The 56,940-nt window shown below is 43.9% G+C and carries 65 protein-coding genes and 1 pseudogene (2 of these 66 running past the window's edge); 60 read left to right on the forward strand and 6 right to left on the reverse strand.

What is annotated here, in order from left to right:
- The 5 genes from MgSA37_RS00290 to MgSA37_RS00310 all read left to right on the forward strand — a co-directional run.
- Positions 1-84, forward strand: partial view of a DJ-1/PfpI family protein gene (locus MgSA37_RS00290; protein WP_096349290.1) — the 3' portion only. Its footprint begins 525 nt before the window's first position; 84 of the gene's 609 nt are visible here — the last part of the coding sequence; its start codon lies beyond the left edge, outside the window; it ends in the stop codon at positions 82-84.
- Between the two features lie 88 nt (positions 85-172).
- On the forward strand, positions 173-733 hold the full coding sequence (locus MgSA37_RS00295) for an NADPH-dependent FMN reductase (protein ID WP_197706061.1): 561 nt from the start codon (positions 173-175) through the stop codon (positions 731-733).
- 28 nt (positions 734-761) lie between these two features.
- Complete coding sequence (locus tag MgSA37_RS00300; RefSeq protein ID WP_096349291.1) at positions 762-1,340, forward strand: Crp/Fnr family transcriptional regulator; 579 nt, start codon at positions 762-764, stop codon at positions 1,338-1,340.
- Positions 1,341-1,443: 103 nt separating this feature from the next.
- Positions 1,444-2,121, forward strand: coding sequence for a peroxiredoxin-like family protein (locus MgSA37_RS00305; protein ID WP_096349292.1), 678 nt, complete (start codon positions 1,444-1,446; stop codon positions 2,119-2,121).
- Between the two features lie 7 nt (positions 2,122-2,128).
- The gene (locus tag MgSA37_RS00310) at positions 2,129-2,521 is read left to right on the forward strand and encodes a DoxX family protein (RefSeq protein WP_096349293.1); all 393 of its coding nucleotides are present in this window, start codon (positions 2,129-2,131) and stop codon (positions 2,519-2,521) included.
- 244 nt (positions 2,522-2,765) lie between these two features.
- On the opposite strand, the gene MgSA37_RS00315 is transcribed toward MgSA37_RS00310, so the two are convergent.
- The gene (locus tag MgSA37_RS00315; RefSeq protein ID WP_197706062.1) at positions 2,766-4,571 is read right to left on the reverse strand and encodes a sigma 54-interacting transcriptional regulator; all 1,806 of its coding nucleotides are present in this window, start codon (positions 4,569-4,571) and stop codon (positions 2,766-2,768) included.
- 319 nt (positions 4,572-4,890) lie between these two features.
- Here MgSA37_RS00315 and MgSA37_RS00320 point away from each other — a divergent pair, with 319 nt between their 5' ends.
- The 20 genes and pseudogenes from MgSA37_RS00320 to MgSA37_RS00415 all read left to right on the forward strand — a co-directional run bounded on the left by MgSA37_RS00320 (position 4,891) and on the right by MgSA37_RS00415 (position 19,231).
- Positions 4,891-5,214 carry a thioredoxin family protein gene (locus MgSA37_RS00320; protein ID WP_096349294.1) on the forward strand — a complete coding sequence of 108 codons (324 nt, stop codon included), beginning with the start codon at positions 4,891-4,893 and terminating at the stop codon, positions 5,212-5,214.
- Positions 5,215-5,330: 116 nt separating this feature from the next.
- Entirely contained in the window at positions 5,331-5,717 is a 387-nt protein-coding gene (locus MgSA37_RS28665) for a hypothetical protein (RefSeq protein WP_197706063.1), read from the forward strand.
- Positions 5,718-5,722: 5 nt separating this feature from the next.
- Positions 5,723-6,208 carry a helix-turn-helix domain-containing protein gene (locus tag MgSA37_RS28670; protein WP_197706064.1) on the forward strand — a complete coding sequence of 162 codons (486 nt, stop codon included), beginning with the start codon at positions 5,723-5,725 and terminating at the stop codon, positions 6,206-6,208.
- A gap of 112 nt (positions 6,209-6,320) precedes the next feature.
- Positions 6,321-6,956, forward strand: coding sequence for a thioredoxin family protein (locus tag MgSA37_RS00330; protein WP_096349295.1), 636 nt, complete (start codon positions 6,321-6,323; stop codon positions 6,954-6,956).
- A gap of 15 nt (positions 6,957-6,971) precedes the next feature.
- On the forward strand, positions 6,972-7,382 hold the full coding sequence (locus MgSA37_RS00335; RefSeq protein WP_096349296.1) for a nuclear transport factor 2 family protein: 411 nt from the start codon (positions 6,972-6,974) through the stop codon (positions 7,380-7,382).
- A gap of 27 nt (positions 7,383-7,409) precedes the next feature.
- Positions 7,410-8,042 carry a pyridoxamine 5'-phosphate oxidase family protein gene (locus MgSA37_RS00340; protein WP_096349297.1) on the forward strand — a complete coding sequence of 211 codons (633 nt, stop codon included), beginning with the start codon at positions 7,410-7,412 and terminating at the stop codon, positions 8,040-8,042.
- A gap of 35 nt (positions 8,043-8,077) precedes the next feature.
- Positions 8,078-9,340, forward strand: coding sequence for a beta-ketoacyl-ACP synthase II (gene fabF, locus MgSA37_RS00345; protein ID WP_096349298.1), 1,263 nt, complete (start codon positions 8,078-8,080; stop codon positions 9,338-9,340).
- A 78-nt stretch (positions 9,341-9,418) separates the two neighbouring features.
- Complete coding sequence (locus MgSA37_RS00350; protein WP_096349299.1) at positions 9,419-10,318, forward strand: helix-turn-helix domain-containing protein; 900 nt, start codon at positions 9,419-9,421, stop codon at positions 10,316-10,318.
- Positions 10,319-10,397: 79 nt separating this feature from the next.
- A complete protein-coding gene (locus tag MgSA37_RS00355) occupies positions 10,398-10,997 on the forward strand; it encodes a sigma-70 family RNA polymerase sigma factor (protein WP_096349300.1) in 600 nt (199 codons plus the stop codon).
- A 344-nt stretch (positions 10,998-11,341) separates the two neighbouring features.
- A complete protein-coding gene (locus MgSA37_RS29295; protein WP_260146646.1) occupies positions 11,342-11,473 on the forward strand; it encodes a hypothetical protein in 132 nt (43 codons plus the stop codon).
- Between the two features lie 3 nt (positions 11,474-11,476).
- On the forward strand, positions 11,477-11,758 hold the full coding sequence (locus tag MgSA37_RS00365) for a hypothetical protein (RefSeq protein WP_096349302.1): 282 nt from the start codon (positions 11,477-11,479) through the stop codon (positions 11,756-11,758).
- Positions 11,759-12,007: 249 nt separating this feature from the next.
- Entirely contained in the window at positions 12,008-12,592 is a 585-nt protein-coding gene (locus MgSA37_RS00370; protein WP_096349303.1) for a TetR/AcrR family transcriptional regulator, read from the forward strand.
- 105 nt (positions 12,593-12,697) lie between these two features.
- Entirely contained in the window at positions 12,698-13,696 is a 999-nt protein-coding gene (locus MgSA37_RS00375) for a quinone oxidoreductase family protein (protein ID WP_096349304.1), read from the forward strand.
- 2 nt (positions 13,697-13,698) lie between these two features.
- Positions 13,699-14,652 carry an alpha/beta fold hydrolase gene (locus tag MgSA37_RS00380; protein ID WP_096349305.1) on the forward strand — a complete coding sequence of 318 codons (954 nt, stop codon included), beginning with the start codon at positions 13,699-13,701 and terminating at the stop codon, positions 14,650-14,652.
- A gap of 246 nt (positions 14,653-14,898) precedes the next feature.
- Entirely contained in the window at positions 14,899-15,438 is a 540-nt protein-coding gene (locus tag MgSA37_RS00385) for a TetR/AcrR family transcriptional regulator (protein ID WP_096349306.1), read from the forward strand.
- 99 nt (positions 15,439-15,537) lie between these two features.
- Positions 15,538-16,524 (forward strand): alpha/beta fold hydrolase, encoded by a 987-nt coding sequence (locus tag MgSA37_RS00390; protein WP_096349307.1) that lies wholly within the window; start codon positions 15,538-15,540, stop codon positions 16,522-16,524.
- A 39-nt stretch (positions 16,525-16,563) separates the two neighbouring features.
- Entirely contained in the window at positions 16,564-16,968 is a 405-nt protein-coding gene (locus MgSA37_RS00395; protein WP_096349308.1) for a hypothetical protein, read from the forward strand.
- Positions 16,969-16,995: 27 nt separating this feature from the next.
- Positions 16,996-17,868 carry an alpha/beta fold hydrolase gene (locus tag MgSA37_RS00400; protein ID WP_096349309.1) on the forward strand — a complete coding sequence of 291 codons (873 nt, stop codon included), beginning with the start codon at positions 16,996-16,998 and terminating at the stop codon, positions 17,866-17,868.
- Between the two features lie 123 nt (positions 17,869-17,991).
- Positions 17,992-18,380: pseudogene (locus MgSA37_RS00405) on the forward strand (DMT family transporter).
- 185 nt (positions 18,381-18,565) lie between these two features.
- Positions 18,566-19,231 carry a haloacid dehalogenase type II gene (locus MgSA37_RS00415; protein ID WP_096357168.1) on the forward strand — a complete coding sequence of 222 codons (666 nt, stop codon included), beginning with the start codon at positions 18,566-18,568 and terminating at the stop codon, positions 19,229-19,231.
- Positions 19,232-19,961: 730 nt separating this feature from the next.
- Here MgSA37_RS00415 and MgSA37_RS00420 read toward each other — a convergent pair.
- The 4 genes from MgSA37_RS00420 to MgSA37_RS00435 all read right to left on the reverse strand — a co-directional run bounded on the left by MgSA37_RS00420 (position 19,962) and on the right by MgSA37_RS00435 (position 21,556).
- Positions 19,962-20,276, reverse strand: a complete 315-nt coding sequence (locus MgSA37_RS00420; RefSeq protein ID WP_096349312.1) for a hypothetical protein — start codon at positions 20,274-20,276, stop codon at positions 19,962-19,964.
- 153 nt (positions 20,277-20,429) lie between these two features.
- The gene (locus MgSA37_RS00425) at positions 20,430-20,864 is read right to left on the reverse strand and encodes a MauE/DoxX family redox-associated membrane protein (protein ID WP_096349313.1); all 435 of its coding nucleotides are present in this window, start codon (positions 20,862-20,864) and stop codon (positions 20,430-20,432) included.
- A 49-nt stretch (positions 20,865-20,913) separates the two neighbouring features.
- Complete coding sequence (locus MgSA37_RS00430) at positions 20,914-21,120, reverse strand: DeoR family transcriptional regulator (protein ID WP_096349314.1); 207 nt, start codon at positions 21,118-21,120, stop codon at positions 20,914-20,916.
- A 106-nt stretch (positions 21,121-21,226) separates the two neighbouring features.
- On the reverse strand, positions 21,227-21,556 hold the full coding sequence (locus MgSA37_RS00435) for a helix-turn-helix domain-containing protein (RefSeq protein ID WP_096349315.1): 330 nt from the start codon (positions 21,554-21,556) through the stop codon (positions 21,227-21,229).
- A gap of 135 nt (positions 21,557-21,691) precedes the next feature.
- Here MgSA37_RS00435 and MgSA37_RS28000 point away from each other — a divergent pair, with 135 nt between their 5' ends.
- Positions 21,692-21,859 carry a hypothetical protein gene (locus tag MgSA37_RS28000; RefSeq protein ID WP_157750362.1) on the forward strand — a complete coding sequence of 56 codons (168 nt, stop codon included), beginning with the start codon at positions 21,692-21,694 and terminating at the stop codon, positions 21,857-21,859.
- Positions 21,860-21,890: 31 nt separating this feature from the next.
- Here MgSA37_RS28000 and MgSA37_RS00440 read toward each other — a convergent pair whose 3' ends face one another.
- Complete coding sequence (locus MgSA37_RS00440; protein WP_096349316.1) at positions 21,891-22,511, reverse strand: rhomboid family intramembrane serine protease; 621 nt, start codon at positions 22,509-22,511, stop codon at positions 21,891-21,893.
- A 104-nt stretch (positions 22,512-22,615) separates the two neighbouring features.
- Here MgSA37_RS00440 and MgSA37_RS00445 point away from each other — a divergent pair, with 104 nt between their 5' ends.
- The 34 genes from MgSA37_RS00445 to MgSA37_RS00600 form a co-directional block, all read left to right on the forward strand.
- Positions 22,616-23,257 (forward strand): hypothetical protein, encoded by a 642-nt coding sequence (locus MgSA37_RS00445; protein ID WP_096349317.1) that lies wholly within the window; start codon positions 22,616-22,618, stop codon positions 23,255-23,257.
- Positions 23,258-23,299: 42 nt separating this feature from the next.
- A complete protein-coding gene (locus MgSA37_RS00450; RefSeq protein WP_096349318.1) occupies positions 23,300-24,703 on the forward strand; it encodes a cysteine peptidase family C39 domain-containing protein in 1,404 nt (467 codons plus the stop codon).
- An 83-nt stretch (positions 24,704-24,786) separates the two neighbouring features.
- Positions 24,787-25,629: an RteC domain-containing protein gene (locus MgSA37_RS00455; protein ID WP_096349319.1), complete on the forward strand. Its 843-nt coding sequence runs from the start codon at positions 24,787-24,789 to the stop codon at positions 25,627-25,629.
- 77 nt (positions 25,630-25,706) lie between these two features.
- Positions 25,707-29,717 carry a DUF3883 domain-containing protein gene (locus MgSA37_RS00460; RefSeq protein ID WP_096349320.1) on the forward strand — a complete coding sequence of 1,337 codons (4,011 nt, stop codon included), beginning with the start codon at positions 25,707-25,709 and terminating at the stop codon, positions 29,715-29,717.
- Positions 29,718-30,370: 653 nt separating this feature from the next.
- Positions 30,371-31,315, forward strand: a complete 945-nt coding sequence (locus tag MgSA37_RS00465) for a hypothetical protein (protein WP_096349321.1) — start codon at positions 30,371-30,373, stop codon at positions 31,313-31,315.
- 264 nt (positions 31,316-31,579) lie between these two features.
- Entirely contained in the window at positions 31,580-31,990 is a 411-nt protein-coding gene (locus MgSA37_RS00470) for a plasmid mobilization protein (RefSeq protein WP_096349322.1), read from the forward strand.
- 332 nt (positions 31,991-32,322) lie between these two features.
- Complete coding sequence (locus MgSA37_RS00475) at positions 32,323-33,315, forward strand: relaxase/mobilization nuclease domain-containing protein (protein WP_096349323.1); 993 nt, start codon at positions 32,323-32,325, stop codon at positions 33,313-33,315.
- A gap of 21 nt (positions 33,316-33,336) precedes the next feature.
- Positions 33,337-33,732 (forward strand): ParA family protein, encoded by a 396-nt coding sequence (locus MgSA37_RS28925; protein ID WP_232010752.1) that lies wholly within the window; start codon positions 33,337-33,339, stop codon positions 33,730-33,732.
- A 62-nt stretch (positions 33,733-33,794) separates the two neighbouring features.
- Positions 33,795-33,962 carry a hypothetical protein gene (locus MgSA37_RS28930; protein ID WP_232010753.1) on the forward strand — a complete coding sequence of 56 codons (168 nt, stop codon included), beginning with the start codon at positions 33,795-33,797 and terminating at the stop codon, positions 33,960-33,962.
- Entirely contained in the window at positions 33,950-34,309 is a 360-nt protein-coding gene (locus MgSA37_RS00485) for a hypothetical protein (protein ID WP_096349324.1), read from the forward strand. Before MgSA37_RS28930 ends, MgSA37_RS00485 begins: the two co-directional genes overlap by 13 nt.
- On the forward strand, positions 34,306-34,590 hold the full coding sequence (locus tag MgSA37_RS00490; protein WP_096349325.1) for a hypothetical protein: 285 nt from the start codon (positions 34,306-34,308) through the stop codon (positions 34,588-34,590). Before MgSA37_RS00485 ends, MgSA37_RS00490 begins: the two co-directional genes overlap by 4 nt.
- A gap of 2 nt (positions 34,591-34,592) precedes the next feature.
- Positions 34,593-34,883 carry a DUF4134 family protein gene (locus MgSA37_RS00495; RefSeq protein ID WP_096349326.1) on the forward strand — a complete coding sequence of 97 codons (291 nt, stop codon included), beginning with the start codon at positions 34,593-34,595 and terminating at the stop codon, positions 34,881-34,883.
- A 228-nt stretch (positions 34,884-35,111) separates the two neighbouring features.
- Positions 35,112-35,417: a DUF4134 domain-containing protein gene (locus tag MgSA37_RS00500; protein WP_096349327.1), complete on the forward strand. Its 306-nt coding sequence runs from the start codon at positions 35,112-35,114 to the stop codon at positions 35,415-35,417.
- Positions 35,418-35,419: 2 nt separating this feature from the next.
- Positions 35,420-35,707 (forward strand): plasmid transfer protein, encoded by a 288-nt coding sequence (locus MgSA37_RS00505; RefSeq protein WP_096349328.1) that lies wholly within the window; start codon positions 35,420-35,422, stop codon positions 35,705-35,707.
- Entirely contained in the window at positions 35,685-37,604 is a 1,920-nt protein-coding gene (locus MgSA37_RS00510; protein WP_232010754.1) for a TraG family conjugative transposon ATPase, read from the forward strand. The genes MgSA37_RS00505 and MgSA37_RS00510 overlap by 23 nt, the downstream gene beginning before the upstream one ends.
- A 325-nt stretch (positions 37,605-37,929) precedes the next feature.
- Positions 37,930-38,100: a hypothetical protein gene (locus MgSA37_RS28005; protein WP_157750363.1), complete on the forward strand. Its 171-nt coding sequence runs from the start codon at positions 37,930-37,932 to the stop codon at positions 38,098-38,100.
- Between the two features lie 84 nt (positions 38,101-38,184).
- A complete protein-coding gene (gene ltrA, locus MgSA37_RS00515; RefSeq protein WP_096357170.1) occupies positions 38,185-39,846 on the forward strand; it encodes a group II intron reverse transcriptase/maturase in 1,662 nt (553 codons plus the stop codon).
- Positions 39,843-40,478 carry a TraG/VirB4 family ATPase gene (locus MgSA37_RS00520; RefSeq protein WP_096349329.1) on the forward strand — a complete coding sequence of 212 codons (636 nt, stop codon included), beginning with the start codon at positions 39,843-39,845 and terminating at the stop codon, positions 40,476-40,478. The genes ltrA and MgSA37_RS00520 overlap by 4 nt, the downstream gene beginning before the upstream one ends.
- Positions 40,475-41,152, forward strand: coding sequence for a hypothetical protein (locus MgSA37_RS00525; RefSeq protein ID WP_221199450.1), 678 nt, complete (start codon positions 40,475-40,477; stop codon positions 41,150-41,152). The genes MgSA37_RS00520 and MgSA37_RS00525 overlap by 4 nt, the downstream gene beginning before the upstream one ends.
- Positions 41,149-41,667, forward strand: a complete 519-nt coding sequence (locus tag MgSA37_RS00530) for an MT-A70 family methyltransferase (RefSeq protein ID WP_096349330.1) — start codon at positions 41,149-41,151, stop codon at positions 41,665-41,667. Before MgSA37_RS00525 ends, MgSA37_RS00530 begins: the two co-directional genes overlap by 4 nt.
- A 12-nt stretch (positions 41,668-41,679) precedes the next feature.
- The gene (locus tag MgSA37_RS00535) at positions 41,680-42,369 is read left to right on the forward strand and encodes a hypothetical protein (protein WP_096349331.1); all 690 of its coding nucleotides are present in this window, start codon (positions 41,680-41,682) and stop codon (positions 42,367-42,369) included.
- Between the two features lie 22 nt (positions 42,370-42,391).
- Positions 42,392-43,063 (forward strand): hypothetical protein, encoded by a 672-nt coding sequence (locus MgSA37_RS00540; RefSeq protein ID WP_096349332.1) that lies wholly within the window; start codon positions 42,392-42,394, stop codon positions 43,061-43,063.
- A 129-nt stretch (positions 43,064-43,192) separates the two neighbouring features.
- Positions 43,193-43,975 carry a hypothetical protein gene (locus MgSA37_RS00545; protein WP_096349333.1) on the forward strand — a complete coding sequence of 261 codons (783 nt, stop codon included), beginning with the start codon at positions 43,193-43,195 and terminating at the stop codon, positions 43,973-43,975.
- Positions 43,972-45,129: a plasmid transfer protein gene (locus tag MgSA37_RS00550; RefSeq protein ID WP_096349334.1), complete on the forward strand. Its 1,158-nt coding sequence runs from the start codon at positions 43,972-43,974 to the stop codon at positions 45,127-45,129. The genes MgSA37_RS00545 and MgSA37_RS00550 overlap by 4 nt, the downstream gene beginning before the upstream one ends.
- Positions 45,130-45,206: 77 nt before the next feature.
- Positions 45,207-45,821 (forward strand): conjugative transposon protein TraK, encoded by a 615-nt coding sequence (gene traK / locus MgSA37_RS00555; protein WP_096349335.1) that lies wholly within the window; start codon positions 45,207-45,209, stop codon positions 45,819-45,821.
- Positions 45,799-46,212 (forward strand): hypothetical protein, encoded by a 414-nt coding sequence (locus MgSA37_RS00560; protein WP_096349336.1) that lies wholly within the window; start codon positions 45,799-45,801, stop codon positions 46,210-46,212. Before traK ends, MgSA37_RS00560 begins: the two co-directional genes overlap by 23 nt.
- Before the next feature lie 5 nt (positions 46,213-46,217).
- Complete coding sequence (traM, locus tag MgSA37_RS00565; protein ID WP_096349337.1) at positions 46,218-47,426, forward strand: conjugative transposon protein TraM; 1,209 nt, start codon at positions 46,218-46,220, stop codon at positions 47,424-47,426.
- Between the two features lie 23 nt (positions 47,427-47,449).
- A complete protein-coding gene (locus MgSA37_RS00570; protein ID WP_096349338.1) occupies positions 47,450-48,244 on the forward strand; it encodes a DUF4138 domain-containing protein in 795 nt (264 codons plus the stop codon).
- Between the two features lie 17 nt (positions 48,245-48,261).
- A complete protein-coding gene (locus tag MgSA37_RS00575) occupies positions 48,262-48,477 on the forward strand; it encodes a hypothetical protein (protein ID WP_096349339.1) in 216 nt (71 codons plus the stop codon).
- Position 48,478: 1 nt separating this feature from the next.
- A complete protein-coding gene (locus MgSA37_RS00580; protein ID WP_096349340.1) occupies positions 48,479-53,938 on the forward strand; it encodes a helicase-related protein in 5,460 nt (1,819 codons plus the stop codon).
- Positions 53,939-54,027: 89 nt separating this feature from the next.
- On the forward strand, positions 54,028-56,028 hold the full coding sequence (locus tag MgSA37_RS00585; protein WP_096349341.1) for a type IV secretion system DNA-binding domain-containing protein: 2,001 nt from the start codon (positions 54,028-54,030) through the stop codon (positions 56,026-56,028).
- Positions 56,025-56,444, forward strand: coding sequence for a hypothetical protein (locus tag MgSA37_RS00590; protein ID WP_096349342.1), 420 nt, complete (start codon positions 56,025-56,027; stop codon positions 56,442-56,444). Before MgSA37_RS00585 ends, MgSA37_RS00590 begins: the two co-directional genes overlap by 4 nt.
- A 16-nt stretch (positions 56,445-56,460) precedes the next feature.
- Positions 56,461-56,871 (forward strand): hypothetical protein, encoded by a 411-nt coding sequence (locus MgSA37_RS00595; protein WP_096349343.1) that lies wholly within the window; start codon positions 56,461-56,463, stop codon positions 56,869-56,871.
- A 17-nt stretch (positions 56,872-56,888) separates the two neighbouring features.
- On the forward strand, positions 56,889-56,940 hold the 5' portion of the coding sequence (locus tag MgSA37_RS00600; protein ID WP_157750364.1) for a hypothetical protein. 359 nt of this gene lie beyond the right edge of the window; the window shows 52 of its 411 coding nt (coding positions 1-52); it begins with the start codon at positions 56,889-56,891; its stop codon lies off the right edge, out of view.

A 56,940-nucleotide genomic window follows, 5' to 3' on the forward strand; every position in this document is an offset into this window, starting at 1 on the left:
AAACTGGCTTATACCATCGAATACAATTGGGTGGAAGATAAGGACGAAGATCGGTTTTTTGAAGAATATAAGATCAGCTCCTAAATTTTGAACCTCCTGTTTTTTAATGCAATAAATTAAGAAACGTTTATTCGGCCACCCAAAAAGCTTATGTGGCCAGTAACAAATCATTATGGAAAACAACAAACCGATAAACATTTTAGCAATAGCCGGAAGTTTAACTTCGACATCGTCCAATCTGAATATTTTGAAAGCAATTGCCAAAATAGCCCCACCAAATGTTGTGATCGTTATCTTTCAGGGGCTTGACAAATTACCGCATTTCAACCCTGAAATAAAAGATCCGATACCAACGGTCACTCGCTTTAAACAAATGGTAAAAGACGCCGATGGCGTGATCTTTTCTACCCCGGAATATGCTTTCGGCGTACCCGGCGTTTTAAAAAATGCGTTAGACTGGCTGGTCTTTACCGGGGAGTTAAACGAAAAGCCGGTAGCCGCAATCAGTGCATCTCCGCTTTATTCTGGGGGAGATAAGGCATTAGCCTCGCTATTGCTCACCCTATCCGCTCTGGGAACCAATATGGGTGCAAATTCCTCCTTAAGCATCGCTGATATTAAAAACAAAATGAGTGGTTCGGGAGAGATCACAGATAATGAAACAACACCGGCATTACGGGCCGTATTAACCGACCTAATAACGCGGATCGTGCTGGGTTCTCCCTTGATCTGAATAGCTATAAAAAATATACTTTTATGCCATGGATGATTTTGAGCTGATTAAAAAGCATTTTGCAAAATATATTGAACTAACCAGTGACGAAGAAGCCCGGTTGATCTCCTTTTTTAAAGTGAAAAATATCAGGAAAAAGCAAATGATCGTTCAACCTGATTTTACCTGTAAGTACAGGACCTATATCGTTAAAGGTGCGATGAGGGCGTACCTGGCCGATGACAAGGGGCAAACGCATACGATCGCTTTTGCCATCGAAGATTGGTGGATCAGTGACTTTAACAGCTACATTAATCAAGTCCCCGCAACATTGTTTGTTGAAGCATTGGAAGACACCAGGGTCATCCAGATCGATTACCATTCCGAACAGCTTTTAATGGACACGATCCCCAAATTTGAACGTTTTTTTAGAATTGCCGCCCAACAGTCGTTTGCCTTTCTTCAAAAAAGAATGTTATCTAATTTAAGTAAGACTGCTGAGGAAAGATATGATGAATTTTTTCAAAAATACCCTGCCATTGTAAACCGTGTACCGCAATACACGCTGGCTTCATACCTCGGCTTTACGACGGAATTCCTCAGTAAAATAAGAAGCAGGAAGAAATAAAGTTGAACCAGTTCAACTTTATTTCCTAATCCAATTCATTTTTTCCCTTTCATGATCATCGCATTTTTGTGTTGTCAATATCGACGCATTAAAATAATAAACGATGTCAAAATCACATGAAGTGCCTGTTTACGAACAGGAAAAAATTCAATTGCAGGCAGATCTCGCCGCAATGATCCCTAAAGAATCCTTAGCCGTATTTAATGACGATGCCGACCAATTAGGTTTGGATTACGTGTCTGCGCTGAAATTATCAGTTGGCGACCAAGCTCCGTTATTTCAACTTCCAAACGCGGTAAATAAAATAGTTGCGTTGCAGGATCTGCTCAATGAAGGTCCGGTAGTAATTACTTTTTACAGGGGTAACTGGTGTCCTTATTGTAATCTGGTCTTAAATGCTTACCAAAGAATCCTGCCCGAAATAAAAGCATTAGGAGCTAATTTTATGGCCATTTCATCGCAGAACCCTGATAGCTCTTTAGATATGCAGACCAAACATTCGCTGGAATTTGAAGTACTGAGCGACAGCGGAAATCAAGTGGCGAAGCAATTTACGACGATCATTCAAAACGCTGTTGAAGCTGTGGATGAAGCACAAAAACTGGGCGTGGATTTTTACAGTTTTTATGATGACCAGTCAAGGGAGGTGCCCGTGCCCGCTGTTTTTATACTTGATAAAAATGGAAAGGTTCTTTTCGCTAAATCGGAGGGCGGTGATTACCGGCTCAGAGTGGAACCGTCTGAAATTTTGAACGCCCTAAAAGTAACCCTTAACAAATAAACTAAAGATGAAACTTAAAAAGATCACAACAAGCATCCTCGTATGGCTACCTGCATTACTATTGGTGTTCAGTGCTATTGCAAAATTTGCCGGGGCTGCCGTCATTGTTAATAACCTCACAAAAGCTGGAATCATCCCTTATTTCCCATTACCATTATTGGGCGTACTTGAACTCACCTGTGTAGTTTTATATTTAATTCCGGCAACCTGGAGAATTGGTTTTTTCTTATTATGCGGATACCTTGGTGGTGCGGGCGCAATAGAGATTTCGCAACACCTGATGCCAACGGCATTTATTTTGCTGACTTTAGTTTGGCTCGGTACTTTTCTTAAAGACAGCTCAATTTTTAAAAGAAGGGCATTAATTTCGTCAATTGGCGTAAATAATGGAAACAGTTAAAATATCCTTTCACAGCCTGAACTCCCCCGGCAAATGCCTTATGAATTATTTCAGGTTCAAATCAGCCTGGCGATGATCCAATAATTCGTAATTTGGAAGCTATATGCAATTATTACGGCAGTGCCGGCTTTAAAATTTAATAGCTGGTTTTGTTAGTGATATTTGCATACCGCTATAACTCCGCGAATCGTTAGCCTTTACACCATGAGGATAAAACTGATCCCGGCCAGAATAGGTTGGGATCTCAGTTCTCCCGCTTAATCTCAAGCTTTTTCATCCTCGATTCAAGGGTATTGGGGTTTAAACCCAATATCTTAGCTGCACCTTTTTCTCCGCTTACTTTCCAGTTCGTTTTGTTCAGTATATTGATGATATGCTCTTTTTCTACCTCATCCATCTTAAGCAGGGCCGTTCTTTTGTTTTCATCGCCGGCAGCTGTTTTTACAACAGGCACCCAGCTGCCATATTCAAGGGTGTCGCCGCTTGAAAGGATCAATGCTCTTTCAATGATGTTTTCCAATTCCCTGATATTGCCAGGCCAGTTATACTCCATCAGTGCGTCTATGACTTTGTCCGGGATGTTTTTGATCTCACGGCCCATTTTACTTTCGTATTTCCTCACGAAGTGTTTGACAAGTAAAGGGATATCTTCTTTACGGCTACGTAAAGGCGGAGAAAAAACGGGGAAAACGTTGAGGCGATAAAACAGGTCTTCCCTGAACTCTTTTTTCTCTATTGCTTCTTCCAGGTTACGGTTGGTCGCTGCGATCACCCGCACGTCTACTTTAATAGTTTTAGGGCTACCAAGCCTTTCAAACTCACCCTCCTGTAAAACCCTTAACAATTTCGCCTGCAATCCCATGGGCAGTTCACCTACTTCATCCAAAAAAATAGTGCCGCCGTCCGCAAGTTCAAAGCGGCCGATCTTTCTTTCCATAGCACCCGTAAAAGCCCCCCTCTCATGCCCAAAAAGCTCGCTTTCAATTAATTCAGCATGTAAATTGGCGCAATTGATTTTTATCAGGGGTCGTTTGCTCCTTTTGCTGATATTGTGGACCGCCCTTGCCAGCAACTCTTTGCCTGTACCACTTTCTCCTAAAATAAGAACAGCTGCATCTGTAGATGCCACCCGTTCAATTTGCTGTAATATTTTATGGAATTTTTTGTTAATACTTACAATTTCTTCAAAATTGTGGTTCAACTTTATTTCTTCCTGGAGATATTGATTTTGCGCCCGAAGCTTAGCCTGTTCCTGCTCGATGAGAAAACGATCTGTTATATCTAAGAACATCGTCCGGGTAAACTGCCCGGACTTATCCGGATTAGACCACCATTGTATCCATATCGGAGCACCGTTATCCTGCCGGCGCAGTTCCAAAACGACACCACTGGTATCAGTGCCTCGTCCTATCGATTCAAAAGCTTCTTTCATGCGTTTTTGCGCATCAGGAGTGTCTGGTGCCATTTTTTGGCCGTACATATAAGGGACCTGATCGGGGCGCACACCCAGTATCCTTAATGCTGCGCGGTTGGCCTTAATAAAACGGGAATCGAGGCCTTCATGTACGTATGCAATCGGGGCTTCTTCAAAAAGATCACGGAACCGCTCTTCACTCTCTTTTAATAAAACCTGCAATTGCGTATTTCCAAGTTTTAATTGATTCTCCGCAAGTTTACGTTCACTTATATCCCTAACAAACATGCAGATAATTTCGCGGTCTTTATAAAACAAATAATGGCACGAAACCTCAACTTCATAGAGATTGCATTTCTTATGTTTATGCTTTGACTCGAAATTCAGTACCTTTTGCGATTTTAATTTTTCCCTAAAAAAAGCAAAGTTTCCGAAAACGTCAGAAGTATCAATATCTGTCACGTTCATTGCCAGGAATTCTTCTTTTGAATAACCTAACATTTGGGACGCGGTGTCGTTTACATTTAGAATATTCCCGTTAATATCTGCCCAGAAAACCGCCTCATACAAATTATGAAACGTATAATGACACAGTCCGGGGTCTTTGTCCAAGTCCAAATCGCTTTCATTTACCATCAGGAGTTATTAATTAGGAAAAATCTTTATTTATAAAGCTAAGTAAAAAACGGATATCATCGCCACACCAAATAACTTTTGATAAACCGGGTTTTATGGATGATTTTCCCGAACAAAATTACTCTTATCCTTTTGGATATTTCCCGAAATAAAGTGAATCTTACTAAATATCAACAACTGCTCTCCTGGCGGATATCTCTACGATTAGCTCAAAGTACTATAAATTACCTTCTCAGATAATGCAAAGCAGGTTAATTTCTGCAAACAGATTACGGCAGTGTTTTTGGCTATAAGAATTGTGCCAAACAGATGAACAATAATGATAAAAATAATAGACAAGACGAATTTCAGGAAAAAGGTATTAAACGGTTCCGGTTTGCAAATTGCAAGATTTTGCGCAGAATGGAGTGGCCCATGTCAGATGATGGGCCCCATTTATCAGGAGATGTTCGACCATTACAGCAGCAGGGCTTCATTTTACAAAATTGATGTGGACGAAGCGCCTTTTTTGAAAAATCAATTGGGTGTAATCGAACTGCCAACCCTGTTTTTTTACAAAAACGGAAAGGTGATCGAAATCGTAACTGGAATGACCACACGGGAATTTCTGATTGAAAAAATTGAAAAGGCATTAAATCATTAAAATTATTGACGTGAAATTCGGTTACCTGGGCTTAACATCCAATTCCATTAAAAATGGATTGACATAGAGATATCAGGTAATAAACTAAAATGAGATTATAATTAATAAGAATCATCATGATTAATCAGTCAGACTTAACATTAATTAACCATCAAACCGGCGAGTTTGCATTGAAACTAACATCATTTGAAGACAATAATCCCTTTAAAGATATTCAATGCCAAGACTGCTTCACATTTATTTGGATCAAGGATGGTTTGGGAAAAGTTAATGCTGATTTTAATGAATATGATTTTGAAGCAGGCAGCCTATTCAATTTCTCACGTAACCAACCTTATAAATTAACAGCTGAAGTTCCTGTTAAGGGCATAGCTATTTATTTCCACTTTGATTTTTTTACATATATAGGCATCAGCGGGAGCTGCAGTTCAACGAGGTGCTTGATAACCATCTATACCCCTCTCCATTTACCAGGGTTGATAATAAAGAATCCGGCGTTTTAAAAATATTGTTTAAACAAATTGAAGCTGAGATGCAAAACAGCGAACTGGCGCAACATGAATTACTGGTTTCTTATTTGAAAATATTTTTAATAGCTGTATCCAGATTAAAACAGGAACAGCAATCAAAAAATACCCGGTTGACAAAATCAGCAAAAGAGCCGTTTATTCTCCAAAAACTAAAAACAGCTATTGAAGAAAATTTCAGAACCAAACACTCTTCAGGTGACTATGCCGAATTACTGCATACGTCCCCTAAAGTTTTGGCAAAAATCACCAAAACGCATTTTAATAAAACTCCTTCCTGTTTGATCAATGAGAGGATAATTACCGAGGCTAAGAGAAAATTACATACACAATGTAAAAAGGTAAAAGAAATAGCCTATGAGCTTGGTTTTGAAGATGAATATTATTTCAGCCGTTTCTTTAAATTAAATACAGGAGTTACGCCGCAAATATTCAGGGAGCAGGTAGGATACCGGCGAGCAGGATAGACTGGATTGAGGAAAAATTGTCCATCGGTTTGCGCCTTTCCTCCATTTTTCGAGGGCTTTTTTTGCACCACCTTTATATTATTAAAAGAATATAGCATTAAACACATCAGATATGATAATGGCCACAAAAATGTTAAAGCCTGAGAGCGCAGATTATGCGGCATATCTCAAAAAAGGCATCGCCTATCATCAATATAAGCTGCAAATGGCTGAGGACCTGGTCTCAAATCCTGATGCTAAACTTAAAGATTACATCAACATCAACCTGCACCGTATGCAAAGGGTTGAAAAAACATTTGACATATCATCAGCATTGTCTGGCCAGATCGCGAACCTGAAATTTAAAATTAATTGGCTGGTATTAACCGAGCATTGGTGCGGCGATGCATCTCAAACGCTTTCAGTTTTTAACAAGGTCGCTGACGCAAGCAATGGCCGAATTACCATGAAAATGCTGTATCGCGATCAAAACCCGGAGCTGATGGATGTCTATTTAACAAACGAAACACGGTCCATTCCGATGCTTATACAATTAGATGAAAATATGAATGTAACCGGCACCTGGGGGCCGCGGCCGTTAGCCGCGCAAACCCTGGTAAAGCAATTAAGGTCAAATTCAGCAACTGCCGCAAACTATACAACTGAGCTGCATCTATGGTATGCAAAGGACAAACAAAAGTCACTCGAAGCAGAAATTTCAAAACTAATATTCCGGGCCAACTTAAGTCGCTCCGGTTCTTTATCATAAATAAAAAACTATAACATGGAACAGAAACATCCGCTACCGCCATTTACAATGGAAACCGCATTGCAAAAAGTTCAACTCGCAGAAGATGCATGGAACAGCAAGGATCCTGAAAGGGTTTGCCTGGCCTATACTATAGATACTGAATGGCGTAACCGGACCGACTTCGTTAATGGACGCGAGACGGTAAAGGAATTTTTAAAACATAAGTGGGAAAGGGAATTGAATTACAAACTGAAGAAGGAACTCTGGGGTTTTCGTGAAAACCGCATGGCTGTGCGGTTTGAATATGAATACCAGACTATCGATGGGCAATGGTTCCGGGCTTATGGAAATGAAAATTGGGAGTTTGATGAAAACGGTCTAATGGCGAGGAGATACGCCAGTATTAATGATTTAGCGATCAGCGAGTCTGACAGAAGATTATAATTAACGGAGACCCTAACGTAGATCAGCATGGCCAGGAATTTTGGTGAAATAGCATATTCGGCTCCTGTGAAGGAAATGCAGGAAAAGCTGGGCAGCAGAGCAGCTTATGCCAGGATGGAACGGGATACCTATTTAGATGGATTAACACCCGTAGAGGCGGATTTTATTGCCCGGCGCGACAGTTTTTACATGGCCAGTTTCGGGGAAAATAGCTTCCCATATATCCAGCATCGCGGAGGGCCGAAAGGGTTTTTGAAAGTATTGGATCCAAAACGTTTAGGGTTTATTGATTTCAAAGGGAATATGCAGTATATCACTGTTGGCAATATGGCAACAAATAATAATGTCGCGCTTATCCTGGTAGACTACCCTGCAAAAGCCCGGTTAAAAATTTATGCCAGGGCTGAAATATTGGAATTTAAGGATAACCATGCATTGTACAGGCAACTCGATCTTGATGATTATAAGTTTAAGCCCGAGCGCATGATGGTATTCAATGTGGAAGCCTATGACTGGAACTGCCCCCAACATATCACACCAAAATACACCGCCGAAGAAATCGAACAGGCGTTTGCACCACAGCGTAATCAAATAGAACAGCTGGAAGCAGAAATAGCAAGGTTAAAAAATGAGCTGGAACACGCTAAAGGCGGTAAATAATAATTAAGACTGCAGGCACTTATTAAACAGTTGAAATGATAAAAGAATTAAAAAGGGTGGTAATAACTGGGATGGGGGCGATAACCCCTCTGGGAAATACTGTGAATGAATTCTGGAATAATATTATTGCAGGCCGTAGTGGAGTCCGATTAATTACGAAGTTCGACTCGACACATTTCAAGACAAAGATTGCAGCAGAAGTAAAAGATTTCAATGCAACAGATTATTTTGAAAGGAACGAGGCAAGGAAGTACGACCTCTTCACTCAATATGCCATAGCTGCCGCTGACGAGGCTATAAACAACGCCGGTATCAACTTTGAAATGCTTAATAAAAACAAGATCGGTGTTATCTGGGGCTCGGGAAACGGGGGTATTCAAACCTTTCAGGACCAGGTGGAGGAATTTGTTAAAGGGAACAGGCAGCCAAGGTTTAATCCCTATTTTATCCCTAAAATTATCGCCGACATTCCATCGGGAGCTATTTCCATAAGGTATGGCTTGCGGGGGCTTAATTTTTCGACCGTATCTGCCTGCGCCTCGTCAAATAATGCCATCATCGATGCCTGCAATTACATCCGTTTAGGAAAGGCGGATATGATTATCACCGGAGGCTCCGAAGCACCCATTAACGAAAGCTCCATTGGCGGGTTTAACGCCTCAAAAGCACTGTCGACGAATAATGAAGACCCCAAAGGCGCGTCCATGCCTTTTGATGTAAAACGGGACGGCTTTGTATTGGGTGAAGGTGCCGGGGCTTTGATCGTTGAAAGCCTTGAATGTGCGATAAAGAGAGGAGCTACTATTTTAGCTGAGATAGTTGGTACAGGTATGGCCGCAGATGCCTATCATTTAACGGGAACACATCCTGATGGCGAAGGAGCTTATCTGGGTATGTTAGATGGCCTGGAGGATGCTGGGATCGGCGCCTCTGAAATTGATTATATCAATGCGCACGCTACCTCCACCCACATGGGGGATGAAAGTGAATTAAAAGCAATTTCCAGGGTATTTGGACAAAGGCCGGACATGAATATTGGCGCTACTAAATCAATGACAGGCCATTTACTTGGTGCGGCGGGTGTTATTGAAACAATTATTTGTGTTAAAGCCATTAGGGAGAGCCGGATACCCCCTACCATCAATACAAGTGAGGTTGAGCACGAATATTCGGACAAGTTTAATTTCACCCTCGGTAAAACTCAAGAAAAAGTTGTCAGGTATGCAATGAATAACACATTTGGTTTTGGCGGACATATCGCAACGCTAATTCTAAAAAAATACGAAAACGATAATTAGGCCCGGAAACAAAGTTATCGGTTAAAACCAGACTAAAATAATTTATACAAGCCCGTAAAAACTTTAAACAATTTGACCATGCTAAATCAATCAGTGTTCACCCTCATAAACCCGCAAAACAGTAAACTCGCCCTGAGGCATTTAACAATTGAAGACGACTGTTTTCTCAGGGGAATACAGCGTAACGATTTCTTTTCCCTTATTTGGATAGTTAAGGGTACCGGGACGGTCGATACAAACTTTGACAAGAATGATTTCGGGGATAATACCTTCTTTGCGTTCGCGCCCTATCAACCATTCTCTTTCTCTTTCGATGGAAAAATAACCGGTTTTGCCATTTATTTCCACCCTGATTTCTTCTGCATTCATAAACATGATAAGGAAGTCGAATCAAACGGGGTATTGTTCAATAATGTTTACAGTAAACCGTTCGTCAATGTAGACGAGAATCTGACAATAACATTAAGTATGTTATTTGATCAGATTAAAGAGGAAATGCAAAACTCCGCGCTGGCGCAACATGATGTTCTTGTTTCCTACCTGAAAATAATCCTCATCACTGCATCCAGATTAAAACTAAAACAAACGCCCCAATCAACAGTGATGGCGACGGCAAATAAGGATCTCTTTACGCTTCAAAAATTAAAGAACGCTATTGAAGAGAATTTCAAAATAAAGCACTCGCCGAGTGATTACACCAAACTGCTTAATATCTCTGCCAAAACGCTGGCAAGTATTGCAAAAGCAAACTTTAACAGATCACTTTCTACGCTAATAAATGAACGGATCATCATTGAAGCAAAAAGAGAATTATACGTAACGGATAAGGCTGTAAAATTAATTGCCTACGAACTGGGGTATAAGGACGAATATTATTTCAGCCGGTTTTTTAAAATAAATACGAGCGTTTCACCGCAATATTATCGGGATACGGTAGGATTTGCCAAAGGGGTACAGCCGCAGTCGTCCCTTAACTGAGTACCGTTAGGTTTCCTGATCATTTCAGGGTCACGAAATTAACCGGCTGGATTTTTATCAATATTTAATAAAGAAAGGTATGCAAAACTTAGAGACCATCAGTACCCCAATCAGTAATAGATGTAGCCTTGAGCCTCAATATTGGGTTGAGCGACATGCGGACTTTATGTACAATTATGCCCTTGTCAGGATTAATGACAGTGATCTGGCACAGGACCTTGTGCAGGAAACATTCCTTGCGGCGCTGGAGCGGACCAGTACTTTCGAGGGGAGAAGCTCGGAAAGGACCTGGCTTGTCTCCATCCTGAAAAATAAGATCTTCGACGTTTACAGGAGGAGGTCCTCAGGCCTTATCATCCGGATGTCCGCAAAAATGCCATCGGAGGCAGAGGACTTCTTTAATCCGGTCGATGGGCGCTGGAATAAGACAGATCAACCGGTCTATCTGAGTTTTGAAGAAAATGACCCGCTTAGGGAAAAGGAATTCAACCAGGTCCTGGAAAAATGTATGCTGAAATTGCCGGAGCTTTGGCTGGCTGTTTTCCGGATGAAGCATATAGATGACCAGTCTACCCAGATCATTTGCAATGAACTGCGGGTTACGCCTTCAAACTATTGGGTGATCATTCACCGGGCCAAGCTTAATCTTCGCGCCTGTCTTCAAAAAAACTGGAATTAATGCAAACCGGATATGGGCGTAAAGATCAGTAACAGGTGCGAAAAAATAACACTATTGTTAGAAAAAGGCCGGTTTGAAAAAATAACCTACAACGAAAAATTGGCACTGGGAATTCATTTGATCCAGTGCCGGGCTTGCAGGCAATATCGAAAAGACAGCCGCTATCTTAATAAAGCGATGGCACAATGTTTTAAAACATCAAAAATTAGTCCGGCAAAACTAAATGCCATTTTTAAAGACAGTTTAGCGGAACAAATCAGATCAAGATCAGGAAATTAAAAAAATAAGTATAAAGGCAGGCGGAAATTTAAACGGATAAAAGCATTCATTAAATCAACATCAGGATGAAAAAAATCACAAAAACGATCACCCGGATCAGGGAAAAAGAGGATGTTTCTTTTGTTGTTTTTATCAGCCTTATAGTTGGCGACGTCCTGCTTCATTTTTTTTTATTTATTACCAATTTTAATTTTTAGGCGATGTTGCACCAACAAAATAAAACCGATATTATCATCGACCTGCAGCATAAGGGATACGACCACGATTTTATTTTTAACAATAAAGATATCCGTTGTTTGCAATATAACCGGGTGATCCTTGCGGACGATTTTGATATTATAGAAATCCACCACTGCAAGGTCAATCCAGGCAGCAAAACGCGTTCGGCGATCTATGCGATCCAACTCAATAACGATGATCTCAAAGGGATTCTGATGAGTGAAAGTAAACTTTTCGATAATAAAGTAAATATTGGTCATTAAACACCCTGAACCAGGGGCGGCTTTCCAAATTGAACTTGATCCATTCATCCTCGAGATATTCATTTACCATTTCTGCCAAGACCCTGCATTTACAGGTAGTACCGGTCCTGCGGACCTTGCCTGCAAACACAAAACGCTTAAAGACTTATACAAAGCGTTCCATAATGCGACGAGCGTTCCGGGAAAGTTAAAATTCTTTTTTGTCCCCGAAAGATGTAGTTTTGTAGCGCTTACTCCAGAACACCAAATATGGCTCGTCCGCAAATTTTCAATGAAGATATCGTAATCGAAAAGGCCCTGGATGTTTTTTGGCAGAAAGGGTTTGGCGGCGCATCCACCAGAGACCTGATCGATGCCGCCGGGATAAGCAATGGCAGTTTCTTTAATAGTTTTGGCGATAAAAAAACACTTTATCTAAAATGCCTGCAGAAATACGACACTGTTTATATCACTGCCCTGGAAAACCTGCTTATAGTGCCCTTAAAGTTCAAAGAAAAAATTAAATCTGTTTTGCTGGAAGCTACTAAAAAAGCTGCCGGTAAAGACACCTACGAAGGCTGTTTCTTTTTTAACACATCGATTGACAGTAGTGTAGACGATGCCGCCATCCTGGGCCTAGCCGACGCAATCCATCAACGGGTCGAAAAGGCCTTCGTTTCAGCGGTCGATATGGCCAAAGAAGCCGGCGAAATTTCAAAAGATATTAAAAGTATCCAATTAGCCCAGTATCTTTTTAATATCGTCAACGGTCTGCGCGCCTTGCTACTCAATTCCCCTCATCAATCCACGATCGATAACATTATCAACACCACACTGGACCTGCTGCCCTCCTGATCGTCATTTAAGTGTAATACAATAAATATTTTAGAGCAATAACTCTAAAATAAATCACATTTGTATAATTATGGAGCAATTGATCCATAATTTAAACTAAAACAAATGAAAGCAGTAGTATTAAATGAAATCGGCGGTGTATTGGAACTCCAGGAAGTTGCAACACCGCGTCCGGGTAAATCCCAGGTGTTGATCAAAGTCGAGTCCTCGGGTGTGAATTTTGCAGAAAGCCAAATGCGGCAGGGGCTTTACCCGGTCATACCGGATACACCGGTAATTTTAGGCGCCGAAGTGGCGGGGGTGGTCGAGCAGGTCGGCGGGGATGCTGATGCGGATTTACTGGGCAAACGTGTCGTAGCAGTGTTGTTTGCAACGGGCGGTCATGGCGGGTATGCGGAATATGCCATCGCGTCAGTTGAAGAGGTGATTCAGATTCCGGATAACGTATCGTATGACGATGCGCTGGCGATTCCGGTGCAGGGGCTAACCGCTTACTTCCTGCTAACAGAGGCTGCAAAAATATCGGGGACTGATGCAGTCCTTATTCATGCGGCTGCCGGCGGGGTCGGTTCCGTCGCCATCCAGCTGGCAAAGATCCTGGGTATTGGAAAGGTATTTGCCGGTGCAAGCAGCGTGTCCAAACTGGAGCTGGCCAGTTCCCTCGGCGCCGATGTAGTGGTTAATTACACCGATCCGGACTGGATGGAGCAAATCCAAACAGAAACGGATGGAAAAGGCCTCAGCGTTATCCTTTCTTCCGGAACAAACGACATCGTTAAACAAAGCTTTAATCTGCTGGCTCCACATGGGCGGTTTGTGGTTTACGGCTCATTGGACATCCTGTCGTCGTCTTTCGGCGCAGATCAGGTGATGCAATTGGTTTTCAAAAACCAGTCAGTGACCGGCTTCTACATCGGGTCTTACACCGCGATACCCGGAAACTTCAAAAGGGCCGCCGACTACCTTTTACACCTGGTATCGAGCGGGGCGTTAAAGATCATCACCAGCAGCCGGTATGAATTGAAAGATGCCCAGCAGGCGCATGAGGACATGGCCAACAGGAAAACAGTCGGTAAGGTAATATTGAAAATAAAGAGTAATTAAGTATGAAAACAAAAATTTCTTCGGTTTTATGCTTTGTGCTGGTTGTTTTCGGTTTTATCGCCAGGGCACAGCGAAGCCAGGCAGGGTATCAAAAAGTTGCGTACAAAACGATCAGGGTAGATGGGTTGGATGTTTTTTACAGAGAAGCCGGGAATCCTGATAAGCCGGCGCTGCTGCTATTGCACGGCTTCCCGTCTTCGTCTTTTATGTACCGTGATCTCATAAATGACCTTTCAGCAAACTACCATTTGATAGCGCCTGATTACCCCGGTTTTGGCTTAAGCAGCCAGCCGCCGGTGTCTGCGTTTGATTACTCATTTGATCACCTGGCGGCTGTGATGGAGGATTTTATCAGCCGGATTAACCTCAAACACTTTAGTTTATACATGCAGGATTATGGCGGGCCCATAGGTTTCCGTATAGCGGCAAAACATCCAGGTTGGATCAGCGCCCTGATCATCCAGAATGCCAATGCCTACCAGGAAGGATTAGGGAACGGCTTCAAAAAGATCATGGCGATGGAAGATGCCGGAGATAAGGCCGGTGTTGAAAACATCCTTAAATCCATCATTTCATTTGAAGGCATCAAGGTGCAGTACACCGGGGGGGCAAATAACCCCGCCCATATCGATCCCGATGCTTATTTAATGGATTATCAATTTATTAAAGGGGAAGAGAATGAGCCCATCCAAAATGCGCTGTTTCAAAACTACCATATCAATTTAACAAAATATCCCGACTGGCAGCAATACCTCCGCCAGCATCAGCCGCCAACGCTGGTCGTATGGGGCAAAAATGATCCGATATTCATCGCCCCCGGTGGATTAGCTTATCAAAAGGACCTGAAAAATGCGGAGGTGCATTTATTGAATGGCGGGCATTTTGCACTGGTGGAGTACCACGCCGAGATCGCAGCTTATATCCGGTCGTTTTTACGCGAAAAGGGCATCAGGTAACAGGTGAGCTTAATAGCATAGCCCGCAACGAAACGTTATTGGCTATGCTTTCATCTAAAGCTCCTGCAGCTCAACAAATTGAAGATAAATGCTGGGCCCATCGCTTAATGAATCGACTTGCCCGCCCGGTCAAAGAGGTGTTCGCGATCTGCTGATTCATTGGACAAACAACACCTGAAAGTCATAGAAAATAAAAAAAACATACAAACCTGTCTGTATATAAAAATTAAATTTTAAATTTGCTCCATGAAAACAAGTGCCGTAAGAAATCAGATCGTCGAAACCGCATCCAGATTGTTTTATAAGCAGGGCTATAATGCGACCGGTATTAACCAGATCATTGAAGAAGCCGGAGTGGCCAAAGCGTCATTATACCAGCATTTCCATTCTAAGGAAGATCTGCTGGTAGAATACCTGACCGTAAAAGGCGCGGAAACCAATGCGGCTTTAAAAGCCGAAGCTGAAAAATTCGAAGCGCCGAAGGAAAAAATACTCGCTGTGTTTGATTTTTTAGCCGAGGTATCGGTGCAGCCGGAGTATTATGGCTGTAATTTCCTGAATATTGTTTCGGAATTGCCGGTCGACAGCGACAGGGTCCGGGGGGTTATACGCAAACAAAAAGATGACGTAAGGGCCATGTTCGCAGATATTCTCAGGCCCGTACATAAGGAAAAACTGGCGGACGAATTGTATATGCTGTTCGATGGTGCATTGATCACCAACAAGGTGCACGGCAATGCCTGGCCAATTCAGACGGCAAAAACGCTGGCCGGAAAGATCTTATAACTAAACATTACAGGACGAGGACAGCCAGTTAATAAGAAAAAAATTTAACACAATTAAAACAGACTTGTCTGTATATATTTTATCACCAAAACAAAAAAAATGAAAACAAAGATCATCGTCGCCTCGCTATTGCTGGGCAGCGCATTTAATTTAAGCCCTGTAGCCTATGCGGCAGCTCACCCGAAACTAGCGGCCCATCAAACACCAAAAGAGAATGCGACAGCAGGCGTTTATTTTAGGACCATAAAGGTGGACGGATTGGACATCTTTTACCGGGAGGCCGGAGATAAAAATAAACCCACCATTTTATTGCTTCACGGATTCCCCTCTTCTTCCCACATGTTCAGGGACCTGATCAGGGACCTTGCCCCTAATTATCATTTGATCGCGCCGGACTATCCCGGTTTTGGACAAAGCAGTGCGCCGGAGCCAACGGCATACAATTATACCTTTGATAACCTGGCTACAACGATAAACCATTTTATCGACGCCCTGGGTTTAAAAAAATTCAGCCTTTACGTGCAGGATTATGGTGGCCCTGTCGGATTCCGCATCGCAAGCGCAAGGCCGGAATTGATTCAGTCGATCATCGTGCAAAATGCTAACGCTTATACCGAAGGACTGGGCGATGCACTGAAGCCATTGGTTGCCTATATTCAAGATCCTGGGGAATCCACCATCGGCCCGGTAAAGGGGTTCTTAAGCATTGAAGGTACTAAATGGCAATATACCGACGGTGCGGAAGATGTGTCGAAAATAGACCCCGACAGCTATATTACCGATCAATATTATTTGAACAGGCCGGGCAACCAGGATATCCAGCTTGCTTTGTTCCGAAACTACGGCACGAATCTGCCCCTGTATCCAACATGGCAGGATTATTTTAAGAAACACCAGCCATTGACCCTGGTTATTTCCGGGGAAAACGACAAGCTTTTTATCGCCGCAGGGGCGATGGCCTATAAAAAAGACCTCCCCAAGGCAGAGATTCATTTATTAAACGGCGGCCACTTTGTGCTGGAAGAAAAACATGCTGAAGCGGCCACCCTGATCAGGTCATTCTTGGTACAAAACAACATCAAATAATTTTATTCTCAATATAAAACAGACTGGTCTGTTTGTGGTATGAACGAAATCATTGCATTTTTCCTGTTAAGGGCCGGGTTGGGCCTTAACATACTGCTTCACGGGCTGGTCAGGCTTAAGAATGGCCGGGTGCTATTCTTAAATGCCTTAGCCCGGGAGTTTGAGGGTTCGGGCTTGCCGCCCCTTACCATAAAAACGGCAGGCCTTGCGCTGCCTTACCTCGAAACAGGCATCGGCCTGCTGCTGGTGTGCGGGTTGGAGACACAGGGTGTGCTGATAGCGGGTTGCCTGTTGATGTTTCTCTTACTTGCGGGTAAAAGCCTGGTTTCTGATTGGGTCACGGTTACCTTTCAAATGATCTATATCCTGGTGTACTGCATCCTATTGTTTTACCTGCAATTCAACCGTATTTCAGCCGACATATTTTTCGCTCTGAAACCTTAATTCCTATAAATATCAAACCATATTAAAATGAAAAAAGCAACAATTTATTACAAAAATGAGATCGTAGACGGTGTCAACATTTTTTACCGGGAGGCCGGGAACAAAGAGAATCCAACTATTTTACTATTGAACGGGTTCCCTTCATCTTCTATCTCCTTCCGGGACCTGATCAATGACCTGGCAGATGACTATCACCTGGTCGCCCCGGATTACCCCGCATTTGGCAATAGCGGCGTACCTTCCCGCGAGGAATATGAATACACCTTCCATAACCTTTCGGTGACGATCGAGAAATTTATCGGCCAGATCGGTTTGAAGCAATTCAGCCTGTACGCTTTTGACTACGGCGGCCCGGTTGGTTTCAGGATCGCCGCCCGCAGGCCCGAGTTGATCCAGTCGCTGATTATCCAGAATGCAAATGCATATATGGAAGGCATCGGCCCCGCGTTCGGATTGGCAATGCCGTTTTTACAAGACCGTAACGCGGAAACAGAGCAACCGATCAGAGGCTTAATGACCCTGGATGGCATCAGGATATTCTACTTTGACGGAGCTGAAGACCCGGAAAAAATAAGCCTGGATGGTCCCATGATTGACTTGTATTACCTGACCAGGCCGGGATTGGTAGATATTCATTTAGACCTGTTGCATAATTATTCCACGAACGTAGCGGAGTACGCGAACTGGCAAAATTATTTCCGGACCCACCTGCCACCCACCTTACTCACCTGGGGTAAAAATGACCAGTTCTTCCCGCTTGCTGCTGCTGAAGCCTACAAGACGGACCTGCCTCACGCCGAACTGTATGTGTATAACACCAGTCATTTTGCACTGGAAGAGTATCACACGGAGATCGCGGAGAATATCAGGGAGTTTTTAACGAGGAATGATATCCGGTAAGTAAGTTAACCCGCGTCCCCTGCTTGTCAAAGACGGATAAGCACGGGACGCTTTAATAATTGATCCATGAATAACGTTTCTTATATATTGGCCACCCTGATGGTCGGCATGTGCCTGCCGCTCATGGCATCCAGTAACGGCGCCTTGGGGAGGACGCTCGGCAGCCCGTACCTGGCGACTTTATGCGCCTTTTTAATCGCGGCGCTTTTAGTAGGCCTGCTCATAGCCGTTACCCGTACACCCCTGCCGGTCAACGGGCAACTGTTAAAAACAAATTGGGTAATGTGGCTTGGCGGTGTGATCATCGCCATGAACATCTTAACGTTCAGTATCGTGCCCCAAAAGATCGGTGTCGGGAATACCATTATCTTTTTATCGCCGGACAGATCATCTCTTCAGTACTTATAGAGCATTATGGCTGGCTGCATTACGCGGCGCACCCGGTAAACTGGGTGAGGGTTGCCGGGATCATGCTTTTGGTTACCGGGGTAATATTGATCAAAAAGTTTTAAGCCGGGCAAAATTTAACCCGCAAAATAATTTCATCAACATGACTAAAAAGGAGTTCATATCAGAAAAAAAACACACGAATGTGTTCTCCCGGAGGGGTTTTATCACGACAACCGTGGCCGGGTTGATAGCCGCGCAAATTCCCTTAACAGCGGGAGCCTCGGGGAAGGGACCAAGATCAAATGGCATGAAGAAAGCTGTTTTATTTGATGGCTTTGTCATTTTTAACCCCGCACCGGTATTCGCACTTGCCTCTGAATTGTTGGGGGCCAAAAGCGACGAATTAGTAGCCCTTTGGCGAACCAGGCAATTTGAATATTCATGGCTATTGACCGCAGCCGGGCAGTACAGGGATTTCTGGCAAGTGACAGAAGATGCCCTCACCTATGCAGCGGCAAAAACAGGCATCGTTATCCCCGCTGGGTACAAAGCCCGGTTAATGAACGCCTATTTAAATCTTGACATCTGGCCCGATGTCGTTCCAGGGTTGGAAACCCTTAAAAACATGAATATCAGCTTGTCTTTTCTATCCAACTTTACGGTTGACATGCTTCAGTCTTCCTTAAAGAAGAATAATATCGGCCAATATTTCGACCATCTGCTCAGCACCGATGAAGTGCGTGCTTTTAAGCCAGGTCCGGCAGCCTATCAAATGGGAACCAGGACTTTAAAGCTGCCGAAAAACGAGATCGTTTTTGCGGCATTCGGCGGCTGGGATGCCTGCGGTGCCAAATTTTTTGGCTACCCGACATTCTGGGTAAACCGCGGCGATAGCACGGCCGAGGAGCTGGGGGTATCCGCGGACGGAGTTGGCCGGTCATTGCCGGACCTGATCGCTTATATAAAAAAGTAGTCAGTCCGGCATGCCCTTTAGCGAAATGTAAATGACCTGTACAGCGGCGGCCAATCCGACGGTTTTTGAAAACCGGCTTCCTCCCGGCTGAGCGATCCAGACAGCCTGGGGGCATACAATACAAAAGCAGGCCTGCATTACCTCAAATAAAATAAGGGCCTGCTATTTTCAGGAACTGGATAGTATGGCTGAGCAACTGATACATTTAATCTGATCATGCCTTCTTGTACTAATGCAGCGAACCGGGCTTTCTTTCCCATCACAAAATGCTTAATACTTTCAGGTATCCTGTATTATAGCTGTTTCAATTTGCACTTGAAACAGCTACCATATGCTTGCTGCTATAAAAAAATGATGTAAGGCTTATCGTGTGATAGTAATGTCTCCATTGTGGTTCAATAAACTCACATTCTCCTGTGAATTACCCGTTTAATTGTTTTTTAATTTATTCGCCTTGCTCTGTTTTTCTGCTTGTTCAAAGGAGTTCAGATCACTTATCGCCCGGTTAAGGTTTCCGGAATATCCACCAATGCCGCGAAATAACAACAACTCAACTTATCTGCTAAATAACGATTATGCAATCATCAAAGCAGGCTTGCGGACTATTTAATAATTAAGTGTTTTAAAAAATTGATGAAAAATAAAAAGCACCTACATCGGACGTGATGTAGGTGCTTGATGATTGGTGTCCCTGAGGTTGGGTTTGAACCAACGATACGTTGATGATCAGTTAGTTTTGTTCCTGAGACTGCTGAGCAGGCATCTGATGGTTGTCCTTCAGTTGGTTTGATCCGTTTACCTGACTTGCAAGGAAGCCGGAAACACACTGGTTGGTTGTACCGGAACATCCGCTTTCTGTCGGCGGCGTGGTGCTGTCCTGAATATATGTTGCGTCCGCCTGCGGAACCTGGGCGCCAACAGCAACACCATCGGTAATTAAAAACCACTTGTAACTGGTGAAGTTATTCACTTTTTTAGGAGCAGTGAATGCGCTCGCACTTACAGCGATAATGATCGCCAATAACCCTATGAGTTTTGTTTTCATGTTGTTGACGGCTTTTTAAATCAAAAAACCATCAGAAAAACTTTAGTGTAAATGTAAATTGAAATTTTATGCCTACTCTGTTGCCCGGTTTTTGGCTCACCCCGTGCTTCAGGTAACGCTATATGCGTTTTCAGAAGCGGTTTATGCTTCTTTCTATTGATCTTTGCCCCTCCTTTCTCCATGAACTATATATATCCCGAAAACAGTTAACAGCAAGAAGAAGATGTTGAAAACGAAGTGCACATTCCAGCTCATATGGGATAAAATACCGCCGCATGAACAGGGAACCTTACCGAATACCCCGGATATACCCAGGCCTATATAGATCGTAAAGGCAAGCAGCATGACGAACGAAAGGTAAAATCCTGTTCGTAGCGTAGTTTCGAACAGCAGCAATCCGGCCGTTAAAAATTCCGCAGGGGGCAGCAAATAGGGCATTGAGTTTTTCAGGAAAGGGAACAATGCCTGTTTACTCATTTGCGCCCGGAACATCCCGAACTCCATTAACTTACTCGAGGCAGCATATACCCATAACAGGATCAGTAAAAAGCAAATAGCAGGAAGTAAATATTTTTTTAACTTTTTCATATCTGTGAGGGTTAATTCAAAGGTATAATGCCCCCAATGACAGAAAATGTCACTCAACTTTTTTGATGAAATATTTCTTTTCGAGGCGGTCATACTGAATGTTATGACCTCTTTCCCTCAGATGATTCAGCATCCGCTTAACCGTGCGGGTACTGCAGCTAAATCGCTTCGCCGCTGCTTCCACAGAACGGAAACGGCTTTTGGTGATCAACTCCAAAATATAGTCCAGCCGCTTCTCGTACGATCTGTAATCCATGATAACCTGATTTTAGATTTCGGTTCTATGAGTTAAAAATCAGATTAATAGCGGATTAATATTACAACCGTGGATTGTAATTTAATTTAAAAAGATGTTTAAAATGTCACTGTGGGGAAGTATGAGAATGTTCGCTTTGCGAAAGTCCATTCTTGCTTTTCCTTATGGAACTCCAGAATTTACGAAGTTTATTCAGCGTCTTATAAACGAATTCCTGAGCCAGCGCCGAGCCATATTTTGGCTTTGGCATAAATATGTAAGGTGAAACTTCCAGAATTTCTGCAATCGCAAAGATCCGGCGAACAGTAAGGTCAGTTTGTCCGAGTTCTATCTTTGAATAGGCGGCCTGCGAAATATCGAGATCGAAAGCCATATTCTCCTGACTGAGCCTTTTCTCCAGCCTTTTCAACCGTATTTTCTCTCCAATATTATCCATTAACAAAAATGAAAGATGAATTATCCTATAAGCAAATATAGTAATTTACAACTAAGGGTTATAGCATCCGGACTGCTCACTTATGACCTTTAACTCAATTTCCGATATTGGAAAGAGGCATTAAAATTTATCATTATGATAGACTTACCAGACCACCACTCAGATGAATTAAGAGGCGGCGTAAGCGCCTGTGCCACCAGTATTGTGCTGTCCACCTCAATCGGCGGACTTTTCGGAGGCATAGGTGCTGCAATAGGTTTTATCGGCGCAGCTGCAGGCCCGGCCTGTCTTGCCATCTTTTAACCCAATACCGGGGGAACACATCCCCCGGTATTTAAAACAGAATTGCCGGGCAAACAATCAAAACCGCCAGTATTCCGCCAAGTGCCCCATACAAATGAATCTCATGGTTAACCATCTCATTTCCCTTCTTCCACCGGTAATAGCTTAACAGCACGATATAGATCAGTCCCGTAAATATATTCCTTATACCTCCGATAAACGCAAAACTTAAGGCTGTTCCATAAGGATCCAGGATCATAAATGCGAACAGGCAGCCCATCACGCTTCCCGAGCAACCCGCGCTGGAATAATCAAACCTGTTCCGGTGAATTACGGTATAAAATACATTACCTGCCAATTCACTTATCACGAAGATCTGCAGCATGTGCCAGCCTCCATTCCTCATGCGCTTTTCTAATGTTACTTCAAGATTGGCACCAAAGATATAAAGCGATACCTCATTAAATACAAGGTGTACTAAGTCGTTATGCACCAGATCAGTTGTGAACAGGCGGTAATATTGCCGCTGCCGGATGACGCTGTAAGGGTGAAGTAAAAGTGCTGCAAATATTCCCTTGTTGTAGATAGCAGCCAGGCTGACCAGTGCTATGATCAGCATCAGGCAATATGTTACCGGGGCTTCAGATTCTGACAGATGGATAAGGCCGATCATAGGCAATATTATGTTATAAGCAAACACTTTAACTACTAATTTACAACTAACAGTTATTGTTTATTGCACTGTGCAGGCAGAAATTTACTCAAAATTACATAAATATGAAATTATTGTTAAAAAATGGTACACTAAACCTGCTTGTTTTGATCCTTTTGACTTTCGTCTTGATTAATATTACGAACCGCTATATACTTACTCCTGGGTTCTACTCGAACAGTGGCGATCCGCTTTCAGGCATTCCCGGACAGGAGGTAAGCATCTATGAAAACCTTCAGCGCTGGATATATATTTCGTCAGCGGCTTACCTGATCGGAAAATTGGCCACCATTTCCCTGGTGCTTTATACCGCATTATACCTGGCTGATCAGCAGGTCAATTACAAAGACATCTTTAACGTCGTTGTTCTGGCAGAATTTGTATTCCTGATTCCGGCAGTAATTAAAATAACCAGCTTCTATTATGTATTTCCTCACGGAACGCTGGAGGACTGGCGCCAGTATTACATTCTTTCAGCTTTGAGTTTATTTAAAGATGCCCCTGCAGACTGGAATTACGCGCTCCAGACCGTCAATCTATTTGAGATCGGTTATTGGTTCCTGCTGGCCCTTGGAATTTACAGACTAAGCGGTTTAAACTATGACAGATCGCTGCAAGTAGTGGTAACCGCCTATTTGCCTGCTTTATTTATCTGGGTCGCATCGGTAACTTTCTGTACGCTCATGCTGTTTCCCGCTTCAGGCTGATCAACTGCCCGCTCCTTAACTTAACACATCTAATCTGCTTTTATGAAAAATTTGAATTCAATCAGAAACACTTTTGTCCGGCAGTCCGCACAAAGTGACTGCGGACTGGCTTGCCTCGCAATGGTTTTAATCTATTCCGGCAGGAAGAACGATGCTGCGTCGCTCCTTATGGAATCCCGTGTACCGGAAAACGGTTTGTCGCTTTTGGAAATGCGAAGACTGGCTGAAAGGTTCGGCCTCACTGCGCGCTGCGTGTCAATGGACGTGGCAACGCTCCGCCGCACTTCATGCCCGTCGATACTTCATATCATAGATGAAACCGGAGACCCTCATTTTATGGTTTGTTACGGGGGCTTAAAAAAAGGTCGCAGCTGGCAGTATTTTGTTGCAGACCCAGCCAGAAAAATGCACTTCATCAGCGAGGATGACCTTACTGCCGCCTGGAAAAGCAATGCAGCCCTGTACTTTGAGGACATTTTGTTTAAGGGCCTCCCATGCCGTGAACGGGCATGGATGCCGCTGTTAACGATCAGGTCTTTCCCCAAAGGTCTTTGGTTTAGTATCCCTTTTTTAAACGTGTGCATCACGTTGCTGGGAATTGCTTTATCCTGGGTTCTGCAGCGCGGGATCGAAGACTCACTCACCGGGAAAAAGCAAAGCCTGGTAATTGCTGTTCTGCTGCTCCTGTTGATCATTACGATCTTTAAAAGCATGATTGCTTACATCAAACAACGGGTACTCATCAAATTAAATAATGCCGTTAATGAACAGTACCTGACTTCGTATATCCGGAAGATAGTTTACAAACAGGATTTGCCGCAGGCAGGGGTAAATAACCGAACGCTTAAAATCCATCTTACAGATATACAAAAGATTCAGAATGCTGTATCGGGATTTGCATCTGTCATGCTCTCTGAGGGTGTTTTGATATTGCTTGTGCTTTCCGGCGTAATTTATACTGAGCCGGTCGCCGGTCTGATCAACGCCGGGTACCTGATCGCCATGCTGATCGTTGCAGCAAAAAACTCCCCTGAAATTGCTTATCAGACCGCCTGTTTGAATGAAATGTCGGGACGTGCAGAAAACCAGTTATCTGATGAGCTTAAAGGCTTGTTCGGAAAGATGAACCCGGAAAGCCGCCTCATGCACCATCACCGGAATCATCATCAATATCTGTCAAGCGCCCGCCAGGTTGCAACAAGGATCAGTCGTTATAATTTATTCTATGAATGTACAGGAGCCCTGAATGTCCTTATTGTCTTCTCTGTCTGTATTTTTAAAATGGAAAAAATGGAGATGTCATACGGAATACTGATGATACTGGTAATTTCCAGTTATTTCATTGCTGTACTGATCCAAAAAATATGCAATGCGATTGTCGTAATTACCGAGGGTGCTGATGCATCAAGGCAATTCAGTCTGAATTGCACTCAGAAACAGCACTAACTATCTTCATTTAACAGCGATCAATACCAGGCACTGGAATAATGCCCTGAACAGAATTCTTTTATCTTTTTTAACGTCTATCTATGAACCAGCATATTGAAAAATTAAGGTCTGCCCTTTTTAGTGAACTCTTTGAAATTAATGAAACCGAAAATCCGCTTGAAAAACTTTTCAGCGTATCAAAATTGATTGAAAGCAAACTCCATGAACTGAACCAGTTTCTGACCACTTTTAAATTTCCGGATGAGGACGAGGAGATATTATTCTTTAAGATCACCAAACCTGAAATGGTGGCACTCAGAATTGAAGAGGTAATGCGCTATAGCCTGCAGGTCAACAAGCCTATCGGAACAAATGAAGTACAGCTGAAATATTTTGAAGACGAACTGAAAGCCCTTCAAAGCTTCTTCCGGATGAACTCATTTCATTACCAGTACTACCGCACAGGTGTAAATGATCTGGACAGAATTTACTTCCTTCGCAATGCCGCACCCCTGTCAATGCCTTTAGCGGATGTTAATGAAAGTGACTGGTCTGTTTCTACGCCGGTAAGTCTGCTCTTTGCCAAATTTATCGCCTATGAACACATCCAGTATTTTATACTGGAACAGATCACGCCGCTAAAATACCCCGAATTGAGCCTGAAAGCTAAAAACGGCGTTCAGGTTGCCGAAATGAAATGGACGGGGGATTCTATAAATATCGTTGAGCTTGCCTACGGGATCTGGCTCACCGGGCAGCTCAATAACGGGAATGCGAGCCTGAACCAGATCGTCCGATGGCTGGAAGCTCATCTGCATGTCAGCATCGGGGTGATCCAGCGGCGCTTCATAGAGATTGAAAGGCGCAAACGCCTTAGCCCGACAAAGTATATTGATCAGATGAAAGAGAAGATCAAGCAAAAGATCGATAGCGGAAATTCCTAATCAACACCTATTCTATTGTGATTTGATAAACTTTAAATGCTATTTTCGAAAGCTGATACTTAATCTTATTACAACCAATGCCAATTGACCTTAAGCAGATAACCGAAGATATTTTTACCGAGAATGCCAGACGAAGCCCTGATGGTTTGACATCCGACCGATACGTCCAAAACCATTTTGTGAGTTCCTATAAATCGAGGTTCTTTTTAGAGCTTCTCCAGAATGCCCGCGATGCAATTGTTATGGGCATGGTTAAAAAAGGCAGGATTAAAGCCTGGCTTGAAGGCGATACCCTTTTTTTTGCTAATAACGGGATGGATTTTAATAAAGAAGGTGTAAGAAGCATTTGCTTTCCAGCAATCAGCACAAAAACGGATAGGGGAATGATCGGGCATAAAGGGATCGGATTTAATTCCATCCTTGAGATTACTGACCAGCCAGCTATTATGACCAACTCAGGTACTTTTTATTTCAGTACCGGAGAAACTGCGGAACTGATTGGGCAGCCCGTTGATATATTGCCGCTTTTCCAGTTCCCTTTATATTCCGCAGTTACCGTAGAGCAGGCATATCCTGATCTATTTATACAAGGGTACACCACCATTATTAAATTAAAGCTCAATAAGAAGATCACGGGACAAGAGGCGCTTAAACAAGCTTTGCAGATCACCGGGCAGGATATTGTCTTTTTATCCGCCATTACCAGCATGGAGATAGGTGAAAATAAAAAAGAGATCGTAGCGCTTACCCCGAGGATCGTACTTGAAGAAAATGCAAAACCTTCTTACTACAAGCCTTATGAATATCATTTCTGTTTATCATCCGAAATAATCGGCTCATTTGATGAGGATGAGCAGACGCAGTTCAAAACGGATAACAAGGCGGAATGCAAATTCCTTTTGCAGACTGATGTATCCGGAAAATTCATGCCGGCTGCACAGAGTAAGTTGTACCTTTTTTATGCGCTTGACCCCATTACCGGTTTTTCATTTAGTATTCATAGCTTTTTTTCGGCAACGATTGACCGTAAGGGGCTGTCCGGCCAAAGCAAACTGAATGCCGCGCTGTTCGATCAGATTGCCGAGTATTATACCGGTGACTTTTTAGCTGCTGTTAAAACCGATTTTTCGGCTGATGTGCTGTCGGTATTGGCGTATAAACGGGAACTCAATAATAACCTGGAACCCTTTTACAATGCACTGAAAATTCGCTGGGCAGGCAAACAATTTATCTATAATGCAGCCGCAAAGCGCTTTCTCGCTCCATCGGAGGTGTTGCTGGTCACCAAAAAGGAAAGCGACCTCTTTGACGATGATATTTTGGGAGATAAATATCTGCTGTATATGCCTGACACCCGGATACAGGACTGGCTGATCAAAGAATGCGGTACGACCCAGCTTGCAAAAGATTTTATTGTCAGAAATATAGAAGCTAAATGCGAATCCCGTATTAATGACCCCAAGTTTTTTGAGCGCCTTTATGAACAGAATACCGTATGGCTATTCGACCTTTCCGCAAAGAAAATACTGCTGACCCAAAATGGAAAACTGGTAGCCGGAAACGAGACTGTTATTTATTACCAGCGTAAATTAGAATTCTATACCCCTGCTGTGCTGGATGATCGTTTAAGTTTTCTTCACCAGGGAATAAAGGTAGAAGGCCTGCGGGACAATCACCGGAGCCAGTTAGGTTTAAATGAGTACAGTGAAGAAAGCCTCATGAGCGCGGCAATCAGTTTATTTAAAGAAATGACCGACCTCAAGAACGAGGATCAGCACAAGATAGCGGTCGCGCTCATTGGATTCTTAAAAGGCTTGGGAATCAGTAAAACTGAATCCATCGCCAGGATGAGTGACGATCTTTGGTTCCCAGTGATGCATAAGGCTACTCAGAGGAAAGACTGGAAGAATCTTTTACAGTCACCGGTTTACTTTGAAAACTTTGAACTTCATGAGGCTTATGCAGGTGATTATTATTTTATAGATATGGAAGCCCTTATTCAGGGAGATGATTTTTCCAGATGGGATTCGTTTTTAACGGATCTTGGCGTATGGAAGGTCCCTGCGGTTTATATCCAAAAAGGCAGGAAAGCTATTGATGAAAATAATTCCACTTTTATAAACAACGACCGCCAGTTCCATCGGCCCCAAAATGACATTACGGTTGCCTATAGTCGGAGTATCATCCATACTTGGCCAGTTTATCATGGATTTATTACAAGTACGTTGATTGCCGATATGACACTCAGGGTGGATGGAGAGCGTTATACCGACGAAAAAACAAAGATTGCCAGGTCAGGGGCCGTTAACTATTTAAAAAATCACAGCTGGATTCCGGTATCCTACAAGGATAAGGTTTCGCTGAAACAACCACATCAGGTGGTTGCAATGTCACAAAGCGATTATGTCAAAGTACACAACCAGCCTATCCTCGAATACCTGCATGTTATACTGCTCGACCAGTTCACAGACAGCCAGTTCCTTACAGATTTTGATATTTTTCATTTTTCGGTTAACAGCCCGGAAAGCTATCGGAAGCTATTTCGGATGGTGCTGGAAAGCTATCCTGATCCTGAAAAAAATACAGATAAAAACGGTTTCGAAAAATTCTTTAACCGCTTGCTCACTTATCTGCATGACTGTCTGAACGTATTAGGTGCGAGGGAAACTGATGTTCGCTTATTTGAGCAGGAACAGTTTTTAACTAAGTCTTTGATTGACCAGACTTTTCAGTGGACTAAGGGTATTAATGCGATCCATATTGACCAGAAGGCATTCCTGGATAAAGTAACGGATGCCGGGCTGATCGAAAAGGTTACCAATCCCTTCGTCTTTACGAAAAGGGACAGGAATGAGTGGGGTAAATATGCGGCTAAGATCGGGCGGTCAATTTCCAAGATCATCAAAACAAAAATTGCTTCAACAGGCGAACCTTCAGGGTTGTCTGAATGCGTGAAAAACCCGGAAGTAATGCTGGCATTTGTGGAAGATGATCAGGACAAAAACTTTTCCGACGAGGAACTGGAATCATTTCGTAATAAAAACCTAATCATCCATAAGGCAATGAAACTGGAAGTCGATATTGAAGGCGACAAGTATAGCCTGGAGCAGCCATTTTTTGTTGAAGGCGAAAAAGAGAAAAGCGTTTTACATATCGATGAGGGCTTGCTGATCTACGCCACCAAAGATTTCAGCAGGGCCCTGGCTGAATATTTTGAATACCTGACGGATCTGGATATGAAAAGACTTGACCTGATCATAAACGATATTCAATTGCTGAACAGTAAAGAAGAAAAATATGAATATGCTGTTTCCAGGGATATTGACCATAATAGACTGGAGGAAATAGGGCATCTTTTTGAACAGGGAATAACTATTGAAATGCCAGCGGATGAGTCAGCTGTTTTAGTAGATAAAATAAAGGCAGGTACCGCGCCTGCTGTAACTGTAACTACTAAATTAATACAGGAGCAGGTTGAAGTAAAAGAGATTACCATAAGTAACGGTTTTGAGAATTACCTGGAAGTACTTGATAATGCTGTCAATAGTCCTGTATTGCCATTTACAGTTGCCGCAGATATACAGTCGTCGGGAACTTCCAGTCTGCCCAAACCATCAACGGCCATCAACTATACGCCCCGAACAGAACTATCGGACCAGTCGAAAAAGGATCTCGGCTTTTTAGCGGAATATTTTGTTTTCAAAAAGCTCACCATTAAACAGCCTAGCCTTTATGAGCAGCTTCATTTAGAACCAGAACAGGAAATTGACCTTAACTGGTACAATTTGCCTCGTCTTAAAAATTCTGCCCTGGCTGATGGGAGTATCGGGAAAGGTTGTGATATGGAAATTAGGGATGCGGGTATTTTTATTGAAGTTAAGGGAATGGCCGGATTGTCGGACCTCTTTACCATTACCAATAATGAGTTTAAGAAGATGAAAGAGGCCGGTGATAATTACTACCTCATTGTGGTTAAAAATGTATATCAGGAGCAGCGTATAGTCACAATTGTCGTTAGAAACCCTTACCGCGAAATTGTATTGGGGAATCTGAGGTTCATTAAAGGGGAAATGACAGCACCTTATTAAATACTAATCATCAGCTTATTATTGACTAACCTATAAACTGGTTATTGAGCCGTTCCCGGTTATAGGAGCGGCTTTTTTGCGGAACAACTTTTAACCACGTTACCCCGCCTGTTTTTTATTTGAGGTCATTTTATATTCAAAACCCGATTTAAATTCCTTTTGCTCGAACAGGATAAATGCTCCTGTGAACTTATTTAAATCAATATCCTCTCCAAAATTTATTTTTCGGTAGTACCGAAAAGCTTGTCAATTACCCTCTCCACGAAATCTCACTTTTGATCCCGTCAGGCGGCATTGCTTTCAAAGCCCTGCCGCTTAAAGGAATTACAGATTCCAACGCTCTTTGACGTACGGGGACAAAGCATTATCCGGCTTAGCAACTGGAAATTTTGCGAAGGTGAAATTGAGTAACCGAAAACGCATTGGCAGGCCCATAGCCCGGATTGTAGAATCCGACGTGAGTAGTCCCGAAAATATATACCGGCAGAAGTGAATTTATCGGGTTCGATACCCGCTGCCGGTACACGCAGGTCAATAGGTATTCTTTCTGTCCCTTAGACCAATGCTGCAGCCGGTTTCTTTTTATTTTTTGCCGGAAATAAGGAACTGTTACTCACCCGTCCGGCTTAATGTTTAACTCAAATCCATTATGTATGTCTGATTTATTAACAGCAAAAGAGCTAAAAGAACAGGGATCCCTGGTAGACCTGTTAAATCGTTTAGGGTATCAGCCAGTCCCCAAACGGGGCAGGGAAAAAATGTATCACAGCATGCTCCGGAAGGATGATAACGATCCTTCATTTAGTGTGAATGATGATCTCGGCGTCTGGTTCGACCATGGTTTAGGCAAAGGCGGAAATATCATTGATTTCGGCCTATTGTATTGGAGGCACTTAGGTTTTAATGACGTCGTTAAAAAGATCCAGCAGGTATGTTCTCTGGAACAGAGTGAAACCAGGGTAACCAGACCACGCAAAGCCGTTAAAATCCCGCAGCATATCGTTGAACAGGTTAAGCCATTAGGAACGCATCCTGCTATAACTGAATACTTAAAAAGCAGGGGCATTTTTGATGTAGCGAGGAAATATTTGTCCGAAGTGTATTATTATGTGGAAGATGAAAAAAATGTCCGTAAACATTACTTCGCGGCCGGCTGGCAAAATGAAAATAATTCATGGGAAGTCCGTAACCGGTATTTCAAAGGCTGTATGGGGCATAAAGGCATTACCTTTTTGCCGGGCAATCCTAAAAAAGCAGCCGTTTTTGAAGGGTTTCTGAACTTTCTCAGTTGGCGCTTAGAGCATCCTGAAGCAGATCATAGTGTCATCGTCCTAAACACACTGAGCTTATTACAGCAAGGTATAAATAAAGCTAAAGCTTTTTCCTGCCTGGATATTTACTTTGACCGGGATAAGGGAGGGAAAGGCGCAACAAACGATTTTATACGTGCCTTACCCTATGCCACTGACCGTTCAAAATTATATGACGGGTTTAACGACTATAACGACAAGATTAAAGCAGCGCTGAAATCAATGGCCGATGAGAAAAGGAAAAAAGATGATTTCTTTTCAGGTGTACGGGTACCCTTTGAAAGGTAGGTTATAAGTCGTTACCACTTGATGCCTACCGGCACAATAAGGTCGGGCCCCTCGATTTCGTTAAAACTGCCAAAGGGCGAATTGTCGGCATCCCGATACCCGACTTTTTTATTTAATGGTTGAAAAACCCAATCAAAAGGACGAAAACCTCAATTTAATAATCGGGATTTCCGTTGCTTTAGCAACGGCAAGATGTCTTTTTGTTTCACAAAAAGTCACTTGCCCTCCCGGGGGATTTGAAAAAATTCGCAACTCATTTTTTTCATGGAGAACTTTAAAAAACTAAATGGGAGGCCGAAATTAAAAGAGGGAAAACGGACTAAATTTATCAATGTAAGGTTTACTGAAGATGAGTACAAAGATGTTGCTGAATTAGAAAAACAGCTGGGCATAACTAAAACCGACCTGATCAGGATGCGGATTTTATCAGATGCAAAGAAAACGGTCATTAATTCAAAGGAGCTGATCCATCACCTGGATAAGGTTGGAGCGGAACTGGGCCGGATTGGAAACAATATTAACCAACTGGCAAAACATGCCAATATACTCAAATTACAAGGTAGGCTAAATCCCGGAATAATCTCAAAATTTAATGAACTCTTCGGGGATTACATAAAGGTTCAACAGCTGCTGGAAATATCACTTCGCAAAATCATAAGGGCTATGGGAATTTAAGCCAAGTCCATTTGTTGGAGTTTTAGGAGAAACATAGATCTTAAGATATCCTGATATGAATATAGGTTGATCCAAAGATATAGAGATATGATCGCAAGACAGCGTGATCTTGGGATACAGCGATACCCGGATAGGAAGATATAGCGATATGCAGATCGCAAGATAACGCGATCTTCGGATACAAAGCTAACCTGACAGGAAGATATGAAGATACAGTGATCGCCCGATCTGCACATACACAGATCAGCTGTTCATAAGATTTGTTGATCTCCCGATTCATTGATCGGCTGTTATAAGGATTTATGGATACGCCATCCTGATTCCCGACATTTATGATTGCCCATATCCTTGAAAAGCCGTCCAGAACATTTGCCGGTGTAAAGTACAACACCGATAAAGTTGACCGCAATACCGGCGAACTCATGCTGATCGCCAACTTCGGTGCAATACAGGCGCTAAACAACCCACGGCCGCAGGACTTGGTGAATTACCTTTTGATGGTTTCAGGGCAAAACAAGGCCATTAAAAACACCCAGTTTCACGCAGTAATATCAGCCAACGGCAGGAATTATAACAAACAGGAACTAACAAAGGCTGCAGTAATGTGGCTGAAGGAAATGAAATATGGCAGTCAGCCATACCTCATTGTTTTTCATAAAGACACAGAAAATAACCATGTACATATTGTTAGCTCACGGGTGGGTAAAGATGGTAAACAGGTTGACCGTGATTACGAACAGGTCCGGGCTGTAAGAAATATTAACAAGGTACTTGGTTATGACTTTGCCATGCAATACCGGTTCAGTACCAAAGCTCAATTTTATTTAATTTTGGAGAACCAGGGTTTTCTTGGAAGGGATTATCTCGATGAAAAGAAACTACAGAAAAGATTAAGTTCCTATGTGCCGGATAAAGACAGGATAACAGACCTAAAAACACTGTTTATCTGTCACAAGGCCAACCCTCAGTTTGTAAAACTGATGCGGTCGCAATACGGGGTTGATCTGGTGTTTCATGCCTCCGAAGGAAAAAAGCCCTATGGCTACACGGTCATCGACCATGCCTCCAAACAGGTTTTTAAAGGCAGCGAAATTCTAAACCTGAAATACCTGTTGGACGATGGCCTTAATTTTGAATTGATTAATAAGCCCGACCACACAGACCTCAATGACTATTTGAGCCATGAGGCCATTACTTATTATGCTGAGTATACACCTGAACCGGTGTACATCAGGCCCGTGATGATCTCGGACGATGTGGACGATCAGCAAGTACTCGGCATGAAGCGCCGGAGGCAAAAGAAAGCAAGAACTAATACCCGTTAAGGGATAAACCCATGAAAATTTATGATCTGTTTATTTGGCAACCAAAAGGGTGGCGTAGGAAAAAGTACGCTCACCGTCCTGTCAGGGAACTACCTGAGCCTGGCTAAAGATTGGCCCGTGACCATCATCGATATGGACTATCAGCAATCTATTTCGCAGAAATTTGAAAAGGCGAAAGTGCTGGAAAATGAGGAGCCATATGATGTATTACCGGCAAACCTGGAAAGCTTCCCGCCACTAATACCCGTCCTAACCAAAAATAAAAAGGATGCTGTGCTCATCGACCTGCCTGGTAAACTTGATGATGACGGCCTGATACCGGTGTTTAAATCGGCAGACCTGGTGATCTGCCCCTTTGCTTATGATGAGTTCACCTTCGAATCAACCGTATTATTTACCGTCGTTCTTAAAAGGTAAACCCGAATGTTGAGGTGGTTTTCATCCCTAACCGTATCAAAGCGAACGTAAAGTTTGAAATCATGACTGAAGTGAATGAACAGCTTTCCAGGTTTGGAAAGATAACAGCCATAATCCCCGACCGTATTGACTTTCAGCGCATCACCACCTTTCAAACGCCCTTGTCCCTCTATGGGATCATCACTCCGGTTTTTGAAGAAATATTTGCCGACCGATTATGGAAAAAATGAAATCATTGGCTGATCAGCTCCGCGAACAAATGATCAAACCCGGTGAAAAATCGACCAGGGTTAAGCCCAAACAAGTTGACGAAAACAACAATGGGCGAAAGAAAACGATCAACAAGGTTATTGATTCTACCATACTCAAAGCATTGAACGAATATGACAATAGTGATCATAAAACCATGGTGCATTTTAGGTTTAACAGGCCGACAGTCAATTTTTTAAATCAATTTAAAATAGCTACAGGCATCGATGCAACCAGGTTTGTAGCCTTTTCCGTCAGGCACCTCATAGAAACCTACCCGGAACTAAAAACAATTATCAAACAATTTACACAAAACACAGAATTATGACTTGGTTAAAATTTGCACTCTGGCTGCTCAGTATTTACACGATATACTATGTGGCGCTCATCTTTTGGGATAACCTGCGAAATAATCGCGGAGAAACCGGAAGCGACAAATATGAACTTACTTTTGTCGAGGACATCCATCCCGTTAAATCACTTGTAGAAGAAATAACCGGTTCCGGCAAAGAATCTCCGGTCGCCTTTTCAGGTGGTGTAAGCCTTAAACAGCTTTTCAATCTAGCCCGTGAAGAATCGGTCGAGTACATCAAATCTGTAAGCTTTTAAGCATGAAACTATTCCTGTCCCTATGTTGCTGCCTGTTGCCCGGTTTAACATTTGCACAACCCGGCATCAACGAAATGCGGCAGGCGCAGCAAGACTTATCTTCGTCATTCTTTTCTGCCTTTGATTGTTGTATGGTCCTGGCCGTTTTATTTGGCCTGTTTGGCGCACTTAGAATATACCATAACTGGCAGATGGGTAAGGACCGAATAGATTCGGCCGTGGCAGCATGGTTTTTTGCTTCTTTCTTTATGATCCTTTCGGGTCCTTTCCTTCGGGCATTGTTCGGAATCTGAATGCCTGTTTTTCTTTAATGCTTCCTCCCCGGAAGCTGTAAAAGATTCCTGTCTGTACCTTCTTCCAGGATCAAATCGCAATAAGATTTGTTCAGCAGTGGTTAAACTGCAATCCCATTTGGGTGAAATAATCGGGGCGTTGTTCGTGATCTGAACGCTCTTTTAGCATAACCGGCCTTCTCCCAGTTGGCTCTAAAAGATCTCCGCCTTTATTTTTTCTCCATTTTCATGTTTTCAAAAACAAAAAAACTATGGGCCTCAGCCGTATTGCTGGCCCTTTCCGTTCCGGTATTTGCGCAAAGCGGCGTTAACGGACTGAACACAGCAACCTCCACCCTAAAGACCTATGTAGCCCCGGTAACCAATATCACGTTGGTGATTGGCGGCATCGTTGGTATCGTTGGTGCCATCCGTGTCTATTCAAAATGGAACAGCGGTGACCAGGATATCAACAAGGAATTAATGGGGTGGGGCGGCTCGTGCGTCTTTCTCGTGGTTTCCGCGCTGGTGATCAAAGCTTTCTTCAGCTTGTAATCATGGCCAGGAAGTATCCTGTTTATAAGGGGCTTCAACGGCCCCTTATATTCAAAGGGTTCAAAGGCAAGTTCATTTACTGGGGAATTGCCTCCCTTCTGACCGGCCTCGTATTCGGCGCTTTAACCATGTCATTGGTCAATATGTGGCTGGGTGCGCTTGTATTGATCGGCTTTATAGTCGGCGGCTTGCTATTCACCGCCAGCAAACAAAAAGGCGGCCTGCATTCTAAAAGCCGTACCTCAAACATTTACATCCTGAATCATTATGGCCGTAAAAACCTTGTTTAACATTCCCTATGCGGGAGTGGATAAAGATGGGGAATACGATTTGCTCATAGGCCTGAACGGCGAATGTTCAATTGTCATTCAATTAGTAAATCCAGTTATCCGTTATTCCGCCTATCCTGCAGGGTATGAAGAATTTCACCATCTGCTCATTAACGTTGTTAAAATATTAGGTGACGGTTACCTCCTTCAAAAGCAGGACATCATTAGTCGCTCACCTTATAAAGGGCCACCAGCCGGTGAGTACCTGCAAAAACAGTATAATGCCCATTTTGACGGGCGCGAATGCCTCCGGGTAGTTACCTATTTAACCATAACGCGCCAGGTAAAAAAAGGTGCGTTTTATGTTTATGATGGCCGCGTATTGCGTGATTTCAGGCAGGCCATCGGAAAAGTTTTGGATGTGCTGCCATCAGCCAATGCGCTGAACGAAGGCCAGTTGAACCAGTTGGTTTTACAACTGCTCAGCATGGACTTTGGCAGTTCCAATATTGTCCTTGATAACCTTGCACCCTCAGAAACTGAGATCAGGATGGGTGAAAAATCAGTGCGCTGTATCAGCCTGGTCAATATTGATAGCATAGACCTGCCACCGGATGTCGCCACGCACATTGAACTGAATGACAAGGAAAGTATGCGGGGGTTCCCGGTAGATTTCCTGTCATTCCTTTTTAAAGTACCCGGTGTGGATGTGATCGTTTTTAACCAGGTCATTGAAATACCTAACCAGGTGGTTACCCTGCGCAAGTTGGAACAAAAAAAGAAACGGCACGCCGGTATCCCGGATCCTGCCAATCAATTGTGCGTAGAAGATATTGACCTCTTATTGAATGACGTTGCCCGTGAAAACCAATTACTGGTTAATTGTCATTTTAACATTCTGGTAGCGGCACCGGTTGCAGCCATTCAAAAGGCAGTCAATTTTGTAGAGAGCTCGCTCTTCCAGTTAGGTATTATCCCGAGCAAAAATGCATACAACCAGTTAGAGCTTTTCAGAACGGCATTGCCGGGGAACGGCGTAGAGTTAAAAGAATATGATTGGTTTCTGACGACCTGTGATGCAGCGATTTGCTTCTTCTTTAAAGAATCACTGCCCAAGGATGAACCCTCTGATTTCCTGTTAAGGTTTACAGACCGCCAGGGCATCCCTGTTGGAATGGACCCTGCAGATTTACCCATGCGGACAGGCCGGATCAATAACCGGAATAAATTTGTTCTCGGACCCAGCGGTTCGGGTAAAAGCTTCTTTATGAATGCCATGATCGAGCAATATATGCTCTACAACATGGACATGGTGATCGTGGATACCGGTCACTCTTATTCGGGGCTGTGTTCTTATTACCAGGGAAAATATATTACCTACACGGACAAAACGCCGATCACCATGAATCCGTTCCGCATTACAGAAGCGGAATATAATATTGAAAAGAAAGATTTCCTGTGTACCCTGATCGGGGTGGCATGGAAAGGGGCCGAGGGAACTTTCAGCCCGGTGGAACGTGACGTGGTAGCCAATGTCATATCTTCCTATTACAGCAAATTCTTTGCAGAAAACGGGGAGTTAAACTTCAACACTTTTTATGAATTCGCCCTGGAAAAAATTCCGGAGATCAAAACAGAGGAAAAGATCGTGTTTGATTTCGATGAATTCCGCTATGTATTGAAGAAGTTCTATAAAGGTGGCGAATTTGCACCCATCCTGAATAAGGAGGCCGATAAATCCCTGTTCACCGAACGCTTTATTGTGTTTGAAATTGATTCGATCAAGGAGCACAAAATTCTCTTTCCCATTGTAACCCTGATTATTATGGATGTGTTCATCCAGAAAATGCGTTACCGCTCCGACAAACGGAAAGCTTTGGTGGTCGAAGAAGCGTGGGTACGACTTGATGCTGCATAAGTGATTGTCTGACACTTAGATCAGACCTGCTGTTTCGTCAGCAGTAACCTACTGGCACATGCATTACTGGTAACGGTTTTGTATGAAGTTGCCGGGATAAAGTGCCCTTTCGCGATGAAGGAGCAAAAGCCGTGAGGCTAAGCAACAATCTTTAGTACTATAAGATTAGGGTACAAGGTTGAATGGTATGGCTAACATAAGTGAACTGTCGTTTGAACCATCGTAACTTCGAACGAGCCAAAGGTACTGAAAGGCTCGAACCCAAAATGGGAAGCAGTTGGATAACCCAGTCCAAGCATGAGTTACACGAACAACAAAACTGCCGGTGGATAGACAGAGCCTAACCCATTCATTTGTCATTTATGCAGAACAAGGTAAGCCCGTATCACTCCTGCTGGCGCAGGAAAGCGAGCCGCAAGGTGAGCCGATAGTGGTGCGGGTAGAGGAATGTAGAAAAAGCGAACGCCATCCTGTAATCGGATGGATAAGGGTTTAAACGTCACCCTACGTGAAAGCGGGCAGACTTCTACGAGGTGACTTTTTACAATTAACTAATAGAACTTTCAAAGGAGGAAAGCAAATGAACGTCATTAAAACAACGTGTGCCCCTGCCGACCAACAACGCAATTGGGACAGCATCGACTGGAACAAATGTGAGCAGGAGGTTAGAAAGCTACAAGTTAGACTTGTAAAGGCTCAGAAAGAAGGCAGGTATAATAAGGTGAAAGCCTTACAATGGCTGCTAACACATTCGTTTCACGCCAAAGCATTGGCTGTAAAACGGGTAACTTCAAACAAAGGTAAAAGGACATCGGGAGTTGACCATGTTTTATGGTCATCTTCAGAAGCCAAGTATCAGGCGGTAAGCGACCTGAAAAGAAGGGACTACACCCCTCAACCGTTAAAACGGGTTCATATTAAAAAGAGTAACGGGAAGCAACGTCCGTTAGGAATACCCACCATGAAGGACAGGGCTATGCAGGCACTGTATCTGTTGGCCTTAGAGCCAATCGCTGAAACCACAGCGGATAGCCATTCTTATGGCTTTCGCAAGGAACGCAGCACAGCAGATGCACGCCAAATGTGCTTTACAGCACTTGCAAAAAGAGTTTCTGCCGAATGGGTATTGGAAGCTGACATAAAAGGATGCTTTGACCACATTAGCCACGACTGGCTGCTCACTCATATCCCAATGGATAGAGTAGTGCTGAAGAAATGGCTAAAGAGTGGCTTCATCTTTAATAAAGAGCTGTTCCTGACAGACGAAGGTACACCGCAAGGTGGCATCATTTCCCCTACGCTTGCAAATATGGCTTTAGATGGGCTGCAAGGTTTGCTTGCAGAAAAGATTAAAAGGAAACGGGTCAGTAAAACGACCTGTATTAATCCCAAAGTACATTTGGTGCGCTATGCGGATGATTTTATCATCACTGGCAAAAGCAAGGACCAGTTAGAAACTATCGTCTTACCGTTAGTCAGGGATTTTCTTACCGAGAGAGGCTTAACCCTTTCCGAAGAAAAGACCAGGATAACTCATATAGAAGATGGGTTCGATTTCTTGGGCTTCACTATCCGAAAGTACGAGGGCAAATTCCTCATCAAACCGTCTAAGGAAAAGTTGAAGAAGTTTTCTGAAAAGGTAGCAGGCATTATTGATGCCAACAAAACCAGCAAACAGGACTCTTTAATCAGACTTTTAAACCCTGTAATAACAGGTTGGGCGAACTATTACAAAGGGTGTAATGCTTCCGACACTTTCAGGAAAGCGGACTACCTGATATTCCAGAAACTATGGGCATGGGCGCTAAGGCGTCATCCTAAAAAGGGTAAATACTGGATTGCGAATAAGTATTTCCGCACGATCAAAAATCAAAACTGGCGTTTTGCCGTGGATACTGCCTACAAGGGTAAAGACGATGTTTTTGTCCTAAAGAAGCTGTATGATACCAAAATTGTCAGGTATGTGATGATTAAGCAGGATGCTAATCCGTTCGACCCTGAATGGAACGCTTACTTTAAAAGGAGAGAGACTTATAAAATGCTCGAAACTTTTCAAGGTAAAAAGCCTGTACTATACATCTGGAAAAGGCAGAAAGGTGTTTGTCCAATCTGCGGCGAAATCATTGGCAGGGAACTTCCATGGGGCACTACCGATTATTTGGTAAATGGTCTTATGCAAAGAACTCTCGTCCATGATACGTGCCGCAGAAGAAACGACCAATTAAAATTGAAGTTATCATGAGCCGGCGTCTATATAGAAGCTTAAAGTTACTTGAGCCGTATGAGGGGAAACTCTCACGTACGGTTCTTAGGGGGGAAAGCGGGAGTAATCCTGCCGACCTACCCGACAAGGCAATCGCAAGCCCTTTGATGGCAGGGTATTTACTCTACCTCTACAAAACAGTTAGGAAATTTTGGGGAGAGGCAATTGTTGTCACCCAGGAGCTGGGAGACATTATTGGCAATGCTGTGGTAAAAGACAGTATCATCAATAATTCCGATACCATCTGCCTGCTGGATCAAACCAAGTTTAAGGACAATTACAATGATATTGCCGCGCTGCTTTCCATCAATGAAACAGAACGCAGGAAGATTTTCACCATAAATCAACTCGATAACACGGATAATCGCGGACGTTTCAAGGAAGTCTATATCAGGCGCGGCGCTGTTGGGGAGGTTTATGGCGTAGAAGTCTCGTTGCACCAATACCTTACTTATACAACGGAAAAACCGGAAAAGTCGGCAGTAGAAAGCTACACCAACCGCTTCGGTTCTTACCCGGATGGCCTGGATGCGTTTATCCGGGATTTCAAAGGCAGCGGAAAATCCTTACCTGCCTTTATTTCACAGGTTAATCAAAATCAGCAATCATGAAAATCAACATTTTCAAATTTTTAATTTTCGGTATCGCATTAAGCTTATCGATTTGCAACGCTAAGGCGCAGACCCTGACTGTTGACCCAACCGTATCTGCCGCTATTGCGGTTAACGCTGGTGTGATCAATGGGCAGTTGAACACCACCAACAATAAGCTTGACCTGATCCAAAAAGGTCAGCTCGCTGTTAGCGGTCAGCTTGTCATTGTCAACGATCTGCAGAATAAAATCTACCAGGGCCTCAGCCAGGTGGCCTCAGTAATCAATAACCTGACAACAATTAAAGAAATCGCGGAATGCGGCGCCGATATCGTTAACGACGTGGAAGCTTCCGTCACGCTGGCCAAATCCGACCCGGTATTGTTGCTTTTTGCCGAACGGGGCGCCCGCGACTTTGAAACAAGGGCGGCTACACTTTCAGCAGATGTCAGCGCATTTGTATTAAAGGGAGGAAAGAATTTGATGGACTCCGGCGAGCGTGGCAAAATGCTCAATCATATAGCAGATGAAATGCGCATTCTGCGGGGTATAGCCTATGGCATGGACAGGGCGATGTACTGGGCAAAGATCAATGGCATTTTTCGCTCACTAAATCCCTGGGCCGAATGGCAGAACGAAGATGTCAGGATAGCTAATGACGTCTTAACCAACGCTAAATACCTGAAGCAATGAAACACGAGGTTTTTATGATCTGCCCGCCGTGGAAACAGTACCGCATTTACAAAAGATCGCCTATGTTCCTGATTGATAACATTCCTCCAAAATTGCTGAAAGCCCTGGTAGCTTTTCGGTTTATGGAGAATTGCCTGAACCAACTTTCGTCACCTGACCACTTGGTTTTTATCTGGGTGACGGAAAAATATACGGAAGAGTGCAAGGATTACATGAAGCATTTGGGCTATGAATATCACAGGTATTTGATATGGCACAGGCCAAAATGGAAAAGGGGCAGCTCAAAGAAAGTATTTGAATACCTCATGGTTTATTATAAAGGTACAATGCATGCGCCGGTAATACCTTTCCCTGATTCTTTGGACACACCCTTTACCGTAAGGGTTAAAAACCGGGAGCGAAAACCTGCAGATGCTTACGCAATGATTGAAGCGATGTTTCCCATTCGGCCTAAACTACAAATTTATGGTTCCACCCATCGGCCCGGATGGAATGTTTTCCACCATAATGATTAAAATAACACGAATATGAAAGCTATATTATTGATCCTGGCTGCCACGATAGCCCTTGGTACAAAAGTCCTGGCGCAGCAAAAAGTATTGGATATTCCAGCGTTGCACCAATTGGTTGACGAATCCGAATCCGAAAATAAACTGCAGGTAAAGGCCAGGAACCAACAGGCGCTGGCAACAGCAAACGAACAAGCCAACCTCACTTTACTGGATAAAATGAAAGCCATGTACCGGACCTTGCAGCAGCGGTACAACACGCTCGGCACGGCCATTAATATTGCCGATATCGGCATATACGCGACACCTATGGTGGAACGTATTGTCAGTAACCAGGCGCAAATTGTCCGGTTGGTCCAAAAAAATCCTGCATTAATTGCTATTGGTTACCAATCCGCACTGCAATTTGCTTCACAGGCGAAAAGCCTGGTGGCTTACGTTACCGGCCTCACTCTGTCGCTCGGCGACGTAAATCAGATGAAGGCTTCCGACAGAAAGATGCTTTTTGATTATGTGATCTCTGAACTTAGCAATATCCAGAATTTATCCGGCAACATGCTGGGTATGATGCAATATTCCAGCCTGGCCTCGCTGTTAAGGGCGGCAAATCCGTTTCAGAATTTTATTGATGCCGATAAGTCTATCGGCAGCGACATCATCCAGAACGCCAAATATTTAACCGGCGGAGCCAGCTTGAGTCCCAAATAAAAACAAATTAACACACGAAAAAATGAAAAGTTTATTAATCGCATCCTTATTGCTGATTGTTTTTCAATGGGCCCAGGGACAGGAATATGTCATAGATTACAAGCACCTCATTGCGGTATCACAAAATGCAGCTGTCCGGAGTAGCGCCGAAGTCACCCATGATCAGTATCTCGGCAAGATCAATAACAATATTAATGACCTCAATACCAATGTAGGTTCAGTAGTATTGGCACAAACCATGATCTATGACGGGCTTTCCAATGTGAATTCAGCCCTAAAGGATGGGCTTGCCGTTAAAAACATGGCGGTAATCATTGCTGATATGACCGGCTATATCAACCAGGCCCTGGATATGGCTAAAAGTGAACCTTACCTGCTGGTATTTGCCGGAAATATCGCCTCCGAAATGCGAACGCGTTCGCTGGCCCTGGTTACTGATGTTTCCGGCTATATTCTAAAAGAGGGCAATAACGTGCTGGCTGACTATAATTCCCGCGACCAGTTATTACGAAAAGTGGTTACCCAATTGCAAATATTGGATGGATTGGCCTATGGTGCATGGAAGGCGATGTATTGGGCGAAGGAACGCGGCATAATCGCTTCCCTTGATCCGTTCGCCAACTTTATCAGCCAGGACACCCGTATTGTCGATCAAATTATTCAAAGCGCTAAATATCTCCGGGAGCCAAATTAACAATAAACCATCCGGAGATTTCTTGGCTGCCGCTAAAAAACAAATTAAAATCAGACAAAATATTTACACCAATGACCATCATTCCGACATAGTCGATAGCTTGAATGCTGTTTAAAAACAATTTAAATCATGAAAAAATACTTAATTCCACTTTCATTTATGCTGATAGCGCTGATTCATCCGTGTTTCGGCCAATCCGTCGTCCAGGACCAGAGCGTCCGCTACCAGGAGGAACGTATGGTTTACCTGCAATGGGACCAAAACAAGTTCACGCCAAAAGCCGGGTTTCTCAGCCTCAATCCTTATTACTGGCTGACCTGGGGTCTATTTCACCCGAATTACCATAAAACTGACTTACGTCCCCTGAGCGCGACCGGGCCGCAAACACAACGCCTTGCATTGGTTGGGGCCATGAACAGTACAGATAATAAATACAAACTGCAATCGGATACCATCCGCAACACGGCTTTGTCGGAAATAGCCAATCAATCCGGTTTGATTTCGGATGCGGACCCTTTATGGCAACTCTACTACAGCAACGAGCTTAAACCTGTGTTAAATAATTCGCCGGCTTCCATTTTAGCCGGGCTTTCGCCGCAGGTCAGCGCCAAACTGGTTTCCGAAGGATTATACAGCTGGTATAAAAATGAGCTGGATATGCTGAAAGAAAGAATACAGGCCGCCCACACAACCACCATTGACCGGGGAGCACGCATTCTGGCTTACCACCGCTACCTGATGGAGTACCGCAGGCTGGCAGGTGTTTGGGCCATCCGCACCTCATCGGCGCAAGCTACGCTAACCATGACCGCCCAGCAGCAGCATTTAAAAGCTAACCAGGTGTCGGTAACCAACTGGACGCCACAGACAGACATCCAGATCGCAAACCAAGTTTTACAACACCTGCAATGAAAAAGAAAATAACGCTATCGCTGCTACTATGCCTTTGTATAACGGCAGTATTCGCCCAAACTACTACCAATACCGATAACACCAAAGCATTGCAGTACCTGCAGGGCGATGGCGTTTATGAAGCAGGCGTTATGGTGTTTTTAAAAGGACTTAAATATTCCGTCTGGGCACATTTTGATTTGTTTATTACCGATGCCAAAGCGCTTGCCGCCATTTTCATGATCATCTTTTTTGCCATCAAATCATACGAGATGATGGTCGGCGATAAGCAACTGGAGATCATGCCGCTGTTACGTCCTTTCGGTTTGGCCATGATTATACTATGGTGGGGTGCTTTCGTCAAAATGATTGCCTTTCCGACAGACCTAGTAGCCAACCAAACCGAACAAATGTTTGACAGCGAACAAACCACCGTGGATAACCTGCGGCTGAACAGGTCAAACCTGATGCTGGCCGTTGCCAATTCCCTCTATACCTACCAGGCACAAACCGAAGTCGCTGAGAAGGAAAGTGATACCTGGTACGGGCAGGCATGGGATTCGGTAACCAGCACGGTTAAGGAAGGGATCAGCAGCGTGGTTTCGCCATTGCTGGAATTAAAGAACAGGCTTACTGTGGGTATGCAGTTGCTCTTTACCCAACTGCTGGAACTATTGGGGATTTGGATATTGCGCCTGGCGGTTTACATCATCTTTATGATACAGATCATTTACTCAACGATCCTGATTATCCTTGGCCCCTTTGCGGTCGCCGTCAGCATCCTGCCCGCCTTCCGTGATAGCTTCAGCACCTGGATCGCCCGCTTTATTTCAGTTAACCTGTATAGCGGCATCGCTTACCTGATCATGTACCTTACCGGGTTGATGCAGGAATATGCATTGACCTCCGAGATCAGCAAGTACCAGGAATTAGTTGGCAAAGACGGCCTGAGCGCTAACCTTGAAAAAATGGCCTGGTTTGCCGGTAACGGCATCCTGTCCTTTGGCACCGTCATCATTGTGTTCCTGATCGGCGCGATCTGCATGTTCACTGTGCCCAGTATTTCTACCTGGATCATATCTACTTCCGGTATCAGTTCTGCAACCTCCACCTTTGGCCGCAGCGCCGGAACCGTGGTGAGTATGGCCCGCAAAGCTACCGGCAGCTTCTTTTAATTGTTTGTTTTCTTTCTCCTTTTGATTTGAGGCTGACCCGCTAATACGGGCCGGCCTTTTTTATTTAACACAAATTTATGATCATAAAAAATATTGAAGCCAAAGTAAGGCTGGCGACGTTCATCGCGGCGGGCAGCCTGCTGACATCACTGGTCATCGTTGGAATGAATTGCCTGTATGCTTATAAGTTGGTATCCAACGCACAGAAAAGCATTTATATACTGGATAACAATATACCCATACTGGCCCGTCAGACCGATGTTCAGATGAACCGGCCCGCCGAGTACCGCGCTGATGTTGACCTGTTTCATTCCCTCTTCTTCTCTTTAACTCCTGATGATAACTACATGGAGTACCAGATGAAAAAGGCGATGTACCTGGTCGATGAGTCGGGAATGGAACAGTACAATAACCTAAAGGAAAACGGTTTTTTTAACTCCATCCTCTCTTCAAGTTCTGTTTTGACACTGCAAACGGATTCCATCTCGGTAGATATGCCCAGACATTATTTCCGCTATTACGGGAAATTGAAAATTGACCGGCGCAGCTCCACCGTCGTCCGCTCCCTTATTACCGAAGGCTACCTGAAAGACATCCCGCGAAGTGATAATAACCCGCATGGTGTCTTGATCACCAACTGGAAAACCCTTGAAAATAAAGACCTGCAAGATGTGGAAAAGAATACATTCTAACAGAGATCCAAGGGATACCCTGTATAGCGAACTGCGCAAGGAATTCGGGGACTATTTCTTCATCGCAGGAAATGCGGGTAAGCGCCTGGCAGTTGCCTATCCCAGGTTCTTTTTTGGATGCATGATCTTCCTGATGGCCTTATCGCTGGTATTATCATTTACAGTTTTCCGCCATCCTGATAAAGCTAAAATAACAGCGGTTAAAAAAGTTAACCCGGTGGAGGACGGCTTTAACCAGATCATGCAGGCAACCGGCAATATCCGGGAGACGATGCGCCTCAAAAAAATGGTGGACAGCCTGACGGCTAAAAAACAATTGAGCCGTGAAGACAGCACCCTATTGGATAGTGCCCTTGACCGCCTTTCCAGAATTCATCAAACACTAAAGTAAATGCTATGAAAATTAATTTTAAGCAGCCGAAATATGTGCTGCCTGTCATCCTTTTGCCCTTTTTGTGCCTGTTCTTTTATGCCTGGCACAGTGGTTTTTCAAAACCGAAGCAGACGGTCAGAGAAAACGTTGGACTAAATGGTTCAGTTGGCGGCGTTTCGGCCGAAGTGCGCAAGAAACAGTTAGCCGATAAACTCGATGCGTACAGGAACACTTACAAGGAAGCCGACGGTTTAACTACTGTAAATGTGATCCCGCGGGAAAATTCAAGTAACCCTGCCTTTAATAATGACTATTCCGGCCAACAGAAGAAAAAGCTGGATTCCATTCAACGGGCGATGAAACTGAAATTTGGTACCGGCAACAACGCGGATACCAGGCAGGAACAAAGGTCTGGTTTAACCTATGACCAGCAAGTGTCCAAAGCTATTGAAGAAATGAGCCGCCGTCAGGCTAACCAACCTCGTACAGCAGAAAACAGTTCAAAGGAAAAAGATCCTATGGAGGTTTTTAAGCAGCAAATGACCATCATGGACAGTATCACCAGGCAGAATGATCCGGCCTATAAAGAAGAGCTAAAGAAAAAGCAGGCTGCCGATAAAGCAGCAAAACTAAAGGAAAGCCAGTTAAAACTGACCGTAGAAAAGATTGATGCCGTGTCAGGTGATTTTAATACGGTACTCCCTGAAAAGGAGCCCGCCTTTATCAGTGCCGTTATAGACGAAAATATTACGGGTTATGCCGGTTCAAGACTACGGCTGAAACTATTGGAGGATATCAAAGCAGGCAATAACCTGATTAAAAAAGGGACTTACCTGTTTGCGCGGATCAGTGGATTTTCAGAGCAACGCGTTACGCTGACCGTAACTTCTATTCTATATGAGGGTAAAATACTTCCGGTTAAACTGGAAATATACGATATGGACGGGTTGCCCGGCCTCTATGTACCGTCCTCCGCCTTTCGCGATTTTACCAAGGATTTGGGTAGTAATTCAGTCCAGGGTGTAACGATAGATGGCAGTTCCGGTAACAGCCAGTTTATCATGAGTTCATTGGACAAAGTTTTTCAGTCTACCTCATCCGCCATTGCTGACCTCATCCGCAAAAACAAGGCAAAGCTCAAATACAACTCCTACCTCTATTTAATTGACACTGATGCGTTACAAAATGCGCAAAACGGCGAGGCCCCCTTAAGTGCCGATAAAAAGAAATAAACACACAAAAAAATCCTACTAATATGAAAAAGTTATTATTTTTCTTAATGGTGCTAAGCGCACCTTTTATTTACGCGCAGGATAAATTACCCGTAGTTTACCTGCCGGAAAACCTGACTATTCACTTTATCTCGCCGGAACCTATTCAGTACGTGGATATTTCCACAAAGGAACTGCTAGGTGACCTGCCGCTCAAAAATGTATTGCGCCTGAAATTGCGTGACTCCCTCAAATCCTTTACGGGTTCCGTCGTTACCGTAGCAGGTGAAAAATTTATTGCACAATACCGGCTATTGCCGGGTTATCCCGGTGTTCCTACGGAAATCGATATTGTTCCGGAAGATATGCGCCCGCTGGATATTTCCGGCATCGGGCTTTCGCAAAACCAGTTGAAAAGTTTAGCGCTCAGCCTGATTGCCAAAAGCACCGGTAAACACATGGAAAAGGTCAAAGCCTTTGGCATTAAAGGGCGGTTAAACCATGTTTACACGGTTGGCGATTATATTTTCCTGGATATTTCCTATCACAATAAAACGAACCTGAAATATGACATTGCTGATTTCCGGTTTAAGGTGGATGATAAAAAAGTAACCAAGGCCGCTAATAACCAATCGGTAGAAATCAAACCGGAATTCGTGCTGTTCAGCCCACCCGCTTTCTCCAAAAATTACCGGAACATCTTTGTGTTTAAAAAGATGACTTTCCCCGGAAACAAGGTACTCCATGCTGAACTCAGTGAAAAGCAACTTTCCGGTCGCATTGTAACCCTCAGTATTTCCTACCAGGACATACTCGATGCAGATACACTGCCCAATTAATTCTTTTACCATTTTTTATGACTGATTCCGTAGCCTACGATTATGTAAAGCTTGTGCTGGAAGAGGAATTTCTCAGAACCTATCTGCGCTTCTCCAATCATGGGATACTCCACTACGAGCTTACGAATATCCTCGAACTCTGTGCGCCTTTGGTCACAGGCCTTGACGAGGACGACCGCTTTTTAAAATATGAAGTGATCGGCACCATAGCAGCTTATTTACAGGAGGTTTAATATGGCATTTAATCCGGTAAGGAAGATGGCAGACAATATTGCGGCCATCCGAATTGCGCTGGACTTTTCCGGCCAGCAGCTTTCTGATACAGATTTACAAATACTAAAAAAATATGCCGGGTTTGGCGGCCTCAAAGCGGTATTATTCCCTCCGGGCAATTTAGCTGAATGGGAAAAGTTTAGTGCCTCAAAGGCTGACCTGAAACTTTATCCCCAGGTCATGGAACTGCATGACCTGCTCCGGGAAAAATTAACGGCAAAGGAATACAAAGCGGCCATAGAAGCCTTAAAAAGCAGCTCTCAAACCGCCTATTATACTCCTGATTATATTCCAAGGGTAATCTATGCTGCCATGCTGCTATGTAATATTTTGCCGAAACGCTTGTATGAGCCAAGCGCCGGGGCAGGCATATTTATTGATGAGGCTGTGCAGGCATTTGCGCGTCTGGAGCAAATAAACGCCGTTGAAAAAGATATACTAACAGGCAAAATATTAACTGCCATTTGTTCTGTTTATGATACGCCCGTTGATGTGCAGATCAAAAGACTGGAAGAAACGGAGGCAACCGAAAAGGGGCAATCAGATCTCGTCATCAGTAATATCCCCTTTGGCAAGATAGCTGTACATGACCCCGCCTACAACAAAAGCGGGATATCGGCGAAAGTTCATACCTACTTCTTTGCAAAGGGGTTGGATAAGATAAAAGATGGCGGCATATTAGCCTATATCGTTACCGATGCTTTCCTGAATAACCCGTCAAATCAGTTAGCCCGCAAATATTTATTTACCTCTGCCGACCTGTTAACGGTTGCTGTTTTACCAGCTAACCTTATGAAGGAAAATGCTAACGTTGAAGTAGGCATGCACCTGATCCTGGTTCAGAAGAACGATACAAAGGAAACACTTACCGAGGCAGAAAGCCAGCTGATAGATACCGTGGAAGTTGAAAACTCCTTTGGTAAATACAACCTGAATGCATGGTTGGCAGATAAAAACGAATTGGTCTATGCCGACGAGATCATCGAAGGCACTAATGCAAGGGGAAAAGCTTCAAGAGTGGCCTGGCAAAATGGTGATATGCAGGACATTGTTCCTATGCTTAAAGACCAGTTGGTTGCCGGGTTTGCCAATTTCAATTATGCCAAATGGGAAGCGATTTCCTTTGACAAAAAAGAGGGGAAGCTTAAACAGTTTACTTTTTTACCCGTGCCCGAAACCGAAAAAACTGCGGAAAAGGGTGGGTTAAGTTTTGGGCAGTTAGGCTTATTTGATGCGCCGGTAAAGGTAGATGGTGACAACAAGGCGATGGCCTACCTCGATGATCTTGATAAACAATTCGTCGATGCAGGAACGGCGCGTCTGATCAGTGTCATCCGTACAACTACAAAGCAATTGCATGACAGCATTGTTTTGGTGACCGCCCGTGCCAAATCGAATAACAGGTTCAGCTATAAGCTATATAGTAACCTTTCCGAAATTTCATTTCCCGGTAAGTGGATGTCCGGCATCAGCCTCGGCCAGGAACTGGACGCCCTTTCGGTTAAGCTGAAACAATTTGGCCATGATTACCGTTATGAAGGGGATACAAGCCTTGAACCTGCTTTTAAATTATTGCCGGACAGGCCCAAGGCCTTTACTGACCTGAAACCTTTCTACATAAAAGATACGCTGGTCGTCTTTAACGGAAAGCTCGGCCTGATCGGGGAACCGCACAACTTTGAGGCAAAATTTGAACCGCTCGACCCCCAGCCGGAATTACCATTTTATGAGGATTACCTGACGCTGCGGGATATTTACCTGGAACTTTCCGGGTATGAAAATGAGCACTCGATCCAGTTCCCCGAACTGCGTACATCGCTTAACTTTTATTATGATGCCTTTGTCGCCAAACATGGTAAACTGAACAAAAACGTAAACAGGAACCGGATATTTAACGATGCTGCTTTAGGTTTTAAAGTTCTTTCCTCACTGGAAATTAAGGACCAGGATACGTTTATCCGCTCAGATATTTTTTATGGGCCGCTTTTTCAGCAAAAGGAAATGCTGAAAACGGATGACCCTTCTGAAGCGCTGGCACGTTGCCTGAATGATACAGGTCGGGTTGACCTTTCGATCATTGGACAGGTCACCGGATTAACAGCCGATGAGATCATTCTCCAACTGGATAAACAGATAATATTAAACCCTAAAACACTTGCCTGGGAAACAACCGATAATTATCTGTCCGGCGATGTGGTGGAAAAGTTGAAAATTGCTGAAAAGCTGGCTGTAGATGAGCCCCAAAATCTACAGTTTGCAAGAAGCCTTGCCGCCATCCGCCGTGTTCAGCCTGAAAGGATTCCCTTTGAACGGCTTGATTTTAATTTGGGTGAACGTTGGGTGCCAATCGAATATTACCAGCGTTTTGCAACAGACCTTTTCAAACTGGATACCCAAATAAATTACCTGGTTTCCCTCGATGACTATAAGGTAAGCTACGCTAAAAAAGGCAATACCATAACCAACGAAGAATTTGCGGTCACGCCTAAAGAAAGTAACAAGATCACGGGCCGTACCTTATTGGAGTATGCGCTGCTCAATACCAATCCGCATTTTACCTACCCGGTAGAACAATACGGCAAAGTGGTGCGGGTGCCGGATACCGAAGCGATACAAAATGCGCACCGGAAAATCGACAATATCCGTGCGCGTTATCTGCTATGGTTATTGGAGCTGCCTAACGAGGATAAGCAGTTTTTAGAGAAACTATATAACGATACCTATAACTGTTACAGGCTCCGGGAGTTTGACGGCAGCCACCTGACCTTTCCCGGACTGGATTTCAAGGCCTTAAGGATCGCTGATCTTTATCCGTCACAGCGCAATGCTGCATGGCGTGTCATTCAAAATAATGGCGGTCTGATTGATCACGAGGTCGGCTTAGGCAAAACGCTGACAATGATTATTGCCGCCATGGAAATGAAGCGGCTCGGAATTGTACATAAGCCTTTGATACTGGCGCTTAAAGCCAATGTGCAGCAGATCACCGACACATTCAGACTGGCTTATCCTAAAGCAAAACTTTTAGCACCCGGAGAAAATGATTTTGAACCGGCCAAGCGCAAAAGGATCTTTCACGAGATAAAAAACAATAATTGGGACTGTATCATCCTCACCCATGACCAGTTTGGGAAAATACCGCAGGCACCGGAAATACAAAGGCAGATACTTGAAATTGAACTGGAGAACAATGAACTTGATTTGCTCGCCATTCAGGACTCTGGTGAAGAGATCACCCGCGAGATGCTGAAAGGATTGGAAATCAGGAAGGAAAATCTGGAAGCCAAGCTGAAAGGTGTGATGGAAGCAATTGCTCAGCGAAAGGACAGCGGCATCAATTTCGGGGAGCTGAACATCGATCATTTGTTCATTGACGAATCCCATAAGTTCAAAAACCTGACTTTCACCACCAGGCATACGAGAGTAGCAGGATTGGGTAACATGGCGGGCAGCCAAAAAGCACTCAACATGCTTTTTGCAATACGCACCTTGCAGGACCGTTACGATACTGACCTGTGCGCTACCTTCCTTTCCGGTACGCCGATCTCCAACAGCCTGACCGAAATGTATTTGATCTTCAAATACCTCCGGCCCAGAGAACTTGAAAGACAGCGGATATCCAATTTTGATGCCTGGGCAGCGGTTTATGCCCGCAAGACGGTTGATTTTGAATTTACGGTTACCAACGAGATCAGGGCTAAGGAGCGTTTTCGCCATTTTATTAAAGTGCCTGAACTGGCGCTGTTTTATAACCAGATCACCGATTATAAAACAGCTAAACATATCAATTTGGATAAGCCGGAAATTGATGAAACGCTGGTCAATATTAAACCCACACCGGACCAGCAGGACTTTATAAAGCGCCTGATGCAGTTCGCCAAAACAGGTGATGCCACCCTGATTGGCAGGCGGGCGCTGACCAAAGATGAAGATAAGGGCCGGATGCTGATTGCCACCAATTATGCTAAAAAAATGGCGGTGGATATGCGCCTGGTTAACCCTGAAAAATATGGCGACCACCCCGGTAATAAGGTCAATGTATGTGCAAGGAATGTTGCGGAAATCTATCATGAAAGCACCCCGCATAAAGGTACACAGATCATTTTCAGTGACATTGGAACACCTAAAACTGATGAATTTAATGTCTACGATGCCCTGCGGGATAAGCTGGTAACTGATTTCAATATTCCGGCAAACCAGATCACCTTTATTCACAACTGGGCGACGGATAAACAGCGGAAAGAGCTGTTTAAAAAAATGAATGCCGGGGATATAAGGATTCTGATTGGCAGCACCGAAAAAGCCGGAACTGGTTTAAATGTTCAGGAGCGGATCGTTGCCATGCACCATTTGGACATTCCCTGGAAACCTTCGGAGCTGGAACAGCGTGATGGCCGTGGTGCAAGACAGGGCAACTGGCTCGCCAAAATGTTTTATGGCAATAAGGTAAGGAACTTTATCTATGCCGTCGAACAATCCCTGGATAATTATAAGTTCAACTTGCTCAAGAACAAGCAAATTTTCATCAGCCAGATGAAAAACAATGAACTGTCCGTGCGTACCCTTGATGAAGGGGCTATTGACGAACAAAGCGGCATGAGCTTTTCTGAGTACATCGCGATTTTATCCGGTGACACCTCTTTACTGGAAAAAACCCGGCTTGAAAAGAAGGTGGCTGAATTGGAAGGCTATAAAGGCGCTCATTTCAAAGAAGTTGCCCGCAGCAGATACCTTTTGGAAGACCTGGAAAAGAAAAGCCACGAAACCCAATCAACACTGGAGTTGGTCCGCAAAGACGAACTCCATTATAAAAAGGTGCTGAAATATGATGAAGATGGCGCGAAATTAAATCCGCTGAAAATGGCAGATACGCTTCAGGCGGACGCGGTAGCTATCGGTCAGAAATTAATTGACCTGTACAAAAACTGGAGCCCTCAGGATTTTAGTAAACCTGAGTTTTACTTAGGTGAACTATATGGCTTTGACCTCTTTATCAGGCGAAAACTGCAAACCGTAGAAGAAGGGTTTTCCAGCAGGATAACCCATGTTACCTCGCTGTATGCTGAAAGCCGTACTACCGGAATCAAATATATGCAGAATGGAGGGGCACCCAACATCGACAATCCCAAGCTGGCAGCACGATATTTTTTAGATGCGATCAACAGGGTAATTGGTATGGCCGAACGCTATGAAAAGGAACTGGACGGCATTAATAAACAAATACCGGAAGTCCGGGAGCTCACGCAAAGGCCGTTTGAGCAGGAATATGAACTGGCTTCATTGAAAAGAGAAATGGAAAAACTGGAAATGGAGATCAGCCGTAAGATAGCCGAAAAAGAAAAACAGGCGCAGGGCGAGCAATTATTTAACGAGGATGATGCTGAGGTAATAGAAGTTGAACCTGTATCAGTAAAACGCTGAAGCTGCCGTTTAAAATTATGCTGTAAACCAACGGCATGTGAGCCACCCGCAAAAGCCGGTGGTTTTTTTCATTTTGTAACATCCTTATTATGGAGGAAACAAGGGAGCAGCAAAAACTCCATGGTTTTTTGCAGTGTGCTATCTATATATCCATAGGGTTAGAAGCAGCCATATTTATCTATCACGATGCCCCTTTCTGGGGCGTTTTTTTTACCCCGCTTGATAAGATCGGTCACCTGATTATTTACTCGAAACTGATCTATAGTAAACTGGCCACATTTGGGCTCGTCTGCCTGGTCAGCATTGGTACGCTGGCAAAAAAGAAAACAGACCTCGACCCTAAAAAGCATATCGTCTATCCGCTTGCGCTCGGTCTGTTTTTATTCTTCGGCAGCCTTGTTTTTCAGGGTCGTGCCTCCCCCTTAGCGTTTGCTTATACCACCTGGTTTGACCTGCTGTACATGATCTGTTCCTTTACCGGGGCGCTAATGGTGAGTTTATCGATGGATAACATCTCCAAGTTCATCAAATCCGGTCTCGGGAAGGACAAATGGAATACGGAAGCGGAAAGCTTTATGCAGCCCGTGAAACGGGTGGACACACCATATTCGGTGAACATCCCAATGCTTTTTTATTATAAAGGAAAAGTTTGGAACGGCTGGATCAATATCTGCAATGTATTCCGGGGCACAATGGTGATCGGCACACCCGGCAGCGGTAAGAGCTTTTCGATTGTAAATCCATTCATCCGGCAATTGATTGCCAAAGAGTTTGCGATTTGCCTGTACGATTTCAAATTCCCTGATCTCGGGCATATTGCCTATCACCATTACCTGCTGGCCAAACAAAACGGGAAGCTGAAAGGCTATGCCTTTCATGTCATTAATCTCAATGACATTGAAAAAAGCCGCCGCATCAACCCCTGGCGGGCGGATTATATCAAATCGCTGGCCGATGCGGCGGAAACCGCCGAGGCATTGGTGGAGGCGTTGAAAAAAGGTGACCGCTCAGGCGGCAGCGATCAATTTTTTACGCAGTCTGCCATCAATTTCTTAGCCTCTTGTGTGTACTTCATGAGCAAGTATAAGGGCGGCATCTATTCCAGCTTCCCGCATGTTTTAGCCTTGCTGAACCGATCTTACGAGGAAATATTCAACGCATTGACATCTGAACCTGAACTGCGGTCACTATTGTCACCCTTTATGACGGCTTATAACGCAAAAGCCTTCGACCAGTTAGAGGGGCAGATCGGTACACTGAAGATTTTTATCAGCCGCTTGGCGACGAAAGAAACGTTTTGGGTCTTTTCCGGCAATGACTTCGACCTGAAAATATCGGCTAAGGAAAATCCGGGAATGCTGGTACTGGCGAATGACCCCAATACCCAAAACATCAACTCAGCCTGCTATTCCATCATTATCAACCGGCTTACAAAGCTGATCAATACCAAAGGCAACCTGCCTTCTGCGCTGATCGTGGATGAGGTACCTACCTTGTTCGTTCACCGGGTGGAAAATTTAATAGCAACCGCCAGGTCGAACAAGGTCGCCGTATTGATGGGATTGCAGGAACTCCCGCAATTTAATCAGCAATATGGCAAAGATACCGCAGCAACCATTACCGCTGTAGTGGGTACCGTGCTATCCGGCTCCGTCAGAAATAAAGAAACGCTGGAGTGGCTGGAGCGCCTTTTTGGTAAATCCAAACAGCTTGGCGAAGGCTTATCTATTGACCGCAATAAAACCTCCACCTCCTTAAATGAAAAGCTGGAGGCGCTTATCCCGGCAGGAAAGATCGCATCGCTCAATTCGGGCGAGATGGTTGGTGTCATAGCGGCCGATGCGCAGGAAAAGTTTACAGGGCAGTTCGAAACCTCGGCGGTAAACTGCCGCATAAACCTCAACATGGAGGAGATAAAACGGGAAGAAAAGTCCTATAAGTCTTTACCCGCCTTTTATGATTTTGGCGGTAAGCTGGATGAAAAACTCCGCCAAAACTTTAACCACATCAGCCAGGAAATACAGGAAATGGTGCTTGCATTTAAACCGCCTGCTGCGCCTGTACCAATTAAAGCCTCGATGAAGAAATGAATGATAATAATAGTGAGATACAACTCCCGGATTATGTCCTGGTTAACCCCCGGCTAACTGATGACCCTGTTTACAGGCAGGGAGAGATTGGCGTCATTACAGCCGCCATCCTAAATAGGGACGAGTTTTTTGTCGGGTTTGACGATGGCCAGGTAGGATTATACAGTGCAGATGCACTCCTGATGCTGAAGCAGCCGGAAAGTATTTATGAGTACATGCACGAAAATGCGTTGAAGCTTTCCGTTGACGATTTTAAGAACCTCAAAAATATAGCTCTTTTACTGGACTACGGGACTCCCCGGGAGCAACGGACGGCGATGGAGATCGCCCGGAAGAATTTGGGAGTACAGCCGGCAGCATTAGTATCACTTGAAGAGCGCCTCGGACTTAAACAAAGTTATAAAAGGGGCAGATAAACAAATATTCAAAACAATGATCATCAAACAGGAAGATGCCATCGGCTTAATGGTCATGGTTAGCCCGGTCCTTTGGACTTCTGAACACATGGGTAAAGTCGGCATTATCGAATTTACAGACTTTCCAAACGACAAAATCTGGGTAAGATTCGAGGATGAGGAAGTGGATTGTTTTAGTTCCGGGACCTTATTTGTCCTTAAAAACGCTGACGAACTTAATGAATTGGCGGAAACTAACCGGGCCTTTTTTTGGGCGCATGTAATTAAAAATCTGCAATCCCTTGCCTTGCTTCAGGCATCCGGATCGGACAGCGACCTGAAGAGCGCATTTGCCGCTTTACAGGACGACCCCGATCTCCACCGGCTGGCCACCATTCGGTTGAATGAGGTCATCGAGCCTGCCCCAAGGCGAAAAATAGGCAGGTAAAATCTTAAATATTAAATATGATGAACAATGAAAATTTACACGGAACACTTGTATTGGTGCAGCCGGATT

The organism is Mucilaginibacter gotjawali, assembly GCF_002355435.1.
GTDB lineage: Bacteria > Bacteroidota > Bacteroidia > Sphingobacteriales > Sphingobacteriaceae > Mucilaginibacter > Mucilaginibacter gotjawali.

Bases quoted from the DNA above. Each gene is read 5' to 3' on its own strand.
- MgSA37_RS00295 (WP_197706061.1), top strand. From the start codon at position 173: ATGGAAAACAACAAACCGATAAACATTTTAGCAATAGCCGGAAGTTTA.
- MgSA37_RS00470 (WP_096349322.1), top strand. From the start codon at position 31,580: ATGGAGAACTTTAAAAAACTAAATGGGAGGCCGAAATTAAAAGAGGGA.
- MgSA37_RS00450 (WP_096349318.1), top strand. From the start codon at position 23,300: ATGAAAAATTTGAATTCAATCAGAAACACTTTTGTCCGGCAGTCCGCA.
- ltrA (WP_096357170.1), top strand. From the start codon at position 38,185: ATGAACGTCATTAAAACAACGTGTGCCCCTGCCGACCAACAACGCAAT.
- MgSA37_RS00370 (WP_096349303.1), top strand. From the start codon at position 12,008: ATGGCTCGTCCGCAAATTTTCAATGAAGATATCGTAATCGAAAAGGCC.
- traK (WP_096349335.1), top strand. From the start codon at position 45,207: ATGATCATAAAAAATATTGAAGCCAAAGTAAGGCTGGCGACGTTCATC.
- MgSA37_RS00560 (WP_096349336.1), top strand. From the start codon at position 45,799: ATGTGGAAAAGAATACATTCTAACAGAGATCCAAGGGATACCCTGTAT.
- MgSA37_RS29295 (WP_260146646.1), top strand. From the start codon at position 11,342: ATGAAAAAAATCACAAAAACGATCACCCGGATCAGGGAAAAAGAGGAT.
- MgSA37_RS00490 (WP_096349325.1), top strand. From the start codon at position 34,306: ATGACTTGGTTAAAATTTGCACTCTGGCTGCTCAGTATTTACACGATA.
- MgSA37_RS00320 (WP_096349294.1), top strand. From the start codon at position 4,891: ATGATAAAAATAATAGACAAGACGAATTTCAGGAAAAAGGTATTAAAC.
- MgSA37_RS00440 (WP_096349316.1), bottom strand. From the start codon at position 22,511: ATGATCGGCCTTATCCATCTGTCAGAATCTGAAGCCCCGGTAACATAT.
- MgSA37_RS00445 (WP_096349317.1), top strand. From the start codon at position 22,616: ATGAAATTATTGTTAAAAAATGGTACACTAAACCTGCTTGTTTTGATC.
- MgSA37_RS00540 (WP_096349332.1), top strand. From the start codon at position 42,392: ATGAAAAGTTTATTAATCGCATCCTTATTGCTGATTGTTTTTCAATGG.
- MgSA37_RS28925 (WP_232010752.1), top strand. From the start codon at position 33,337: ATGATCTGTTTATTTGGCAACCAAAAGGGTGGCGTAGGAAAAAGTACG.
- traM (WP_096349337.1), top strand. From the start codon at position 46,218: ATGAAAATTAATTTTAAGCAGCCGAAATATGTGCTGCCTGTCATCCTT.
- MgSA37_RS00575 (WP_096349339.1), top strand. From the start codon at position 48,262: ATGACTGATTCCGTAGCCTACGATTATGTAAAGCTTGTGCTGGAAGAG.
- MgSA37_RS00390 (WP_096349307.1), top strand. From the start codon at position 15,538: ATGAAAACAAAGATCATCGTCGCCTCGCTATTGCTGGGCAGCGCATTT.
- MgSA37_RS00520 (WP_096349329.1), top strand. From the start codon at position 39,843: ATGAGCCGGCGTCTATATAGAAGCTTAAAGTTACTTGAGCCGTATGAG.
- MgSA37_RS00510 (WP_232010754.1), top strand. From the start codon at position 35,685: ATGGCCGTAAAAACCTTGTTTAACATTCCCTATGCGGGAGTGGATAAA.
- MgSA37_RS00305 (WP_096349292.1), top strand. From the start codon at position 1,444: ATGTCAAAATCACATGAAGTGCCTGTTTACGAACAGGAAAAAATTCAA.
- MgSA37_RS00415 (WP_096357168.1), top strand. From the start codon at position 18,566: ATGAAGAAAGCTGTTTTATTTGATGGCTTTGTCATTTTTAACCCCGCA.
- MgSA37_RS28665 (WP_197706063.1), top strand. From the start codon at position 5,331: ATGATTAATCAGTCAGACTTAACATTAATTAACCATCAAACCGGCGAG.
- MgSA37_RS28930 (WP_232010753.1), top strand. From the start codon at position 33,795: ATGACTGAAGTGAATGAACAGCTTTCCAGGTTTGGAAAGATAACAGCC.
- MgSA37_RS00375 (WP_096349304.1), top strand. From the start codon at position 12,698: ATGAAAGCAGTAGTATTAAATGAAATCGGCGGTGTATTGGAACTCCAG.
- MgSA37_RS00425 (WP_096349313.1), bottom strand. From the start codon at position 20,864: ATGAAAAAGTTAAAAAAATATTTACTTCCTGCTATTTGCTTTTTACTG.
- MgSA37_RS00330 (WP_096349295.1), top strand. From the start codon at position 6,321: ATGATAATGGCCACAAAAATGTTAAAGCCTGAGAGCGCAGATTATGCG.
- MgSA37_RS00570 (WP_096349338.1), top strand. From the start codon at position 47,450: ATGAAAAAGTTATTATTTTTCTTAATGGTGCTAAGCGCACCTTTTATT.
- MgSA37_RS00495 (WP_096349326.1), top strand. From the start codon at position 34,593: ATGAAACTATTCCTGTCCCTATGTTGCTGCCTGTTGCCCGGTTTAACA.
- MgSA37_RS00420 (WP_096349312.1), bottom strand. From the start codon at position 20,276: ATGAAAACAAAACTCATAGGGTTATTGGCGATCATTATCGCTGTAAGT.
- MgSA37_RS00550 (WP_096349334.1), top strand. From the start codon at position 43,972: ATGAAAAAGAAAATAACGCTATCGCTGCTACTATGCCTTTGTATAACG.
- MgSA37_RS00435 (WP_096349315.1), bottom strand. From the start codon at position 21,556: ATGGATAATATTGGAGAGAAAATACGGTTGAAAAGGCTGGAGAAAAGG.
- MgSA37_RS00475 (WP_096349323.1), top strand. From the start codon at position 32,323: ATGATTGCCCATATCCTTGAAAAGCCGTCCAGAACATTTGCCGGTGTA.
- MgSA37_RS00350 (WP_096349299.1), top strand. From the start codon at position 9,419: ATGCTAAATCAATCAGTGTTCACCCTCATAAACCCGCAAAACAGTAAA.
- MgSA37_RS00455 (WP_096349319.1), top strand. From the start codon at position 24,787: ATGAACCAGCATATTGAAAAATTAAGGTCTGCCCTTTTTAGTGAACTC.
- MgSA37_RS00380 (WP_096349305.1), top strand. From the start codon at position 13,699: ATGAAAACAAAAATTTCTTCGGTTTTATGCTTTGTGCTGGTTGTTTTC.
- MgSA37_RS00545 (WP_096349333.1), top strand. From the start codon at position 43,193: ATGAAAAAATACTTAATTCCACTTTCATTTATGCTGATAGCGCTGATT.
- MgSA37_RS00535 (WP_096349331.1), top strand. From the start codon at position 41,680: ATGAAAGCTATATTATTGATCCTGGCTGCCACGATAGCCCTTGGTACA.
- MgSA37_RS00385 (WP_096349306.1), top strand. From the start codon at position 14,899: ATGAAAACAAGTGCCGTAAGAAATCAGATCGTCGAAACCGCATCCAGA.
- MgSA37_RS00590 (WP_096349342.1), top strand. From the start codon at position 56,025: ATGAATGATAATAATAGTGAGATACAACTCCCGGATTATGTCCTGGTT.
- MgSA37_RS00580 (WP_096349340.1), top strand. From the start codon at position 48,479: ATGGCATTTAATCCGGTAAGGAAGATGGCAGACAATATTGCGGCCATC.
- MgSA37_RS00335 (WP_096349296.1), top strand. From the start codon at position 6,972: ATGGAACAGAAACATCCGCTACCGCCATTTACAATGGAAACCGCATTG.
- MgSA37_RS00505 (WP_096349328.1), top strand. From the start codon at position 35,420: ATGGCCAGGAAGTATCCTGTTTATAAGGGGCTTCAACGGCCCCTTATA.
- MgSA37_RS00355 (WP_096349300.1), top strand. From the start codon at position 10,398: ATGCAAAACTTAGAGACCATCAGTACCCCAATCAGTAATAGATGTAGC.
- MgSA37_RS00310 (WP_096349293.1), top strand. From the start codon at position 2,129: ATGAAACTTAAAAAGATCACAACAAGCATCCTCGTATGGCTACCTGCA.
- MgSA37_RS00485 (WP_096349324.1), top strand. From the start codon at position 33,950: ATGGAAAAAATGAAATCATTGGCTGATCAGCTCCGCGAACAAATGATC.
- MgSA37_RS00315 (WP_197706062.1), bottom strand. From the start codon at position 4,571: ATGGTAAATGAAAGCGATTTGGACTTGGACAAAGACCCCGGACTGTGT.
- MgSA37_RS00585 (WP_096349341.1), top strand. From the start codon at position 54,028: ATGGAGGAAACAAGGGAGCAGCAAAAACTCCATGGTTTTTTGCAGTGT.
- MgSA37_RS00365 (WP_096349302.1), top strand. From the start codon at position 11,477: ATGTTGCACCAACAAAATAAAACCGATATTATCATCGACCTGCAGCAT.
- MgSA37_RS00460 (WP_096349320.1), top strand. From the start codon at position 25,707: ATGCCAATTGACCTTAAGCAGATAACCGAAGATATTTTTACCGAGAAT.
- MgSA37_RS00530 (WP_096349330.1), top strand. From the start codon at position 41,149: ATGAAACACGAGGTTTTTATGATCTGCCCGCCGTGGAAACAGTACCGC.
- MgSA37_RS00525 (WP_221199450.1), top strand. From the start codon at position 40,475: ATGAAAATCAACATTTTCAAATTTTTAATTTTCGGTATCGCATTAAGC.
- MgSA37_RS00465 (WP_096349321.1), top strand. From the start codon at position 30,371: ATGTCTGATTTATTAACAGCAAAAGAGCTAAAAGAACAGGGATCCCTG.
- MgSA37_RS00500 (WP_096349327.1), top strand. From the start codon at position 35,112: ATGTTTTCAAAAACAAAAAAACTATGGGCCTCAGCCGTATTGCTGGCC.
- MgSA37_RS00595 (WP_096349343.1), top strand. From the start codon at position 56,461: ATGATCATCAAACAGGAAGATGCCATCGGCTTAATGGTCATGGTTAGC.
- fabF (WP_096349298.1), top strand. From the start codon at position 8,078: ATGATAAAAGAATTAAAAAGGGTGGTAATAACTGGGATGGGGGCGATA.
- MgSA37_RS00400 (WP_096349309.1), top strand. From the start codon at position 16,996: ATGAAAAAAGCAACAATTTATTACAAAAATGAGATCGTAGACGGTGTC.
- MgSA37_RS00395 (WP_096349308.1), top strand. From the start codon at position 16,564: ATGAACGAAATCATTGCATTTTTCCTGTTAAGGGCCGGGTTGGGCCTT.
- MgSA37_RS00300 (WP_096349291.1), top strand. From the start codon at position 762: ATGGATGATTTTGAGCTGATTAAAAAGCATTTTGCAAAATATATTGAA.
- MgSA37_RS28000 (WP_157750362.1), top strand. From the start codon at position 21,692: ATGATAGACTTACCAGACCACCACTCAGATGAATTAAGAGGCGGCGTA.
- MgSA37_RS00430 (WP_096349314.1), bottom strand. From the start codon at position 21,120: ATGGATTACAGATCGTACGAGAAGCGGCTGGACTATATTTTGGAGTTG.
- MgSA37_RS00340 (WP_096349297.1), top strand. From the start codon at position 7,410: ATGGCCAGGAATTTTGGTGAAATAGCATATTCGGCTCCTGTGAAGGAA.